Origin of the sequence: Mesopusillimonas faecipullorum (genome assembly GCF_020539505.1) — a bacterium.
In the GTDB taxonomy this organism is placed as follows: Bacteria; Pseudomonadota; Gammaproteobacteria; order Burkholderiales; family Burkholderiaceae_B; genus Mesopusillimonas; species Mesopusillimonas faecipullorum.
Window position 1 is genome coordinate 57,418 of record NZ_JACDXW010000004.1, and the last position, 57,347, is coordinate 114,764.

The 57,347-nt window shown below is 57.9% G+C and carries 51 protein-coding genes (2 of these 51 only partly in view); 21 read left to right on the forward strand and 30 right to left on the reverse strand.

Annotated features, from left to right (window positions below):
• Positions 1-346 carry the 5' portion of a protocatechuate 4,5-dioxygenase subunit alpha gene (locus H0484_RS08595; protein ID WP_226954166.1) on the reverse strand. 11 nt of this gene lie to the left of the window's left edge, so the window shows 346 of its 357 coding nt (coding positions 1-346); the start codon lies at positions 344-346; the stop codon falls past the left edge of the window.
• A gap of 80 nt (positions 347-426) precedes the next feature.
• Here H0484_RS08595 and H0484_RS08600 point away from each other — a divergent pair, with 80 nt between their 5' ends.
• Positions 427-1,368: a LysR family transcriptional regulator gene (locus H0484_RS08600; RefSeq protein ID WP_226954167.1), complete on the forward strand. Its 942-nt coding sequence runs from the start codon at positions 427-429 to the stop codon at positions 1,366-1,368.
• A gap of 84 nt (positions 1,369-1,452) precedes the next feature.
• On the opposite strand, the gene H0484_RS08605 is transcribed toward H0484_RS08600, so the two are convergent.
• The 8 genes from H0484_RS08605 to H0484_RS08640 form a co-directional block, all read right to left on the reverse strand.
• Complete coding sequence (locus H0484_RS08605; protein WP_226954168.1) at positions 1,453-2,460, reverse strand: aldo/keto reductase; 1,008 nt, start codon at positions 2,458-2,460, stop codon at positions 1,453-1,455.
• A 20-nt stretch (positions 2,461-2,480) separates the two neighbouring features.
• A complete protein-coding gene (locus H0484_RS08610) occupies positions 2,481-3,434 on the reverse strand; it encodes a Gfo/Idh/MocA family oxidoreductase (protein ID WP_226954169.1) in 954 nt (317 codons plus the stop codon).
• Positions 3,435-3,512: 78 nt separating this feature from the next.
• On the reverse strand, positions 3,513-4,382 hold the full coding sequence (locus H0484_RS08615; protein WP_226954170.1) for a class III extradiol dioxygenase subunit beta: 870 nt from the start codon (positions 4,380-4,382) through the stop codon (positions 3,513-3,515).
• Between the two features lie 3 nt (positions 4,383-4,385).
• Positions 4,386-4,832 carry a protocatechuate 4,5-dioxygenase subunit alpha gene (ligA, locus tag H0484_RS08620; RefSeq protein ID WP_226954171.1) on the reverse strand — a complete coding sequence of 149 codons (447 nt, stop codon included), beginning with the start codon at positions 4,830-4,832 and terminating at the stop codon, positions 4,386-4,388.
• Positions 4,833-4,834: 2 nt separating this feature from the next.
• Entirely contained in the window at positions 4,835-5,752 is a 918-nt protein-coding gene (locus H0484_RS08625) for an amidohydrolase family protein (RefSeq protein WP_226954172.1), read from the reverse strand.
• Between the two features lie 11 nt (positions 5,753-5,763).
• Positions 5,764-6,447, reverse strand: a complete 684-nt coding sequence (ligK, locus tag H0484_RS08630; RefSeq protein ID WP_315859948.1) for a 4-carboxy-4-hydroxy-2-oxoadipate aldolase/oxaloacetate decarboxylase — start codon at positions 6,445-6,447, stop codon at positions 5,764-5,766.
• A gap of 15 nt (positions 6,448-6,462) precedes the next feature.
• On the reverse strand, positions 6,463-7,488 hold the full coding sequence (locus tag H0484_RS08635) for an amidohydrolase family protein (protein ID WP_226954174.1): 1,026 nt from the start codon (positions 7,486-7,488) through the stop codon (positions 6,463-6,465).
• 255 nt (positions 7,489-7,743) lie between these two features.
• Positions 7,744-8,226, reverse strand: a complete 483-nt coding sequence (locus H0484_RS08640) for an RrF2 family transcriptional regulator (protein ID WP_226954175.1) — start codon at positions 8,224-8,226, stop codon at positions 7,744-7,746.
• Positions 8,227-8,587: 361 nt separating this feature from the next.
• Between H0484_RS08640 and H0484_RS08645 the strand changes: the two genes are divergently transcribed.
• Positions 8,588-10,039, forward strand: coding sequence for an EAL domain-containing protein (locus tag H0484_RS08645; RefSeq protein ID WP_226954176.1), 1,452 nt, complete (start codon positions 8,588-8,590; stop codon positions 10,037-10,039).
• Positions 10,040-10,060: 21 nt separating this feature from the next.
• Here the strand turns inward: H0484_RS08645 and H0484_RS08650 are convergent, their stop codons facing one another.
• The 4 genes from H0484_RS08650 to dctP form a co-directional block, all read right to left on the reverse strand.
• Positions 10,061-10,492 carry an acyl-CoA thioesterase gene (locus H0484_RS08650; RefSeq protein WP_226954177.1) on the reverse strand — a complete coding sequence of 144 codons (432 nt, stop codon included), beginning with the start codon at positions 10,490-10,492 and terminating at the stop codon, positions 10,061-10,063.
• 69 nt (positions 10,493-10,561) lie between these two features.
• Positions 10,562-12,097: an indolepyruvate oxidoreductase subunit beta family protein gene (locus H0484_RS08655; protein ID WP_226954178.1), complete on the reverse strand. Its 1,536-nt coding sequence runs from the start codon at positions 12,095-12,097 to the stop codon at positions 10,562-10,564.
• The gene (locus H0484_RS08660; RefSeq protein WP_226954179.1) at positions 12,087-14,273 is read right to left on the reverse strand and encodes a thiamine pyrophosphate-dependent enzyme; all 2,187 of its coding nucleotides are present in this window, start codon (positions 14,271-14,273) and stop codon (positions 12,087-12,089) included. Before H0484_RS08660 ends, H0484_RS08655 begins: the two co-directional genes overlap by 11 nt.
• Positions 14,274-14,362: 89 nt before the next feature.
• Entirely contained in the window at positions 14,363-15,367 is a 1,005-nt protein-coding gene (gene dctP, locus H0484_RS08665) for a TRAP transporter substrate-binding protein DctP (protein ID WP_226954180.1), read from the reverse strand.
• Positions 15,368-15,554: 187 nt separating this feature from the next.
• Between dctP and H0484_RS08670 the strand changes: the two genes are divergently transcribed.
• On the forward strand, positions 15,555-16,487 hold the full coding sequence (locus tag H0484_RS08670) for a LysR family transcriptional regulator (protein ID WP_226954181.1): 933 nt from the start codon (positions 15,555-15,557) through the stop codon (positions 16,485-16,487).
• On the opposite strand, the gene H0484_RS08675 is transcribed toward H0484_RS08670, so the two are convergent.
• Entirely contained in the window at positions 16,447-17,313 is an 867-nt protein-coding gene (locus H0484_RS08675) for a carboxylate/amino acid/amine transporter (protein ID WP_226954182.1), read from the reverse strand. The two genes, H0484_RS08670 and H0484_RS08675, sit on opposite strands and share 41 nt — an antisense overlap.
• 99 nt (positions 17,314-17,412) lie before the next feature.
• On the opposite strand from H0484_RS08675, the gene H0484_RS08680 reads away from it, so the two are divergent.
• Positions 17,413-18,051: a pseudouridine synthase gene (locus H0484_RS08680; RefSeq protein WP_226954183.1), complete on the forward strand. Its 639-nt coding sequence runs from the start codon at positions 17,413-17,415 to the stop codon at positions 18,049-18,051.
• 60 nt (positions 18,052-18,111) lie between these two features.
• On the opposite strand, the gene H0484_RS08685 is transcribed toward H0484_RS08680, so the two are convergent.
• A complete protein-coding gene (locus H0484_RS08685) occupies positions 18,112-18,624 on the reverse strand; it encodes a cupin domain-containing protein (protein ID WP_226954184.1) in 513 nt (170 codons plus the stop codon).
• A 116-nt stretch (positions 18,625-18,740) separates the two neighbouring features.
• Between H0484_RS08685 and H0484_RS08690 the strand changes: the two genes are divergently transcribed.
• The 3 genes from H0484_RS08690 (at position 18,741) to H0484_RS08700 (ending at position 22,127) form a co-directional block, all read left to right on the forward strand.
• Positions 18,741-19,736 (forward strand): 5'-methylthioadenosine/S-adenosylhomocysteine nucleosidase, encoded by a 996-nt coding sequence (locus H0484_RS08690; RefSeq protein WP_226954185.1) that lies wholly within the window; start codon positions 18,741-18,743, stop codon positions 19,734-19,736.
• Between the two features lie 70 nt (positions 19,737-19,806).
• The gene (locus tag H0484_RS08695) at positions 19,807-20,544 is read left to right on the forward strand and encodes a SapC family protein (RefSeq protein ID WP_226954186.1); all 738 of its coding nucleotides are present in this window, start codon (positions 19,807-19,809) and stop codon (positions 20,542-20,544) included.
• Positions 20,545-20,672: 128 nt separating this feature from the next.
• Complete coding sequence (locus H0484_RS08700) at positions 20,673-22,127, forward strand: aldehyde dehydrogenase (protein ID WP_226954187.1); 1,455 nt, start codon at positions 20,673-20,675, stop codon at positions 22,125-22,127.
• A gap of 21 nt (positions 22,128-22,148) precedes the next feature.
• Here the strand turns inward: H0484_RS08700 and H0484_RS08705 are convergent, their stop codons facing one another.
• Together H0484_RS08705 and H0484_RS08710 are read right to left on the reverse strand one after the other, a co-directional pair.
• Entirely contained in the window at positions 22,149-22,829 is a 681-nt protein-coding gene (locus H0484_RS08705; protein ID WP_226954188.1) for a Fe2+-dependent dioxygenase, read from the reverse strand.
• A 153-nt stretch (positions 22,830-22,982) separates the two neighbouring features.
• Positions 22,983-25,190 (reverse strand): TonB-dependent receptor, encoded by a 2,208-nt coding sequence (locus tag H0484_RS08710; RefSeq protein ID WP_226954189.1) that lies wholly within the window; start codon positions 25,188-25,190, stop codon positions 22,983-22,985.
• A 346-nt stretch (positions 25,191-25,536) separates the two neighbouring features.
• On the opposite strand from H0484_RS08710, the gene H0484_RS08715 reads away from it, so the two are divergent.
• Complete coding sequence (locus H0484_RS08715; protein ID WP_226954190.1) at positions 25,537-26,664, forward strand: alpha-hydroxy acid oxidase; 1,128 nt, start codon at positions 25,537-25,539, stop codon at positions 26,662-26,664.
• Positions 26,665-26,707: 43 nt separating this feature from the next.
• On the opposite strand, the gene H0484_RS08720 is transcribed toward H0484_RS08715, so the two are convergent.
• Complete coding sequence (locus H0484_RS08720; RefSeq protein ID WP_226954191.1) at positions 26,708-26,989, reverse strand: acylphosphatase; 282 nt, start codon at positions 26,987-26,989, stop codon at positions 26,708-26,710.
• A gap of 181 nt (positions 26,990-27,170) precedes the next feature.
• On the opposite strand from H0484_RS08720, the gene H0484_RS08725 reads away from it, so the two are divergent.
• Complete coding sequence (locus tag H0484_RS08725; protein ID WP_226954192.1) at positions 27,171-28,337, forward strand: ABC transporter substrate-binding protein; 1,167 nt, start codon at positions 27,171-27,173, stop codon at positions 28,335-28,337.
• A gap of 148 nt (positions 28,338-28,485) precedes the next feature.
• Here the strand turns inward: H0484_RS08725 and hpaR are convergent, their stop codons facing one another.
• Complete coding sequence (hpaR, locus tag H0484_RS08730) at positions 28,486-29,028, reverse strand: homoprotocatechuate degradation operon regulator HpaR (RefSeq protein ID WP_226954193.1); 543 nt, start codon at positions 29,026-29,028, stop codon at positions 28,486-28,488.
• A 237-nt stretch (positions 29,029-29,265) separates the two neighbouring features.
• On the opposite strand from hpaR, the gene H0484_RS08735 reads away from it, so the two are divergent.
• The 3 genes from H0484_RS08735 to H0484_RS08745 are packed head-to-tail and all read left to right on the forward strand — an operon-like array spanning position 29,266 to position 32,230.
• Positions 29,266-30,303, forward strand: coding sequence for an aromatic ring-hydroxylating dioxygenase subunit alpha (locus tag H0484_RS08735; protein ID WP_226954194.1), 1,038 nt, complete (start codon positions 29,266-29,268; stop codon positions 30,301-30,303).
• Between the two features lie 17 nt (positions 30,304-30,320).
• The gene (locus H0484_RS08740; RefSeq protein ID WP_226954195.1) at positions 30,321-31,430 is read left to right on the forward strand and encodes an aromatic ring-hydroxylating dioxygenase subunit alpha; all 1,110 of its coding nucleotides are present in this window, start codon (positions 30,321-30,323) and stop codon (positions 31,428-31,430) included.
• Positions 31,431-31,447: 17 nt separating this feature from the next.
• The gene (locus tag H0484_RS08745; protein ID WP_226954196.1) at positions 31,448-32,230 is read left to right on the forward strand and encodes a helix-turn-helix transcriptional regulator; all 783 of its coding nucleotides are present in this window, start codon (positions 31,448-31,450) and stop codon (positions 32,228-32,230) included.
• 6 nt (positions 32,231-32,236) lie between these two features.
• Here the strand turns inward: H0484_RS08745 and H0484_RS08750 are convergent, their stop codons facing one another.
• Genes H0484_RS08750 through H0484_RS08785 form a run of 8 tightly spaced genes read right to left on the reverse strand, consistent with a single transcriptional unit; the run spans position 32,237 to position 39,561 of the window.
• Positions 32,237-33,697, reverse strand: coding sequence for an NAD-dependent succinate-semialdehyde dehydrogenase (locus H0484_RS08750; protein ID WP_226954197.1), 1,461 nt, complete (start codon positions 33,695-33,697; stop codon positions 32,237-32,239).
• 29 nt (positions 33,698-33,726) lie between these two features.
• The gene (locus H0484_RS08755; protein WP_226954198.1) at positions 33,727-34,527 is read right to left on the reverse strand and encodes an HpcH/HpaI aldolase family protein; all 801 of its coding nucleotides are present in this window, start codon (positions 34,525-34,527) and stop codon (positions 33,727-33,729) included.
• 23 nt (positions 34,528-34,550) lie between these two features.
• Positions 34,551-35,354, reverse strand: a complete 804-nt coding sequence (hpaH, locus tag H0484_RS08760; RefSeq protein WP_226954199.1) for a 2-oxo-hept-4-ene-1,7-dioate hydratase — start codon at positions 35,352-35,354, stop codon at positions 34,551-34,553.
• 14 nt (positions 35,355-35,368) lie between these two features.
• Complete coding sequence (locus tag H0484_RS08765) at positions 35,369-35,776, reverse strand: 5-carboxymethyl-2-hydroxymuconate Delta-isomerase (RefSeq protein ID WP_226954200.1); 408 nt, start codon at positions 35,774-35,776, stop codon at positions 35,369-35,371.
• A gap of 11 nt (positions 35,777-35,787) precedes the next feature.
• On the reverse strand, positions 35,788-36,657 hold the full coding sequence (gene hpaD / locus H0484_RS08770; RefSeq protein ID WP_226954201.1) for a 3,4-dihydroxyphenylacetate 2,3-dioxygenase: 870 nt from the start codon (positions 36,655-36,657) through the stop codon (positions 35,788-35,790).
• A 20-nt stretch (positions 36,658-36,677) separates the two neighbouring features.
• Entirely contained in the window at positions 36,678-38,135 is a 1,458-nt protein-coding gene (hpaE, locus tag H0484_RS08775) for a 5-carboxymethyl-2-hydroxymuconate semialdehyde dehydrogenase (RefSeq protein ID WP_226954202.1), read from the reverse strand.
• On the reverse strand, positions 38,132-38,905 hold the full coding sequence (locus H0484_RS08780) for a fumarylacetoacetate hydrolase family protein (protein ID WP_226954203.1): 774 nt from the start codon (positions 38,903-38,905) through the stop codon (positions 38,132-38,134). Before H0484_RS08780 ends, hpaE begins: the two co-directional genes overlap by 4 nt.
• Positions 38,902-39,561 (reverse strand): fumarylacetoacetate hydrolase family protein, encoded by a 660-nt coding sequence (locus tag H0484_RS08785; protein WP_226954204.1) that lies wholly within the window; start codon positions 39,559-39,561, stop codon positions 38,902-38,904. Before H0484_RS08785 ends, H0484_RS08780 begins: the two co-directional genes overlap by 4 nt.
• A gap of 163 nt (positions 39,562-39,724) precedes the next feature.
• Here H0484_RS08785 and hpaB point away from each other — a divergent pair, with 163 nt between their 5' ends.
• A complete protein-coding gene (gene hpaB / locus H0484_RS08790; protein ID WP_226954205.1) occupies positions 39,725-41,314 on the forward strand; it encodes a 4-hydroxyphenylacetate 3-monooxygenase, oxygenase component in 1,590 nt (529 codons plus the stop codon).
• Between the two features lie 93 nt (positions 41,315-41,407).
• Here the strand turns inward: hpaB and poxB are convergent, their stop codons facing one another.
• The 3 genes from poxB to H0484_RS08805 all read right to left on the reverse strand — a co-directional run bounded on the left by poxB (position 41,408) and on the right by H0484_RS08805 (position 45,717).
• Entirely contained in the window at positions 41,408-43,135 is a 1,728-nt protein-coding gene (gene poxB / locus H0484_RS08795) for a ubiquinone-dependent pyruvate dehydrogenase (protein WP_226954206.1), read from the reverse strand.
• Between the two features lie 164 nt (positions 43,136-43,299).
• Positions 43,300-45,369, reverse strand: coding sequence for a methionine--tRNA ligase (gene metG / locus H0484_RS08800; protein ID WP_226954207.1), 2,070 nt, complete (start codon positions 45,367-45,369; stop codon positions 43,300-43,302).
• A gap of 102 nt (positions 45,370-45,471) precedes the next feature.
• A complete protein-coding gene (locus H0484_RS08805; protein WP_226954208.1) occupies positions 45,472-45,717 on the reverse strand; it encodes a hypothetical protein in 246 nt (81 codons plus the stop codon).
• A gap of 90 nt (positions 45,718-45,807) precedes the next feature.
• On the opposite strand from H0484_RS08805, the gene apbC reads away from it, so the two are divergent.
• The 8 genes from apbC to H0484_RS08845 all read left to right on the forward strand — a co-directional run.
• Positions 45,808-46,890, forward strand: coding sequence for an iron-sulfur cluster carrier protein ApbC (gene apbC, locus H0484_RS08810; RefSeq protein WP_226954209.1), 1,083 nt, complete (start codon positions 45,808-45,810; stop codon positions 46,888-46,890).
• A 35-nt stretch (positions 46,891-46,925) separates the two neighbouring features.
• Entirely contained in the window at positions 46,926-48,701 is a 1,776-nt protein-coding gene (locus tag H0484_RS08815; protein ID WP_226954210.1) for an autotransporter assembly complex protein TamA, read from the forward strand.
• The gene (locus H0484_RS08820) at positions 48,698-52,225 is read left to right on the forward strand and encodes a translocation/assembly module TamB domain-containing protein (protein ID WP_226954211.1); all 3,528 of its coding nucleotides are present in this window, start codon (positions 48,698-48,700) and stop codon (positions 52,223-52,225) included. Before H0484_RS08815 ends, H0484_RS08820 begins: the two co-directional genes overlap by 4 nt.
• A gap of 170 nt (positions 52,226-52,395) precedes the next feature.
• A complete protein-coding gene (gene dcd / locus H0484_RS08825; protein ID WP_226954212.1) occupies positions 52,396-52,965 on the forward strand; it encodes a dCTP deaminase in 570 nt (189 codons plus the stop codon).
• 82 nt (positions 52,966-53,047) lie between these two features.
• On the forward strand, positions 53,048-55,318 hold the full coding sequence (locus H0484_RS08830) for an arginine/lysine/ornithine decarboxylase (protein ID WP_226954213.1): 2,271 nt from the start codon (positions 53,048-53,050) through the stop codon (positions 55,316-55,318).
• Between the two features lie 58 nt (positions 55,319-55,376).
• On the forward strand, positions 55,377-56,543 hold the full coding sequence (locus H0484_RS08835; protein WP_390624827.1) for a BaiN/RdsA family NAD(P)/FAD-dependent oxidoreductase: 1,167 nt from the start codon (positions 55,377-55,379) through the stop codon (positions 56,541-56,543).
• Between the two features lie 136 nt (positions 56,544-56,679).
• Positions 56,680-57,063, forward strand: coding sequence for a glycine cleavage system protein GcvH (gene gcvH, locus H0484_RS08840; protein WP_226954215.1), 384 nt, complete (start codon positions 56,680-56,682; stop codon positions 57,061-57,063).
• Between the two features lie 43 nt (positions 57,064-57,106).
• On the forward strand, positions 57,107-57,347 hold the beginning of the coding sequence (locus H0484_RS08845) for an MFS transporter (RefSeq protein ID WP_226954216.1). It continues 1,004 nt past the right edge of the window; only the first 241 of its 1,245 coding nucleotides appear in the window; it begins with the start codon at positions 57,107-57,109; its stop codon lies beyond the right edge, outside the window.

Consider the following 57,347-nt stretch of genomic DNA (forward strand, 5'->3'; position numbering starts at 1 on the left):
CATCATTCAATTTTTGTTGGAAGGCTTCTTTGCTCAGGCCGGTTTGCAGTGCGCCCAGATCTTGCATGTCCAGGCCTAGTACGCCACTGACCAGCTTGCCCAGAAAATATACGCCGCCGCCTACGCTGATCAGCGTCAGCACATCGCGTTTCAATATGGCCTGGGTTTGCTCCTCGTCTAGACCGAATTTGCGGCAATAGGCCGCTTCGTCACGAAGGAAAGCCTCGCGGTTGGCCTGATTGTTAAAAGAGAAGCACATTTTGTTCAGTGCATAGCCACGACGGGCGGTCTGACTGTCGAAAATCGGCGTGCCCGGAATGGTGCGCTGGGTTTCGTAGCGTTGCATGATGGGTCTTCCTGAAAGAGAATGAGTTCATTATCTGTGTCACAACGCATAAAATAAATGGGGATTTGCTAATATGATTCATGAAAGAAATTAATCATTTGAATCTGGACGGCCATTTATTGCGTGTGCTGGTGGTGGTCTACGAAGAGGGCTCCATCACCCGCGCAGCCAGTCGCTTGGGCGTCACACAATCCGCTGTCAGTCATATGGTGGGTCGGTTACGCACCATAGTGGGCGACCCCTTGTTTGTGAAATCGGGGCGTTCGGTGGTGGCGACGGCGCAGGCGGCTAGCTTGGTCGAGCAGGCCCGCAGCCTGCTGGATCAGTTACGTCATTTCAGTAGCCGTGCCGATTTCGATCCTGGGTCGCTGGATTTCACTTTGACCATTGCCGCAGGCGATTTGCAGCGCGACCTACTGCTGCCTGAGCTATTCGAGCGCTTGCGGCGTCAAGCGCCACGCTTGCGTCTACGGGTGATTCCCTCGAATATTCCCAGTCTGGAGATGTTGCGCCAAGATCGCTGTTTGCTGGCGATCTCGCCTCGGCTGCCCGAAGGGGCCGACATCATGCACAGACGCTTGTTCGACACACGTTATGCGGTGTTCTACGACGCACAAGCGCGCCAGCCGCCCACAGATCTGAAGGCTTACCTGGAAGCAGAGCACGTCACGGTGGTGTACGAGCCTTATCGCGCCTTGGATATTGATGATTACCTGGCCGAGCAGGGCGTGCTACGCCAGCTCGTTGTCAGTGTGGCGGGCTTCGCCGCCATCGCACCTTTCTTGCGAGGCACGCAGCGTCTGGCAACGCTGCCTTCCCATTTGGCGGTCTCGCAACTGGCCGGTTTTGGGCAAGCACCGCCGCCGGTAAACTGCCCCAGCATGCCCATGTATGCCATCTGGCATCAGCGCTACCAGCACGATCCTTTGATGCGTTGGGTGTTGGACGCTCTGTATGAGGTCACCAGAGGGGTAGCACCGCCGCTCATCAAAGCGTCGGCGGCGCGCAAAAAGCAGTCGTAGGGCTGCTCTTAAAATGAGGACGTCGAGAACAGGTCAGAAAGGCCTTGAGCAAGGCCCCTGATGTCGTTTGAGCTTGAATAGAACTTAAGCGGCGAACTGCTCGGTGTCGATTTCTTTTTGAGTCGCAGCCGGATAGCGGGGGCCGGCAACCGTTTTATTGTTGATCAGTTGATTCAGCTTTTCGACCACGTCGGCAGACAGCTGCACCTTGAGAGCGCCCATATTGTCTTCGAGGTGAGAGATGGAGCGCGTGCCGGGTATGGAGACAGCCTTCGGCTGAGCAGCCATGATCCAGGCCAGGGCCAGCTGGGCAGGCGTGCAGCCGACTTCGGCGGCAATGGCCTTGTAAGGGGTAAGCAGCTGCAGGTTCTTGGCGTAGTTCTCTGCCGAAAAGCGGGGCATGCCCAGGCGTATGTCTTTCTCGGTAAGCTGGGTTTGTGGATCAGTAAGTTCACCGCACAAGAAAGCTCGGGCCAAGGGGCTGAACGCCACCAGTGTCGCGCCGACTTCGCGGCAGGCTTCTACCACGCCGATCTCGGCTTCACGCGACCACAATGAATATTCGTTTTGCACGGCGCTGACAGGATGTACGGCATGCGCCTTGCGTATGGTTTCGCCGGAAACTTCAGACAAACCTATGGCACGGATTTTTCCGGCACTGACCAAATCGGCCAATGCGCCGACGCTGTCTTCGATAGGTACGTTGAAATCGCGGCGGTGCAGGTAATAGAGGTCGATGACATCGGTTTGCAGACGCTGAAGGGCTTCGTCGCAGGTAGCCTTCAGGGTGGCGGGGCGGCCATCAATGACGCGCTTGCCATCGACGCCCGTCATGCCGCATTTGCTGGCCAGTGTGAAGCGCTGGCGGTGGGGCTTGAGCACCTGGCCCACCAGCGTTTCATTGGCACCAAAACCATATAGCGCGGCGGTGTCGAACAAGTCGACGCCAAGATCCAGCGCACGCAATAGCAAAGCCTTGGCTTCTTCAGGGCCGGGTGGTACGCCATAGGCGTGGCTGAGGTTCATGCACCCCAGACCGATGGCGTTGACCTTGAAGGGACCTATGGTTCGCTGTGTCGTGTGCTGTGTCATGGCGTTTTCCGGTTAGTGATTTAGGCCAGTTGCTTCTCGAGTTCGCCCAGAACGCGATAGCAATCCAGTACCTTGGCGACGGAAGAGTTAGGCTCGCGGCCTTCACGAATGGCGGCGAAGAACTCGCGATCCTGGAGTTCGATACCGTTCATCGAAACGTCGACATTCGAGACGTCGATTTTCTCGTCCTTGCCGTTGTACAAGTCGTCGTAGCGGGCCAGGTAGGTGCCGGTGTCGCCGATGTAACGGAAGAACGTGCCCAGGGGGCCGTCGTTGTTGAAGGACAGCGACAAGGTGCAGATGGCGCCGTTGGCGGCCTGCAGCTGTATCGACATGTCCATGGCAATGCCCAGCTCGGGGTTGATGGGGCCCTGGATGGCATTGGCCTTGACGATAGGCGAACCGGTTTGGTAGGCGAACAGATCGACCGTGTGGGCGGCGTGGTGCCACAGCAGATGGTCGGTCCAGCTACGGGGTTGGCCCAGTGCGTTCATGTTGGTGCGGCGGAAGAAGTAAGTCTGAACATCCATTTGCTGGATATTGAACTCGCCGGCTTCGATCTTTTTGTGCACCCACTGGTGGCTGGGGTTGAAACGACGGGTATGACCCACCATGGCAATCTTGCCGCTGGCTTTCTGTGCGGCGACGACGGCTTCGGCGTCGGCCCAGGAGTCTGACAGGGGAATTTCGACCTGTACGTGCTTGCCGGCTTTCAGGCAGGCAATGGTTTGCTCTGCGTGCATTTGCGTGGGTGTGCACAGAATGACGGCGTCGACTTCAGGCAGGGCCAGGCTTTCGGACAGATCGGTGGCGACGTGGCCAATACCGTATTTGTCGGCGACTTCTTTGGTCTGGTCGTAACGACGGCCAACCAGCGAAACGACTTCGACGTCGGGGATGTTCTTGATGCCGTCCAGGTGCTTGATGCCGAAGGCACCCGCACCGGCCAAGGCGACTTTGATAGTTTGGGTCATAGGGTTCTCCGTAGCGCTACCCAGGAGGGCCTGAGCCCTCTTGGGAATAGAGGTGGATAAAGAAGTGACGCAAATGCCTTATCTGTTTTCCAGGATAAGGTGGCCCACTGCCGTGTTGGAGGCAGGGACGTGGTAGAAGCGGTGTGCCACCTTGGGCAACAGGGCGGGGCCGTCCACGTCGGACATGGCGCCGCGGGCAATCAGCCACATCACCAATTCGATGCCTTCGGAACCGGCTTCGCGCACGTATTCGATGTGCGGGATTTGCGCCAAACCCGAGGGGTTTTCGATGAGTAGATCGAGGAAGCGGTTGTCCCACTCTTTGTTGATCAGGCCGGCGCGAGCGCCTTGCAACTGGTGGCTCATGCCGCCCGTACCCCAGATCTGTACATTGAGGTCTTCGTCGAAGCTTTCGACGGCTTTACGAATCGCGCGGCCAAGGTTGAAGCACCGTTGGCCCGAAGGCACGGGATACTGCACGACGTTTACGGCAAAGGGGATGACCGGGCAAGGCCAGGAGCCGGTTTGCGGGTCTTGTTCGCCGCACATCAGGGACAGCGGCACGGTCAGACCGTGGTCTACGTCCATCTTGTTGACGATGGTGAGGTCGAAATCTTGCTGAATGACGCTTTGCGCGATGTGCGAAGCCAGTTCGGGATGACCGTAGACCTTGGGTACCGGACGGGGGCCCCAGCCTTCATCGGCGGGCTGGTATTCGGCACCGGTGCCAATGGCAAAGGTGGGAATACAGTCCAGGTCAAAGGCGGTGGCGTGGTCGTTGAACACCAGGATGATGACGTCGGGCTTGTTGTCTTTCATCCATTGGCGGGAGAATTCGTAACCCTGAAACAGCGGCTGCCAGTAAGGTTCTTGGGTTTTGCCCAAATCCATGGCGGCGCCAATGGCCGGCACGTGCGAGGTATAGACGGATGAGGTAATGCGAGCCATGGTTTATTGGCCTCCTTTCTGTTTGCCGGCGCTGCCTTGAGGCTGGCGATGCGCTTGTGAGTCGCCGTCTTCACCAATGTAGCGGTTGCCTTCAGCCGAACGACCGCCGTTGATCATCATGTTGCGGTATTCTTCTTCCGTCATGCCGGTCATGGAGCCGGCCATCTGTTGGAAGCTAAGACCGTGCGTAGAGCCCAGCTTGGCCAGGAAGTAGATATTGCCGCCCAGGCTCATGCACCAGTTAAGGTCACGCGCCAACAGGGCTTGCTTGGCCTCTTCGCTAAGGGGCCATTCGTCAAGATAGGCCCGCTCGTCCGCTTTGAAGCGCTCGCGGTTTTCGGCTTTCATCAACGACATGCAGAACTGGTTGATCCAGTAGCCTTTGCGTGATTGCTCGGCGTCGAAAATGATGGTGCCAGGAACGTCCTGGTACGGTTTGTCTAGCGCCATGATTAGACCTCCTCGGGCCAGTATAGCCGCATGGGATTGTCGACCAGCAGCTTGCGCTGCAGCTCGGCAGTCGTTGCGATATGGGGGATGAAATCGACCAGCAAGCCGTCGTCGGGCATGTGGTTTTTCAGATTGGGGTGTGGCCAATCGGTGCCCCACAAAACACGGTCGGGGAACTCCTCGACGACTCGGCGTGCGAAGGGCACGACGTCGCGATAGGCATTGCGTTCGCCGTCCAGGGCGGGGGGGCCGCTGACCGACAGGCGCTCGGGGCACGAAACCTTGCTCCAGACGTTCTCGTGCTCGCGCATGAACTTCAGGAACAGTTCGAACTCGGGGCCATCCACCGGTTGGGTGACGTCGGGACGCCCCATGTGGTCAACCACGATGGTCGTGGGCAGTGCGGTGAAGAAATCCCACAGCTCGGGCAGGTCGACGGCTTCAAAGTAGATGACCACATGCCAGCCCAGCTTGGAGATGCGCGTGGCGATTTCCAGGAGTTCGTCTTTTGGGGTGAAGTCGACCAGGCGCTTGACGAAGTTGAACCGTACACCGCGCACGCCGGCGTCGTGCATGGCTTGCAGCTCTTCGTCGGTAACGCTGCGGCGCACCGTGGCGACGCCACGCGCTTTGCCGTTGCTGTTTACCAAGGCATCTACCATGGCGCGGTTGTCGGCGCCGTGGCAGGTGGCCTGCACCACAACATTGCGGGCAAAGCCCAGATGATCGCGCAGGGCATACAGCTGTTGCTTGCTGGCGTCGCAAGGCGTGTACTTGCGCTCGGGGGCGTAGGGGAACTCGTCGCCGGGGCCGAACACGTGGCAATGTGCGTCAACAGCGCCTTCGGGCAGCTTGAACTGAGGCTTGGAAGGCTGAGCGTACCAGTCGAGCCAGCCGGGGGTTTTGGTGAATGTGCTCATAGGGCTGCCTGTCAGTCTATGTACTTGAGACCGGCTTTTTCGAGCGGCTCACGCATTTTGTACATGTCCAGGCCCAACACGCCTGCGGCCAGCTTCTCGCGCTTTTCGCCTTCGTTGGCTTCGCGTGCGGCAGCGGCATCGGCCACTTGCGCGGCGATGGCGGCGGGAACGACAACGACACCGTCATCATCGGCAACAATGACGTCGCCAGGGTTGACCGCAGCACCGGCACACACCACGGGGATGTTGACCGAGCCCAGCGTAGCCTTGATGGTGCCTTTGGCGCTGATGGCTTTGCTCCAGACGGGGAAGCCCATTTGCTTGAGGTCGCGGGTGTCGCGGACACCACCGTCTATGACCAGCGCGCGTGCGCCACGGGCCATGAAAGAAGTGGCCAGCAGATCGCCAAAGTAGCCATCGGTGCATTCTGCCGTGATAGCCGCGACGACGATGTCGCCGGGTTGAATCTGCTCGGCTACGACGTGCATCATCCAGTTGTCGCCAGGGTGCAGCAGCACGGTAACGGCTGTGCCGGAGACCGGTGCGCCCGAATAAATGGGACGCATATAGGGCTTCATGAGGCCAACGCGGCCCATGGCTTCGTGCACGGTGGCGCTGCCAAACTTGCCCAGCCTGTCGGTGGCCTCGCGGTCGGCGCGAACGATGTTGCGTTTAACGATACCCAGATTGTTCAGACTCATGTTGGTTCCTTAGCGGCCTTGGGCCTTGAGGGCGGCATCCAGACGCGAGTAAACGCGGCGGGCATTGCCTTCGTAGATCATGTGGCGTTCTTCAGTGGTCAGGTCGGCAGCTTCGATGTAGCGCTTGGTGTCATCGTAGTAGTGGCCGGTTTCAGGATCGATACCGCGCACGGCGCCAATCATTTCCGAGGCGAACATGACGTTCTTGAGCGGAATCACGCGGGTCAGCAGGTCGATCCCGGGCTGATGGTAGACGCAGGTGTCAAAGTAGATGTTGTTAAGCAGATGCTCGTCGAGCAAAGGCTTTTTCATTTCTTGAGCCAGCCCGCGATAGCGGCCCCAGTGGTAGGGGGCGGCGCCGCCGCCGTGAGGAATGACGAACTTGAGCGTGGGGAAGTCTTTGAACAGATCACCCTGGATGAGCTGCATGACCGCCGTTGTGTCGGCGTTGATGTAGTGCGCGCCGGTAGTATGGAAGCAGGCATTGCAGCTGGTGGAGACGTGAATCATCGCGGGGATGTCGTACTCGACCATTTTTTCGTAAATAGGGTACCAGTGGCGATCGGTGAGCGGAGGGCTCGTCCAGTGGCCGCCCGAGGGGTCGGGGTTCAGGTTGATGCCGACCATGCCGTATTCGTTAACGCACTTTTCCAGCTCGGGGATGCAGGTCTTGGGGTCTACTCCGGGCGACTGGGGCAGCATGGCAGCGCCGATGAAATGCTCGGGGAACAACTGCGACACCCGATAGCAAAGCTCGTTGCAGATGGCGGACCAGGTGGAGGACGTTTGGAAGTCGCCGATATGGTGGGCCATGAAACTGGCGCGTGGGCTGAAGATGGTCAGGTCGGCACCGCGCTCTTTCATCAGGCGCAGCTGGTTTTGCTCGATGGTCTGGCGCAGATCATCATCGGAAATATGCAGCTCGGAAACCTTGGGTGCTTGCGAAGGGTCTTTCAGCGCGGCGATCTGGCGATTGCGCCAATCTTCGAGAGCCTTGGGGGCCGTCGTGTAGTGGCCGTGAATGTCGATGATCATCCTGTACTCCTGTCGGATACTTGAATCAGATTCTTGATCTTGCCGCCGTAGAGTTCGACGGCGGCAGGGCGGCAATGCTAGACAAGCATAAAAAGAACGCCGGCCACACGCGCCATAATTTTAGGCGCAGCGAGGGCTCGGGCTTAACAACCCATTATGCGGCGAATGTGCTGGTATGAAAATAGCATGATGATACTAGCAGATATGCCCAAGTGGCATATCTTTAAAACAAACATGCCGGTCAGGCAAGACGCTTTACTCGGTGCTAGTGCTCAGTGCTTGGCGTGGTGTGGGTAGAAGCAGGTGCTCGTTAGGATTGAGCAAGCGATGGGCGGCAGCGGCGTCAGGAATCAGGTCTTTCAAGGTGTATTGATTGAGTACCTGAAAGTAAGCCACCAAAGCCTGATTGAGCACGCCTTTCAAGCCGCACACCGGTGTAATAGAGCAGCGATTACCGGCCTGAAAGCATTCCACCATGTCGAAATCGGGCTCCATGGCACGCACTACCTCGCCCACATTGATTTCGGCCGCCGGGCGCCCCAGGCGCAAACCGCCTGCTCGGCCACGCGTGGTACGCAAATGGCCCAGTTGCCCCAAGCGCTGAACAATCTTGATCAAATGATTCTTGGGCAGGCCATAAGCATCCGCAATGCGCTGGATGGTGACGGGTTCATCGGCATGGACGGCCACGAAGATCAGGACGCGCAGGCTGTAGTCGGTATAGTAGGTAAGTTTCATACGCCAAGGCTGAACGGATCGGCGGCATTGGCCGCTCGGTCATTCTAGCAGGCCTGTTCATGCGAATTCGGGAAAACCTTAGCCGGGCAGGGACGTAAGTGGCTAATAAGACGTTATAAACTGCTCCAAAATAGAAGGGTTTGTATGTGCAGGCTGTAGTGGATTGTCGCATGTGGGATGTGCCCGGTTGGTTCTCTTGCGGGGTTCGCCGGGTCACCTTTCAAGGACGAGCATGGCGTACCGTAAAAGAACCTCCATTGGCATTCTGGTCGCTCTGCTCTGTGCGCTCGTGCCGGTGACGATAATGGCCTTGGTAGCGTGGCGGGTGTCGGTGCAAAATATGTAAACGCGCCTTGAAACCATGGCCCAGCTACTTATCACGCGCGAAGAGCTTACCGTCGAACAAATTTCTGCCATCCTGAACCAACTCTCTTGGGCCAATTTGCCGCCTTGCGGCAACGAGCATATTGGGCTGATGCGCCAGCTCACCGTCAACACACCGGCCCTGGATGAAATCGCGTATGTCACTGACGGTCTGGCCACGTGTTCTTCTTGGGGTGAAGGCTTATACGAGTTTGGCGAAGAGGCTGTCATAGGCCGGACATCCGATGGCCAAACCTCGTTCATGTTGTCTTATATGTCGCCGTCCAGCGGCGGTGGGCGCGCCCTTGCGCTAAGCCAGGGGCCCTACCGGGCTTTGATCAGCTTGAAGTACTTCGTCGATGTGATTGCCGAGCCTAAAATGCAGATGGGCTTGGCTACCCACGATGGCAGGCCTGTCATTACCATAGGCTCAAGCCCCGACGGCGCCCTCGAAAAGGCACTCCTGACAAAGGGGGCAGTACAGATTCCCGGTTATCAACAAGCTGTTGTCAACTCGCCGCAGTGGATTTCCATGGCTATGTATCCGGGCGGCGGTTTTTTCCAGTATTTGCGTACCGAGCATGACGGGCTGCTCATTGCCGGCGGCCTTGTGTTTCTGCTGACCTTGGGTATTTGGATGCGGCGCTCTTCGCCTCGGGACGAGTTGCGCGCAGCTATCCGAAGCGAAGAGCTCTCGGTGCATTATCAGCCGATTATCAATCAGCGCAGCGGCGAATGTGTCGGAGCTGAGGCCTTATTGCGCTGGCGTCAAAGCGACAACACCTGGATACAGCCCGATTTGTTTATCCCCATGGCTGAGGCGAATCGGTTGATGGCACCCCTGACCGACCTGCTTTTGCGTACCGTTGCCAACGAGATGGGGCCTTTATTGAAGGCGAATCCCGAGCTGCACATTTCTCTGAACCTGTATGCCGAAGACGTCAGCACCGGTAGAGTGTTGGGTGTGCTAGAGAACACTTTGATTGTTGCGGGAGTGCGGCCACGCCAGATCTGGCTTGAGGTAACTGAACGCAGTTTCATGGATATTGAGTCTGCGCGTACTATGCTGCAGCAGGCGCATGATCGTGGCTATATTATTGCCATCGATGACTTCGGTTCGGGCTATTCCAGTCTTCAATACCTGCAAAGTTTGCCGGTAGATGTACTGAAGGTGGATAAATCCTTTATCGCACCCATAGGAACGGGGGCCGTTTCCAGTCATGTCATTTACCACATCATCGAGATGGGCAAGAGTTTGAATCTGGTGCTGGTGGCCGAGGGGGTGGAAACCCAGACACAGGCCAACTACCTGGCCGACCAGGGGGTCAGCCTGGTACAGGGCTGGCTGTATGCCAAAGCCATGCCCATACGTGAACTACATGAGTTTCTAGGCCAACGGCCCTCAGCAGGACGATTGGCGGCAGCGGCCTCCCGCGCAGAGGCCGTATGACCGTGGGCCGGCGGCCTGACCTCAGGCTTGATCGTCGACCAGATAAAGCGACATACGCTCGCGGAAATCGGCTGGGATTTCCAGGGGGCTGATGTCTTTCACCGAGACAAACACGATGGTCGCGGTAGCCTCTACACGTACCTTGTTGTCGGGCCCGCACAGCTGAACGTTCAGTTGTGCCGACGTGCGCCCCAGCTTCAGCACTCTAAGGTGGCCGCTTAACTGATCGCCCAAACGGCTAGGCGCCTTGAAATCTACCTGCAAATTAACGGTGGGGATGCCCAAGGAACGTTCGCTATGCAGCGTGTAGTAACTGATCAGCAAGCCGTGGTTGAACCAGTGCTCGACGACGTCATGCACCAACTCGACATATCGAGGATAGAAAACGATAGCAGCCGGATCGCAGTGCCTGAATAAGACTTGTATCGGCATGCTGTGTACACGGGAGGACATCGGGGTTTCCTTGCAAGAATGAGTTAAGTGGTCGCCCTTGCCTGGCTGGCGCAAGTATTGGGGTTGCCCTTAGGGGGCTGCAGCAACGTTTTGGTCAAGCTCAGCCAGGCTGTCGCCCAACTGCCTGCCGTGGTCATCGGCCAAGGCCGCCTGACGCAGCTTGGCCAGCCGCTGAGCGGCGTCTGGCAAAATAGCCAGCGTGGGCAAAGCCGACATGATACTGCCATAGTTGCTCAAACCGCGCGCATGGGTGTCTCCGTAGCCTTTGACCAAGTTCTGGCAGGCTGCGATTTCACAGGCAAGATCATAGTTGTGCGCATATTGGCTAATACTGGCCAGCCACTGCCGAATGTGGGCTTGCTCGCGCTGGTAGCGCAGCGAACGGCGACGCAGGCTGCGCAGCGCAGCGACTGAGTACAACAGCAGGAATCCGCCTAATTGATTGCTGCGAATGACGCGCCCCTTGCGGGTGTGACGTTCTAGCAGATTATGGGCCCAGCGGTTGCGCTGGATCCAGCGCCCCAAGCCCGCCGGTACCGTATCCACGATTTCTTCTGCGCGGGGATGAAAAAATTCATTGATGTGCAGCAGCTGGTCGGGCTTGGGCTGGTGCTCTTTGCGCACTCGCTCAAAACGGCTGGGGCGGATTTTCAGTTCGGCAACGCGTATGGTGTCTTCGAAAGTCATCCATAGCGCCAGGTGCCGGGCTGTTTCCTGCAGAAGGCGGCGCTTGGGGGAGGCTTCAGATTCCAGCGCGGCGATAGGCTGCAGTTTGTCCAGATAATCGTGGGCGTAAGCCGGGTCTTGATAGTCTGCGGTGCGTGCCACGCCCGCTAAAAGTATCTCGTGCGCCCACTGAGGAAAGGCTTGTTCGATACGCTGGGCATGGGCTTGCAGCCGTGCGTCAAGTTGTCCGGGGGCTGTCGGGTTGCAAGGCGCTTCAGCACCGTGCGTAGCTTGCTCATCTGCCTGGCTGAAATAGGCGCTATAGCCCGCGTCGAAGGCTGCCAGACTGCTGCTTACCGCGACGCCGCTACGCTCTATGGTGGCTTCAAAATCCTGTCGCGTCAGCGGTAAAATATGGGCGGCAGCTAAAGCACCAAAAAGAACCGAACTGATGACGCTGCCATGCTGTTGGGCGAGGGCGGCAAAATCCTGGCATACGAAATGCTTGGCGGCATCAAGGCCGGCTTGCCGCAGGCTTTGATAGTCTTGTCGTCCGTCACCCATGGCCATTTTCTCGGGCATGGCGTAAACCCGGTTCGATGAGGAAATCAGCAGGGTTTTATCTCGCGTGACCAGGCCGCGTTGTACCGCTCTAGCGGCTTCCATCAATTCAGAAGCCAGCACGATGTCCACGTCGCCGGGCACTGGCATCAAACCCAGAAACGGGGCAGGTGTGTCTTTGCGTGAGACGGGCAGAATCTCGACGTAATACAAGGTGGCGCCGGTACGCTGGGCGACGCCGGGCACCGAGCTGGTCTGGGCATAAAAGCCCGCGTGTTCGGCGACAGACACTATCCAGTCGGCAAGAACACCACCGCCTTCCCCGCCCATGGCAAGAATGGCAATTTTGATAGGCATGATTTGAGCGTCAAACTGCATGACGATATTCCTTGCGAGTCAGGCGGCGTTGCAAGACGCGTATGATTTTTTGAGCCAGACGTGCGCGCAGCGTTTCGAAGCGGCGTGGGTTACTGATGACGTCGGCGCGGTGAAAAGAGGGGCAAAGCACGGCTGCGTGCGAGACTTCGCCGCACAAGCCACAACCCACACAGCTGGAAAGCACGGTGGCGACGGGGTCGCGCCGTAAGGGGTCGGGATTGTCCTTGATAGACAGAGAGGGGCAGCCCGACAGGCGAATACAGGAGTGATCGCCGGTACAGGTGTCATGATCGACGCCAAAGCGTTCGTTGACCACGCGCACGCCGTCTTTGGCCAATTGCCGTTTAAGGGGCTTGACGCGGCGCTGCTTGTTCAACATACATTCCGACTGCGCAATGACAACCTTGGGGCCAGGCTCGGTTGCCGTCAGCGCTTGCTCTATGACCTCTTGCATGTTTTGCAGGTCGTAGGTGTGGCTAACGGTACGCACCCATTTGACGCCAACGCCTTTAACAGCGTCTTCGATGCGGTGATGGGTGGAGCGTACCGGGGTGTCGGCGCGGGAAGACAGTATGTCCTGGCCCCCGGTGGCGGCTGAATAGCCGTTGTCGATAATGACGGTAACGTTGTCGCTGCGGTTGAACACCGCATTGCCTATGCCGGAGGTGAGGCCGTTATGCCAAAAGCCGCCGTCGCCCATGATGCTGATGGTGCGGCGTTGGGTGTCGGCGGTGTTGAATGCCGCAGCGCCGGCGGCGCCCAAGCCATAGCCCATCGAGGTAGCGCCTATATTGAAAGGCGGCAGCGCGGCAAACTGATGGCAGCCTATGTCGGCGCTCACGTAATGCTGACCTATACGCTTTTCTACCATTTTCATGGCGGTGAAAATAGGGCGTTCAGGACAGCCCGTGCAAAACGAGGGGGGGCGCGGTAGTACGCCATCCACTTTCTCCAGCGCTACGCCGGGCATAGAAGGCACAATAGGAATGACGGGGGGATCCAGTAGCTTGGCCACGCCCGCGGGCAATGCTTGCCGAGTCGCCAGGTGGGGGGCGTGCTGGCCCAGGAACCGGCGCAGGCCTTTAAGCATGACCCTAGGCGTGTATTCGCCCGCCCGGGGCAGCATGTCTTTTCCGTGCAGTTGGGTGTCAGACCCGGCGCGGCGCAAAACAGTGTGCAGTTCCTGTTCTATGAATTCCGGCTGGCCTTCTTCCAGCATCAGCACAGCCTGCTTGCCGGCGCAAAACTGCAGCACTTCTTCGGGTATCACCGGATACACCACGTTCATGACGTACAAGGGAACAGTGGTATTGCCGTAAATGTCGGCCAATCCCATCAGCGCCAGTGAGCGCATCAAGGTGTTGGTCAGGCCGCCTTGAACAATGATGCCTATCTTGCTTTCTTCACCCGGGAAAAACTCATTCAAGCCCTGTTCACGTATGTGATCCTGTGCAGCCTGCCAGCGCGACTCGACCTTCTCGTGCTCGTGAACGAAGGTGGCGGGTGCCAAAGCCATGCGCTCGACGTCTCGGCGCGGCTGCTCTATGGCTTGCTTAAGCGTAAAGCTGGGTTTGTGGTTGTCGCGTGCCTGAAAGCGCCCATGCACGTGACAGGCGCGTACGCGCAGCGTCAGCATCACTGGTGTTCGACTGGCTTCCGACAAAGCGAAACTTTGTTCGACTGCTTGCACCATAGAAGGCAGATTGGGTCTGGGGTCCAGCAACCACATCTGCGATTTCATCGCAAAGGCATGAGAGCGTTCCTGGATGATGCTGGAGCCCTCGCCATAGTCTTCGCCCAGAATGATAAGGGCGCCCCCGGTGACGCCGCCGGACGCCAAATTGGAGAGCGCGTCTGAAGCGACGTTGGTACCCACCGTGGATTTGAACGTGATGGCGCCGCGCAGCGGGTAGTGCACCGAGGCACCCAACATGGCTGCAGCCGTGGCTTCTGACGCACTGCTTTCAAAATGCACGCCTAGCTCATCCAGCACTTCGCTGGCATCAGCCAGTACGTCCATCAAGTGAGAAACGGGTGAGCCTTGGTAGCCGCCCACGTAGGCCACGCCGGCTTGCAGCAAGGCCTTGGTGACGGCCAAAATGCCTTCACCTTCGAATTCCTGACCTTCGCCTAGACGCAATTTGGCGATTTCCTGTTTGAATGAACGCTCTGCCATGAAAACTCCGGATGATTGAGTAAACGCTGATCAAAGGTGGGGCTTGCCGCCTGTGTACGTAAGCAGGTCGGCAAGCGGGCATTGGCACATTAGGGTTTGCTGAACAGCTCGCGCAATTTGTCACCGTGTTGCGGGCTCATCTCTTTGATGCGCTTCCAGGCGGCTTCGTTGGCGGCCTGCGTAAACTTGGTGGCAGCTTCGCCTTCCAGCTTGATCGTCTGGATGCCGGCCTGAGCTTGGCCGGCAGCTTCTTCAGCGGTTTCCTGGATGTAAGTGGCGTTCTGTGCTTCGGCCCATGCAAATTGCTTGTTCAGGAATTCACGTTGCTCGGGCGTCAAGCTGTTCCACTTTTTCAGGTTCATCAGGATGCCGTGCTCGGAGTTGTAGAAGCCCGGATCCACGCGATACTTGGTTTTTTCTTGCCAGCCTAGATCAAGAATGCCGGCAATGGGCCAGCCGTAGCCGTCTACCACGCCGCGTTCCAGTGCGGTGTAAACCTCGCCTGGCGAAGTCTGCACGACGGTGGCGCCTAGGGCCATGAAGAAATCGCGATAAATGGGCGTGATGCGGATTTTCTGGCCCGTCAGGTCGCCGGTGAAGCCCTTGTTGGTGTACAGGTGGTAGGGCAGATGATCGCTTAGGCGCGCCTGATAAACCAGGTTCTTGGGCGCCAGGATCGTGTTGATGTAGTCGGTGGCGCCGTTGGCGCGCAACTCTTCCGCACTCATATTGGTGAACGACATGGCCAGCGCCTCGGGTACCAGGCTGGTGTAGAAAGCGCCGGAAATGTTGGCCATGTCGACCACGCCGTTACTGACGGCGTTGCCCACTTCAAAAGGGGGGATGTTTTGCGGCCCACCCAGATAGTTGATTTGCACCAGGCCTTTACCTTCTTTATTGACCTTTTCGACAAACTGCTCGAAGTGCCGAGAAAAGAAGGTGTTCATGTCAAAAGAGCTGACGGCGCGCAGGGTGACTTCTTCAGCCGAAGCCGTTTTTAAGCTGGTGGCACAGGCCAGTACGGCAAGCGCCAGGCCTGCCGCGAGCTTAAGGCTGCACTGAAGGCGGGATGGGGCAAAAGCAATGACGGTCATAAATGTCTCCTGGTGTTGTGATGGTTTTTGTTATGGCCTTGCAGTCTAATGGGGGATTTTTATGACGGTCAATCAAGTTTATGGTGTATATCTATTAATTATTTTCATAAAATAGGGCTTGGACGAATCCGGTTAAGGTAAACCCCAGGCAGTCGGTAAACGCACTTTTGGCTTTTTGGAGAAAGCGGTGGACCTCAAGCAACTCAAGGCGCTGCAAGTGATTGTGGACACCGGTAGTTTCAGTGAAGCGGCGTCTCAGCTGGGCCTGACGCAGTCGGCGCTTAGTCACCAGCTACGGCGTCTCGAGGAAGAGCTGGATGAAACCTTGCTGGTACGTGCGCGGCCCAGGGTGTATCCCTCTGAAGCGGGTCAGGCGGTATTGGCGTCGGCCCGCAAGATTCAAACCGAGTTGGCTGGGCTGCAGACCCACTTTGCGCGGCAACGCAAAGGGCCGGTAACGGGTAGCCTGCATATCGCGGCCACTTCCTTATCTATCGTGTATGTGCTGGGCGACCTGTGCGAAGCCTTCATGGAAAAATACCCTGGCATAGAGGTGAACTTTACCGCTTCTGAAACTGCGGGGGCGGCTGTCAAGCGGGTGCTGGTGGGCGCATCGGATTTAGCCTTTACGCCCATGACCGAAGCCAACAAGCAGCTGGTGAGTGTGCCTTTGGGGCGCACGGATCATGTGTTTATCGTGCGCAACAGTCACCCTTTGGCCCAGCGACCGGCGGTATCGATGGACGAATTGCGTGCTTTTCCTTTTGTGCTGTTTCAACCGGGTAGCGGCACACGCGGCATTATGGACGGGTTGTTTTTGCCCAGCGGGGGCTACGGGCGCATTCTGACTGAATCCAATGACGCCCAGTTCATCAAGCGCATTGTGTCCATCAGCAACGGTGTGGCCTTGATGCCGGTCTATGCCATGTCTGATGGCGTGGCGCGCGAAAAGCTTAGCCAACTGACTTGCGAGCAGACGGTGCCCCACGTAGATATCGGCATCGTCCATAGACGCGGTGTGCAAATGCACGCCATCGAACTCTTCAAAGCGCTATGCCTGGATTTGCGCGGCCCCTCGCTTACCCACTATACGCGTACCAACGTCGGCCCCATGCGTTAAGCCACATGGCTGCCAGAATCACAGTACCACCGGCTAACAGCCTGGGTAGATCGGCGTCGCGATTCCAGATCAGTAGATTCACCAGCAAGCCAGCGGGCACATGCAGTTCGTTCATGATGGCCAGGGTGCCGGCGTCTACTTGGGCACTACCTTTGACCCACCCATACATGCCCAGTGCCGTGGCAAACACCCCCATATAAGCCAGCACCCACCATTGCAGACTGGTGTCCGGCAATTTGTTCACGTTGCCGAATAATAGGAATGAAGGGAGCGCAATGACCAGCGCACCAATGAAGAAGTGACCAAAGTAACGATGTAGCGGCTGCGCTATTGGATAGTTGATTAGCAGGCGTCGGCACAGCACCTGGCCTGCTGCAAAGCTGGCGTTGGCTATCTGCAGCAGAATAAAGCCCCTCAGATATTCACCTTCTAGCGTATCGAAGCGGATGATGACCCCGCCCGCAACGGCTAGCCCTGCCGCCAGCAAGGCCCAGGGGCTGAAGCGCCTAGCCAAGGCATCGTCCAGTAGTGTCACGTAAATAGGCGTCAGTACCGTAAAAAGCAGCACTTCGGGCACGGTAAGCACCTGAAAGCTGCGGTACAGACACACATAGGTGATGCCGTATTGCAAGGCCCCGGCAAGCCAGAAGCCCGAGCGCAACCTGGACGGCAGGCCGCGCCAGCGTGTAAAGGGCAAGAACAGGGCTGCGGCAATGAGCACCCGGGTCAGAACGGCGAAATCGCTATCTACCTGGCCGGCCAGATACTCGCCTATGAAGCTGAAGGAGAAAGCCCAGAGTACGGTGACAAGCAGCAAATAAGACATGAAAAGTGGGAAAAATAAGTAGCGGCGACCATGATAGCGGTTTGATGCCAAGGTACTGAGCTAGCATAGCGTTTTGCACTCCCGGAATGTCGCGCCATTATGCCTACGCATCGCCCCGAGCGCCCCACGCGCAAGCCTGCTCTGCGAGGCAATACACCTGGCGGTAGGCCGTATAAGCCTGCGCGCGCTGCACCTGCGCAGCCCCGGCTCATCTTGCTCAACAAGCCATACGGCGTACTCACCCAGTTCACCGACGACGAGGGCAGGGCGACGCTGAAAGACTATCTGCCTGTCAGCGACGTTTATCCGGCGGGCCGTCTAGACCGTGACAGTGAAGGGCTTTTGCTGCTGACCAATGATGGGCGTTTGCAGGCTCGCATTGCCGATCCCCGTTATAAGCTAGAGAAAACTTATTGGGCGCAGGTAGAGGGCACACCTAGCGAAGAGCAGTTGCAACAATTGCGGGCAGGTGTGGTGCTCAATGACGGCCCCACCCGGCCTGCACGCGCCAATTTTCTGGCGCCGCCCGATCTATGGCCGCGCGACCCTCCTATCCGGTTTCGCCAGAGTATTCCTACCGCGTGGTTGGAAATCACGATCTCCGAGGGACGTAATCGCCAGGTGCGTCGTATGACAGCGGCGGTGGGGCTGCCCACGCTCAGGTTGGTGCGGGTGGCCATTGGTTCTTGGAAACTAGGCGACATGCAGCCCGGCCAATGGCGCGAAGTGATGCTGTAAACGCGCTTAGGCGCGGCGCCTTGTTTGGGCTTGCTGCGGGCGACATGGGCTGAATAAGGCTCAACGCACCGATTGCGGCAGCAGCCTTCTCACGGTCTCGGTGTCAGGGGCGCCTGCCAAGGCCAGGGCCTCGGGCGTGGCCAACTCAAATTCACTGAACTCGAACCCTGGTGCCACGGTGCAGCCTACCAAGCTGTAGCCTTCGCGCTCATTGCGGGCCGGCATGGGTTCGGCGGCAAACCAGGCACCCGCAGGCACCACATGTTGGAACTGCGCACCCGGCAATTCCACCGGGTGCCCCAGGTGCAGGGTAGCCAGCTTGCCTTTGTGCAGCACATGAATACGTAAGGGACTACCCGCGTGAAAATGCCAGATTTCGTCTGAGGCAATGCGGTGCCACGCAGAGTATTCGCCTGTCGCCAATAAAAAATAAATGGCGGTGCCAGCATGTCGCGAGGCGCCGTCGGGCCGCATCACGCGTTGCGTGCTACGGTAGGTTTCCCGGTAATGGCCGCCCTCGGGGTGAGGAGCTAAGCCCATGGCTTGGATCAAAACAGCAGCGGTGGTGGTCATAAGGGCTCCTTGACGGCTTGTTGTTGCAAGCAGCGCGGCTTGGATAGCAGCACATCGTCATAATATAGAGTCAGATTGGGCGACAAGCACTTAGAGACATGACGATAAGGGCGGAAATGAAACAAAAACCAAGGAATATTCTAGGCGGCTGCGTGCTGGCCTTGGCAGCGCTACTCGGTGGGGTTCAAGCGTTGGCGGCGCCTGGCAATCCGCAGGCACCTGACGCGGCGCAAGCGGGTATCCGCCTTGACGACACGCCTCGCGTCGCGGTGATATCGGCTTTTGCTCCCGAACTCGTCCTGTTGCGCAAGTCTTTACTCGATCCGCATGTGTACCGCGTCAATGGTATGGAGTTTGTGACGGGCACCTTGCAAGGGCATCCCGTGCTGCTGTTTCTGAGTGGTATCAGCATGGTCAATGCTGCGATGAACACACAGCTGGCGCTGGACCGTTTCAATGTTTCTCACATTCTGTTCAGCGGTATTGCAGGGGGCGTCAATCCCGAACTGAATATTGGCGACGTCAATGTGCCTGAACGCTGGGCGCAACATCTGGAAGTGTTGATGGCGCGTGAAGTCGAGCCAGGTATCTACGAAAAGCCTCCCGGTAAGGGAACCATGGACCTTCCTCATTTCGGCATGTTGCACCACCGTGCCGTGAGGGTGGTGTCCGATGCGCAGCCCCAGCCCGAACCTCAATTCTGGTTCCCCGTCGACCCAGAGCTTCTGGCCATGGCTCGCGATATGCAAAATGTTGAACTGCAATCATGCGACGAAGATAATGTCTGCTTGCGCGAACCTCCTCGCTTGGTGGTTGGCGGTGCGGGTTTGTCTGGGACTGCCTTTGTCGATAATGCGCAGTATCGCGAACATTTAACCCAGGTGTTTCAGGCTCAGGTAGTCGATATGGAAAGCGCGGCCTGTGCCCAAGTTGCGCAAGCCAATAAGGTGCCTTTTTTGGCTTTTCGTTCGGTCAGCGACCTGGCGGGTGGCGGCCCCGACGCCAATGAAATGCCCATCTTCTTGGATATCGCTGCCGAGAACTCGGCTAGAGTCTTGATGGCTTTTCTGGAGCGCTGGACGACGCGGCCTGTGGTGGCGAGCCATCCGTAAAAAATTCAGGCGGCAAGGCGGCGATGTAGCTTAGCCGCGCCGCCCACAACTTTATATTCAAGGAGTCTTTATGGCAGGCACAGCCTTTTACGAACGTGCGGTGGCGCTGGACAAAGCCGCGCATCAGGGCTTGCGCATGCGCATGTTGCCCAGTCACTTTGCTTTTGCTCGCGCAGCCAATGCTTTTCCCCTTGCCGCCAGCGAGTTTGCCGAGGCCGGGCGCCATTACCCCATCGTATTCATAGGGGATGAAGCATCGGGTTTTCATGCTGCTGCCTTGCTGGGGCTGGAAGAAGGCGTCAATCTTTTTGTTTCACCCACTGGTGAATGGCAGCAAGAGGCCTATATTCCCGCGTTTGCCCGTCGATATCCCTTCGCGCTGGGTACCGAGCCTGGTCAGGACGGCCTGGTGGTGTATGTGGATGAATCCTATCAGGGCTTGAATCAAGAAGACGGCTTGGCTTTGTTCGAAGATGGCCAGGAAAGCGACTATCTCAAGCAGATGGTATCCTTCCTGAATGCCCTGAATCGGGAGCTGGAAGCCTGCCGCCAGGCCTGCGCCAAACTGCATCAACTGGGTTTGCTGACTGCGCGCACCATTACGATTACCCAAGAGGGCCAGAATCGTCGCCTGGGCGGGTTTTGGGTCGTAGACGACGAAAAGTACGCCAGCCTTGGCGATGAAGTCATCGTCGAATTGCACCGTTCGGGTATATTGCGCATGATAGAGCTGCACCTTGCCTCGCTAGGCTGCGTGCAGCGCCTTGCTCAGCGCCTGGAGCAATCGCCTCAAGTCGTGCGGCACTAAAGCCGCTATCAGCAGGATTCTGCAAGACGGCGCGACAGGCTGGCGTGACAATGAACCGGTTTAACGATGGCGTGCCAGAAACCTATACGCTTTGACCAACACTTTTCGCTGAATTGCCAGGTGTAAATATGACGAACAAGATTTCCATGCTGATTCAAGGGCAGTCTGTCCAGGCTGTCTCCGGTGCCGTGTTCGAGCGTCGCAACCCGCTGGACGGCCAAGTGGCCACCCAAGCACCTGCCTCCAAGGCCGAAGACGCCCGCAAAGCCGTCGATGCGGCGCAGGCCGCTTTCGAAAAATGGTCTCTTACAGGGCCCAGCGAACGTCGTGCACTGCTTAGCAAGGCCGCCGACGAAATCGACGCCCGTGGCGAGGCATTCACCCAAGCCATGGCAGCCGAAACCGGCGCTTCGGCGTTGTGGGCCGGCTTCAATGTGCATCTGGCGGCCAATATGCTGCGAGATGCGGCGGCGCTTACCACCCAAGTCGCGGGCGAACTCATTCCGTCCGACGTGCCAGGTTCCATGGCCATGGCGGTGCGCCAGCCTGCCGGCGTGGTATTGGGCATTGCCCCCTGGAACGCCCCTATTATTTTGGCTACGCGCGCCGTGGCGGTACCGCTGGCTTGCGGCAACACCGTGGTGCTAAAGGGCAGCGAGCTTTGCCCCGCCACCCACGGCCTGATTATCGAAGCCCTGCAAGCAGCGGGCTTGCCTGCCGGTGTCGTCAACTATGTCACTAACGCTCCCGAAGACGCAGGCGAGGTCGTCGCCGCCATGGTCGAGCACCCAGCGGTAAAGCGGGTGAACTTCACCGGTTCTACCAAGGTGGGCCGCATCATTGCTGGTTTGTGCGCTCAGCATCTGAAACCTTCCGTGCTAGAACTGGGCGGCAAGGCGCCGCTACTGGTGCTGGATGACGCCGACCTGGACGCAGCCGTGTCTGGCACGGCGTTTGGCGCTTTCGCCAACTCCGGTCAAATCTGCATGTCTACCGAGCGCATCATCGTTGACGAAAGCATCGCCGACGAGTTCGTCGCCAAACTCAAAGCCAAGGCTGAAAGCCTGCCCTTGGGCGACCCGCGCAAAGGTCCGGTCGTACTGGGTTCGGTGGTCGACATGACGACTGTGAACCGCGTCAATGAACTTATAGACGACGCCTTGGCCAAGGGCGCTGTGTTGGTATGCGGTGGCAAGGCAGACAACACTCTCATGCCCGCCACGCTGCTAGATCACGTGACGCCCGAAATGCGTATCTATACCGAAGAAACCTTTGCGCCGGTCAAGCCTATTGTGCGGGTCAAGGGCGAGGAAGCAGCCATTGAACATGCCAATAACAATGCCTTTGGCTTGTCTTCCGCGGTCTTCACCAAAGATGTCGCGCGTGGCTGGCGTGTGGCGCGTCGTATCGAGTCAGGCATTTGCCACGTCAATGGGCCTACGGTTCACGACGAAGCCCAGATGCCTTTCGGCGGTGTTAAAGACAGTGGCTGGGGCCGTTTTGGTGGCAAGGCCGGCATAGAGGCTTTCAGCGAACTGCGCTGGATCACCCTGCAGACCGAACCCCGTCATTACCCCTTCTAAGCTTATGGCAAGCCTGAAGAGTCAAACCTCGGCCCATTCGCGCACCAGATTGTGGTACACCCCCGACAGCCGGGCCAGCTTGGAAGCGTCATCCGTCTGCATGGCCAGTTCTTGTATGGACTGATCCAGTTCCCACAAAATTGAACGCTGGTGCGCATGGCGCACCATGCTTTGCACCCAGAAAAACGAAGCGATGCGCACGCCACGTGTGACAGGCGTAACGTGGTGCAAGCTGTTGCCCGGGTAGACCACCATATGGCCGGCAGGCAGCTTTACGCGCTGCACGCCATAGGTGTCTTCGATAGAAAGCTCGCCGCCTTCGTATTCGTCGGGCTCGCTGAAAAACAAGGTGCACGACACGTCGCTGCGTATGCGTTGCTTCGTGCCGGGCGCCACAAATATTGCATTGTCGATATGGTTGCCGTAGTGCCCGGAGTTCTCGTAGCGGTTAAAGCGCGGTGGCAGTATCTTTGCCGGCAAGGCTGCGGCAATGAAAGCCTGGTTTTGCGCCAGGGCACCTAAGATGACTTCTCCCAGTTGCTGGGCCAGGGGGCTTTCCAGGCCTAACTGCAGATTCTGCTTGCTTTGCTGGGCAATATACCCGGCTGTTCTGGCGCCGTCTTCCCATTCGGCCTGCTGCAATAGCTGGCGGCAATGTGCCAATTCTTGGGCGTTGAGTACATCGGGTAGGGTGATCAGCATGGTGGGCGAAAGGCAAGGTGAATGGTCAGGCAACTAGTCGGCTTATTGTATGCGAGGGCCTCTCGCAGCGGCTTAAAAGCAAGCTCTCATAAAAAACGGCCGCCCTCAAACAAGGGCGACCGCAAGGGTAGGCAATAAAGCCTTAGATGCTCATTATTCGTAGCGGTAGGTGCCGGTCAGCATGAACGAGCGGCCTGGCCCGACGTTGGCGAAGATACCCACGTGCGAGGCGTCGTAAACGCGTTCGTTGCTAAGGTTGTTGGCATTCAACTGCAGCGAAATTTGCTTGTTGACGTCGTAGCGCAGCATGGCGTCAAACACCGTGCTCGAAGGCAGGTACAGATTGTTGGCATCGTCCACGAAGCGCTTGCCGACGTAGGTTACACCGCCGCCCACCGTCCATTGCGGCAGGAACTTGTAGGTGCTCCACAAGGTAGCGCTGTGCTTGGCGACGAACTTGATCTGATTGCCGTCGAAAATATTGGCGCCACTGCGGTAGGTCTTGATCTTGGGATCCAGATAGCTATAGCCGGCCCAGACGTTCCAGTTTGGCGTAATGGCGCCAGCGGCACCGAGGTCCAAACCGCGTACGCGGTTGCTGCCAGACAACGAAACGTTGCCGGTCAAGGGGTCGGTAGAGCGGGCGTCGGTTTTCTCGGTCTGGAAGATGGCAGCCGTCAGCGAGAGCTTCTCGTCAAAGACGTCCCACTTGGTGCCCAGTTCCCAGGTCTGGCTCTTTTCAGGCTTCAGGTCGTGCAGTTGCGCACCGCCTGCGGGGCCATCAGCGCCACCGGCCTGGCCGAAGTTTTCACCGGCCGGGTTGGACGAGGTGCCGTAAGACAGATAAATGGCGCCATTCTGGGCCGGCTTGTAAACCACACCGGCTTGGTAGTTCCACATCTTGTCGCTGCGGCGATCGCCATTTTGGGCGTTGTGCACGCGGAAGTCATCCCAGCGCAGACCCAGGTTGACTTGCCACTGAGGCGTGAAGTCGATGGTGTCAAACAGATAGATGGACTTGGTATTGATAGAGCCGTCTTTAAATTTATCGCCAAAAGCCAGGTTGCGGCTGCCGAAGTTGGCGTTGGGGTTGGGGTTCCAGAACGAATCGGTACCTGTCACCGTAGGGCCGCCTTGGCCGGGCAGAGTGCTGCGGGAATAAACGTCTTCTTTGCTGAACTCTATACCGGTAATGAAGGTGTGCTTGAGCGCACCCGTATTGAAAGTGCCGCTCAACTCGGTTTGGTTGATCAGCGCCTTGGATTCACGCCAGCGCGCGCGGTTGGCACGCGTGAACTGCAGTTCGGTGTTCTCGTTTACGCAAGCGCTGGAAGGCGAGGCGCCGGAGCAGTTGTCGAACGAGGGGCGGGTATACAAGTATTCTTGGTAGCTGCGCGACCAACGCGTTACGTTACGTGCCGTCAGGGTGTCATTGATGTCGCGCTGAATATCGGCGGTTACCGTGTCGAACTGGTTCTTGCGGTAATCGATGCCGTTACGCCCGTAATAGTTGTCGCGATCCGGCTCCAGCGGGGTTTTGCGGTCAGGGTTGGCCGCGTTGCTGAAAGGCATGCCCCAGTCGGGCGTGTCTTTGTTGACGATATGCGAATAGCTCAGAATCAGGCGGGTAGAGGTTCCCAAGCCCAGGCCCAAGGTGGGCGCAATCCCGTAGCGGTCGTATTTGACGTCATTGCGACCGGGTACGTCGCCGCCCATGCGCATCAGGTTCAGGCGGAAAGCCGCGTGATCCGTCAGCTGAATGTTGCCGTCTGCTGCCAAGCGATATTGGCCCTCGGTGCCGACGCCCGCAGAACCCTCGAAGAAGTTTTCAAGGTGAGGTTGCTTGGTGGACAAGTTAACGCTGCCGCCGGTGCCGCCACGGCCGGTATAGGCCGAACTGGGCCCTTTGATGACTTCCACGGCTTCCAGGTTGAAAGTCTCGTGCGAGCCACGACCGTAGTCGCGCAAGCCGTCTACAAAGATGTCCGTGCTGGCCTCATAGCCACGGATAAAGGGGCGATCGCCGGCAGGCGTGCCGCCTTCACCCGAGCCCAGCGTGACGCCCGGCGTCGTGCGCAGTACGTCTTGCAGTGAGGTCGCGCCACGGTCTTTGATGACCTCTTCGGGAATCACGATGACGGTACGAGGGGTGTCAAGCAAGGGGGCCGTGAACTTCTCGGAAGAAATCTTGTTGGCTTGATAGCCGTCTATGGGCGCTTGGCCTTGAACCTGAAGGCTGGGCAACTGCTGGACTTCCGGGCTTGCGGTTTGAGCGGCGACGGGCAGTGACAATGCACTGCCGATAGCGGCATACAGCATGCCTTGACTGAACGCGTGCGGGGCACGGTGGGACTGAGACATGAAAGAAACTCCCTGAGGATTGAGAATGAGTCTGGATGTTTACTTTTGTTATTTTTTGGATTGAGAGGCGGTTAATAGGAAATCCACCTCTTATTTTTAGTGTTGTGAATGGTAATAATTGTTATTTGCGATGTCAACTTCGTGTCAGCTTGCTGACGTAAAGCTGTACCAAATTTGCCACAAATTGCCATAACCCCCTTTAACCCATTCGCTTTTTCCTACGGCGTAATTGCCACCGTATAAAAGAGAACGCTTGTCGGGTTTTGGCATGCTTTACACTTGAAACCCAGGGTCTGCCCTCAGTCGATAGCTTCATTGGTGATTTTTTGTTTCGTTTGGGCCGTTTATGTCTACCGGACTTCCCCCCTCGCAGGTGTTGCCTCCCCTTAAGCAGATCCCTCCCGAGATCGCGGCAGTTCAAGATTACGAGCCCTATGCGCAGGCGCGCATGAGCCCTCAGGCCTGGGCTTATTTTTCGGGTGGCGCAGCCGACGAGCAAACCCTGCACGAGAACCATATGGTGTTTTCCCGCTGGCACATCGTGCCACGGGTGCTGCGCGACCTTGGCCACGGGACGACACGCCAAAGCCTTTTGGGTTGCGACTTTGATTACCCCATTCTGTTGGCGCCCGTGGCGCACCAAGCTTTGGCGCATACCCAGGGTGAACAGGCCAGTGCGCTCGCCGCGTCGGCCATGGGGGCAGGTCTGGTTCTAAGTACGCAATCCAGCACCGATTTGGCGCAGCTTGCCCAGCAAGCGTCTTGCCCCTTGTGGTTTCAGCTTTACATACAGCCCGACCGTGCCTTCACTGCGCAGCTGGTGCAGCGCGCCGAGCAAGCCGGTTATCGTGCGCTGGTCATTACGGTGGATGCCCCCCTCAATGGCATGCGTAACCGCGAGCAGCGGGCGCAGTTCTCTTTGCCGCCGGGCATTGAAGAAGTCAATTTACGAGGCATGGTGCATGCCCGCGGCCACTACGCTCAACCAGGCCAAAGCCCCGTATTTGGCAGCGGCTTGTTGCAGCAAGCGCCTACCTGGCAAGACATTGCCTGGCTCATCAGTCAAACGCGTTTGCCTGTTTTGCTTAAGGGCATACTCAGCGCACACGACGCCTTGCTGGCACAAGAGGCGGGGGCAGCGGGCGTCATTGTTTCCAACCATGGGGGCCGCACGCTAGATGGCGTCTTGCCCACATTGGCGGCTTTGCCCATTGTTAGGGCGGCATTGCCGGCTGATTACCCCGTACTGCTGGACGGCGGCGTCAGGCGCGGAACTGATGTTTTCAAGGCGCTCGCCCTAGGCGCCAATGCTGTCATGATAGGGCGGCCTTATATCTTCGCCTTGGCTGCTGCCGGTGCGGCGGGCGTGGCGCATGTGCTGCATTTGCTGCGCACCGAACTTGAGGTAGCAATGGCTTTGGCCGGTTGCGCTCGCCTGGAAGACATTCAAACCGAAAGTCTGCTCAAACTCTGAGCGCCTGAACAGCTGATCGGGCTATACGCCTTGGTCGGTGCTTTTATAACTGCTGAAAACCTTCGTAGCGTTTTTCGGCTGCCAGGGTTTCGCTGACGACATCTTGAACGCGAGCGGCCGGTGGCCCGCTGCGCATCCAGGCCAGCATGCGGTCTATTTGATCTGGCTCGCCTTGAAGCAGAGCCAGGACGCTGCCGTCGCCCTGATTTTGTACCCAACCCCTTAGCTTGAGCTGGTGCGCCATGCGCACAGTGCTGTGGCGATAAGAGACGCCTTGCACTTTGCCGGTAACAAGGACTTTGACGGTTTCAAATAAGGGTTCCATGGTGCGATGACGCGAGTGGCGGCAGGCCTGCCATTTTAGCCCCATACGATGGATATGGCGCACCTCACGCTAGGGTTAACAATGCCCCGCGTTTCATTGACTATGTAGTTAATATGTTATTAAATTAGATAATATATTAATCATAAGCGGCATCCCAACCACAACAGAGGATGAGGTAGACATGAAACATATCCTGAAAGCATTGTGCTTTTCGACACTGGCAGCCTGGGCAATGGCAGGCAGCGCTCACGCCGAAACCGTCAAGATAGGCGTCACCGTACCCACTACAGGTCCGGCAGCCATTCTGGGTTTGGGCGCGCGCAATGCCGTCAGCCTGTTTCCTAAAACAGTGGCGGGTTACGACCTCGACATCACCGTACTCGACGACGCCAGCGACATCACCAACTCGGTCAAAAACGCCAAGCAGTTCCTGGGCGAAAAAGTCGACCTCATCGTCGGTTCCTCCACTTCACCGCAATCGCTGGCCATCATCGAAGCCATAGCGGGTGCCAATACCCCGCTTATAGCCCTGGGGGCCTCGTCGCGTATCGTGCTACCCATGGACGACAAACGTAAATGGGTGTTCAAAACCGCCGCCAACGATTCCCTCATGGCTCAAGCCATTGCCGAGCACATGCAATCCAAAGGCGTCAAAAAAATGGGTTTCATCGGCTTTGCTGACGCTTATGGCGATAGCTGGTTCAACGAAATGAAAGCCCTGTCCGACAAAATGGGTATAGAAATCGTTGTCGCCGAACGTTTCAACTCCAAAGACAATAGCGTCACCGGGCAGGTGCTGCGCCTGGTGGGCGCCAACCCCGATGCCATCTTGGTGGCTGGTTCGGGCACGCCTGCCGCATTGCCCCATGCCACGCTCAAAGAGCGCGGTTACAAAGGGCTTATTTACCAAACGCACGGCGCGGCCAACGAAGATTTTCTGCGTGTAGGCGGAGCTGCGCTGAATGGTGGCTATTTGCCGGTGGGCCCCAACCTGGTCTGGGAGCAATTGCCGGACGGCTACCCCACCAAGGCCGCTAGCGCGCACTTCGTACCGCTCTATGAAGAAAAATTCGGCAAAAAAACGCGCTCAAACTTTGCGGCCCAAGCTTATGACGTACTCTTGATGCTGGAACGCGCTTTGCCCGAGGCCGGCAAAACCGCCAAACCGGGTACCGAGGCCTTCCGCGTCGCCTTACGCGATGCGCTTGAAAACCTTAACGAATTACCTGCCAACGCCGGCGTGTTCACGATGTCGCCTGAAGATCACTCCGGCATGGATAAACGCGGTCGCGTCATCGTCGAAATCAAAGACGGCACCTGGGCGCTGGATAAAGCCAGTATCCAATAAAATTTTGGCGTCGCTATTAAATAGCAATACCGCCAAGTGCAAAGGCCAAGGCTTCAGTGCCTTGGCCTTTGCTTGTTTCGGGCTAAAGTGCTGGCAACAGGCTTTGCCACCCCAAGCGCCAACCCCTCCGGCTTTGGGTAGCAGGCATTTACACGGTGGCTTTTGGCTTCTTGGAGGCGCCGCGTTTGCGTGCCGGCTTGCTGGTTTCAGAGGAAGCGGATGGCGTCAAAGGCATGCGCACGACGGGGGCGTCGCCTTCGGGCGGCAGTGGCAAATCTATCAGTTTGTCTAGCAAGGCGTAAGCCGCCAATAGGTCGGTTTGGCCCATTAAGGTTTCGAGCTCCAGGTAGCGGGACTCTATGCTTTTGCTGATCTGGCGTACCAGTTTCTTGCTGTGCGCCGTCAGGTCTACGTACACCTTGCGCTGATCGGTAGAAAGGCGATGGCGCACGATCAAGCCGTCGCGTTCCATGCGTTCGAGTACGCCGCTTAGGCTGGGCGCCAAAATACATGACTCTTCGGCGATGCGGCCGGTTTCCATCTCGCCATGTTCGTTCAGAACGCGTATCACCCGCCATTGCTGTTCGGTCAGACCCTGTTGTTTAAGCGTAGGCCGAAAATAACGCATCACGGATTCGCGCGCGCGCAGTAACAGCATGGGGAGATTGCGATGTTGAAATTGGCGATTCATGATTCGTGCACGGATTTGGCCGCAGGGGCTGCAATATGCCTGCCGGCGTGTAGGCTTAATTATAAGAGCGAATTCGTGAATAGCTTAAGTATTTTTCCCAGGGTGAAGTACCTCAATAAAGGTATGGAAGATTCCGCTGGAAACCCTATACTTTTTCATAGGGCAAATAGCATGAGAGCGTCGGCCTAAAAGCAGCACGGCGCCGGGTTGTGAGTCGCACAACACAAGGAGACAAACATGTTTATCAAGAACACGTGGTACGTGGCCGCCTGGGCGCATGAAATCACCGAGGCGGCGCCTTTCAGCCGAACCTTGCTGGGCAAGCCCGTTGTCATGTGGCGCAACGCTGATGGCAGCATCACCGCCTTGCCCGACCGCTGCCCCCATCGCGGGGCGCCGTTGTCGCAGGGGCGTATCGAGCAAGGCCAGTTGCGCTGTATGTATCACGGCATGTTGTTCAACAGCGATGGGGCCTGTACGCATATACCGGGTCAATCACGCATGCCGCCGGGCGCCGATTTGCAGCGCTTTCCTGTTGTTGAGCGCAACAAATGGGTATGGATCTGGATGGGCGACCCAGAGCTAGCCGACCCTAGTCTGATACCAGACACTTTCTGGCTGGACAGCCCCGACTGGCGCTATCGGCCAGATTACATGCACTACCAGGTCAATTATTTGCTCATCAGCGATAATCTGCTCGATTTTTCCCACCTGGCTTTTGTGCACGAAAAAACGCTGGGGGGTAGTGCGGCCTACGCAGAGGTGCGTTCCGAGATAGACAAGCTGCCCAATGGCTTGCACATAGAGCGCTGGCATATGGATTCCACCCCCGCGCCTTTCGTTACCAATCTGGTTGGCTGGACCCACAATGTCGACCGCTGGAACATCTACGACTTCGTCATGCCGGGCATCTTGCTGATGGATTCCGGCAGTGCGCGAGCCGGCACTGGCGCCCGACAAGGCAATCGCAGCGAAGCGGTAGAGTTTCGCAGCGCCCAGGCGCTTACTCCCGAAACCGAACATAGCTCGCATTATTTCTTTTCGCAGGCGCACAACTTTTCGCTGGATGATGCCTCTGTCACCGACAACTTGCACGCGGGTTTGCTGGCCGGTTTCAAAGAAGACTGGGAAATGCTCCATGCCCAGGCGCGCGTGCTAGACCTGGACCCTGATTTCAAGATGATGCCTTTGGGGGTAGATACCGCACTGGGGTATTTTCGCGCCTTGGTCAATAAGAACCTGGCAGCCGAGCGCAAACTCTCGGCTGCCGCCTAACTGCCCCGGAGACTTGCATGACTTTACCTAACGCTCCTACGCTGGCTGCGCTCAAGCATGCCGCTGCCGGCATGGCCAATCGCGACACGCCTTTCATCTTCGACGAGTGGTATGTAGCCGCATTCGCCGACGATGTGTCGCGTACGCTGCTACCCCGTCGGCTGCTTGGTAAACGCGTGGTGCTTTATCGCAGCGAGTCCGGCCAAGTGGTGGCCTTGTCCGATCGTTGCGCGCATCGAGCCTACCCTTTGTCTTTGGGCTCTCTGGAAGGCGATACCCTGGTGTGTGGCTACCATGGGTTTCGCTTCGATACCCAGGGCAATTGCATAGAGGTTCCTTCGGCCAGCAAGTGCCCCAAAGGCATAGGCGTAGCCAGTTACCCTGTCATAGAAAAAGGCCCGCTTGTCTGGATCTGGATGGGGGACCCAGCGCTGGCCGACCCTGCCAAGCTGCCCGAACAAGAATGGCTGGGAGCCGCCGACTGGAAGCATTCGCAGGGTGGTTTTCAGTTGCAATCCAACTACGTCAGCATGCACGAGAATCTGCTAGACCTGACCCATCTTTCTTACTTGCATGCCAAAACCTTTGGCACACCCGATTACGCCAGGGCCGCATTTCGCTCTGAAGTCGGCGATGGCTATTTTGCGCTGTATCGCGACGTGGTGCCAACCACTTTGCCCCCGGTATGGGCCGAACCCACAGGGCTAGTAGGCTGCGACACCGCTGCCCGTATTGTGAAGTCAGAGTTCAAGTCCCCGGCCTTTCATCAAGTCAACGTCAACTTTTACGATAGCCAACTGCCCGAGTCTCAGCGTCAGGTGTCGCGCATACGGACGGCCCACCTGCTTACACCCGAAACCCAAAGCAGCTGTCACTATTTCATCGTGCATGGTCGTGATTTCGCCTTGCGGGACGATGCCGTCACTGCCTTCATGCACGAGCAACTCTTCAAGGCTTTCCAAGAAGACGTAGACGGGATGGCCGCTTTAGAGCAAGTCTGGGAAACCACGGATGCCGATGAGATGTACGAAATGTCGGTGGCGGCGGATGGTCCATCGGTGGCAATGCGCCGCTACTTAAAGGCCCGCGCTGAACCGGTGGCGTCCCTGGTGCGCGTTTCCGCCTAAGCGCAGGTCAAGTACACATGAGCATCGAACAGCTGGCCCTGGCCGACTTGGTAGAGGCCATAGGCAGTAAGCAGTTTGCCGCTTCAGCTTTCGCTGTTGTCGAGCAAGCCTTTCAGGCTGATCACATCGTCGTACAAGTGGTCGAAGAAGATCGCGTACGCGGCTTGTTTACCGAGGGCAGGCTGTCGGCGCGCGTGGCGGCTACCATCAATCAGCGCTATGTCGAACGCTACTACATGCTGGATGAAAGCCTGCGAGCTTTGGGTAACGTGAACGATAAAGCGCCTACAGTGGTTCATGTAGACCCTGGCGGCCAAGCCTCGCCCACCTACAAGAATTATTTTTTCGAGCGCACCGGTTTGTGCGACAAGCTTTCCATCGTTAGCCGCCGCGAGGCTGGCTTACTGCTCTGCAACGTTTACAGGCTGAAGGATTCTGGCCCGTTTACGCGGCAACAGCTGATGCGGGCAAAACGGTTGGCGCCTGTGCTGAGCGCCGCCGTTTGGCGCCACTTGGCCAATGTGGGAGAACCCGCCTTGCCTGCCATGAGTCCGTCTCTGGAAGTCCACCAGGCCGAACGGGCTGCCTTGCGGCATCTTTCTGCACGAGAGTCTGAAATCTGCCGTCGGCTGTTGGCGGGCGCCAGCAACGAAGGTGTGGCCTTGGACTTGAACGTCAGCGTGCACACGGTGCGCACGCTGCGTAAACGCATTTACAAGAAACTGCAGGTGAATTCGCTGGGCGATTTGTATGCACGTTATCTGGGCGCCATGTCGGCCGAGGTCAACAGTGGGCGTTAGGCCTGCCTAATTCGCCCACGCCAAATACTTCAGCTCGGTATAGTCGTCTAGCCCATGATGCGAGCCTTCGCGGCCTTGACCGGATTGTTTGATGCCACCAAAGGGGGCAACCTCAGTGGAAATCAAGCCTGTGTTGATCCCCACCATACCGTATTCCAAGGCCTCGCTGACACGCCAGATACGGGCGGCATCACGGCTGTACAAATAAGAGGCCAGGCCGAAAATGGTGTCATTCGCCAATGAGATGGCTTGCTCTTCGGTTTCGAAGCGAATCAAAGAGGACACCGGGCCGAATATCTCTTCGCTGAAAAGGCGCATTGTGTCAGTGACATCGGTAACAACAGTGGGGCTGAACCACAGCCCGCCCAGCGGGTGCGGCTTTCCGCCGAGCACGATTTTGGCCCCCTGGCTGCAAGCGTCTTCCAGCAAAGCGCTGACTTTGTTGACGGCCTCTTTGTTGATAAGCGGCCCTTGCTCTACGCCTGCTTCCAGGCCGTTTCCGACCTTGAGCGCTTGCACCGCCTGGGTAAGTTTGGCGGCAAAAGCGTCGTAGACACCTGCCTGCACCAAAAAGCGATTGGTACACACGCAGGTTTGCCCCGCGTTGCGGTACTTGGATGCCACGGCACCAGCGACGGCGGCGTCAAGGTCGGCGTCGTCAAAGACAATGAAGGGGGCGTTGCCGCCCAGCTCAAGAGAGAGCTTTTTGATGGTGGGTGCTGATTGCGCCATCAGCTTGCGTCCCACGCCGGTAGAGCCGGTGAAAGACAGTTTGCGCACGACTGGGCTGTCAGTCAGTGTTTTGCCTATGGAAGCTGCCTCGCCCACAACCAGGTTGAATACGCCGGGAGGCACGCCGGCACGCAAGGCCAATTCACCCAAGGCCAAAGCAGAAAGCGGCGTAAGTTCGGAAGGCTTGACCACCATGGTGCACCCTGCTGCCAAAGCGGGGCCCACTTTGCGGGTGATCATGGCGGCGGGGAAGTTCCAGGGGGTGATGGCAGCGCACACGCCCACGGGCTGGCGCAACACCATCAGGCGTCTGTCTTTGGCGGGGCTGGGGATGATCTCGCCATAGAGGCGCTTGGCTTCCTCGGCATACCATTCAAGATAGCTGGCGGCGTAGACGATTTCTCCGCTGGCCTCTGCCAGGGGCTTGCCCTGTTCAAGTGTCATGATGCGTGCCAGGTCGTCTTTGTGCTGCAGCATCAGTTCGAACCAGCGCCGCAAAATGGCGGCGCGTGAACGGGCCGTCAGGGCACGCCAATCGGGCAGGGCTGCGGCGGCGGCATCTATGGCTTGCTGAGTTTCATCTGCGCCGGCATAAGCGACCGACGTTAGTACAGCGCCGCTGGCAGGGTTGGTTACCTCGAGTTGTTCACCCGAAATCGCATCGCGCCACTGTCCGTTGATCAGGCATTGATGATGCAGGAGCGTAGGGTCTTTAAGATCGAATCCGGCTGGCATGAGGTCTCCTTGGTGGGGCTTTAAGCTTATCAATAGCCGGCGCCGGCTGTCGAGGTGCCCGTTTGGGGCCGTACCTTACTCAGTAACTGTAGGGCCGCACTGCGTAGCAAGGCGGTGTCGGCGCCCAGTGCCATGAACGACGCCCCCGACTTGCGATAGCCTTCTGCCAAAGCAGGGTCGGCACAGAAAACGCCGGCTGCCTTGCCATGTTGCCGGATGCGTTGCAAAGCGGTTTCTATGGCTTGCTTGACCTCGGGATGACCCGGCTGACCCAAGTAGCCCAATGAGGCTGCCAGATCGGATGGCCCCAAAAATACGGCGTCTACGCCCTCGACTTGGGCAATTGCATCGAGATTATCCAGGGCGGTGCGGGACTCTATCTGCACCACCAGGCAGGTTTGCGCATCGGCCTGCGAGAAATAATCGGAGACGGCGTTCCAACGGGCGCCGCGCTCCAGCCCGGTGCCCACGCCGCGAATGCCTCGTGGCGGATAGCGTGTGGCGCGAACCAATTGTTGGGCTTGCTCGGCGGTTTCCACCATAGGCATCAACAGGGTTTGTACACCTACGCCCAGCAACTGTTTGATCAGCGAGGCGTCGTGATTGGGCGGGCGAACCAGGCAAGGGCTAGGGTAGGCGGCAATAGCTTGTAGCTGCGCCTGGATACCGCGCAAATCGGTCAAACCGTGCTCTGCGTCTATCAGCAGAAAGTCGAAGCCGCAGGTAGCCAGAATTTCGGCGCTGACGGGGTGGCCCATGCCTAGAAACAGACCCAGTTGCGTGTGTTGCCCCGCCAGGGCCTGTTTGAAAGCGTTGACCGGCATCTGCATGAAGCGACCTTTTAAAGTTAAGGCTAAACGAATCGGAAGGCGATTTGGCCCAGTTTGCCATAGTCGGCTTGAAAGGTATCGCCGCGCTGGGCTGGTACAGGCCGGGTAAATGACCCCCCAAGAATCAGATCGCCTGCTTGCAAGTGTTCGCCATGCGGGGCGATTTTGTTGGCCAGCCAAGCCACTCCCATGGCGGGGTGATTGAGCACACCCGCAGCCAGCCCGGTTTCTTCTAGTACGCCGTTTTTATACAGCATGGCGCCCAGCCAGCGCAGGTCGACGGCATCGGGGCGCACCGGGCGGCCGCCAGGTACCACGCCGGCATTGGCGGCAAAGTCGGAAATCGTATCGAAGACCTTGCGCGGTGCGCGCGTGTCACGATCGAACTGCTCAATGCGGGCGTCTATGATTTCCAGCGCTGGTGTGACGTAATCGGTGGCCGACAGTACGTCGTAGATCGTGACATTCGGGCCGCGCAAAGGGGCTTTCAAAATGAACCCCAGTTCAACTTCTATGCGCGGCGCAATGAAGCGCTCAAACGGAATGTCTGTGCCGCTTTCGAAGAACATGTCGTCCAATAGCGGGGCGTAGTCGGGCTCGGTAATCTGCGAGGACAGCTGCATGGCGCGCGAGGTCAGGCCTATCTTGCGGCCTTTGATGCTGCGGCCCTCGGCCAGTTTCAGCGCTACCCAAGCGCGTTGAATGGCGTAGCCGTCGTCTATGGTCATGGCCGGGTGCGCGGCAGAAAAATGACGCAGTTGCGTACGGTTCTTTTCGGCCTCGTGCAGTTGGGCCGCCAGGGTTTTTATCAGTGCGGGGTCAAGCATCAGGGCTTCCTGTGTCAGGCAGAGGCGCGCAGGCGTGCGTGCAGGTTATTGTGTTTCCAGGTGCCGGCTTCGCTGAACTCGTTGATTTCCATGGATAAGGCCAGGCCGGTGCGCTGGAAGATAGGCTCGAAGTGTGCCTTCATGATGTCGAACAAGGCGTCCCCCGTGGCTTGGCGTATGGCCGCACTACGCCCGGCACCCATGCGCAGGTTGGCATGGACGAAGGCGGCATCGGGGCGGCCATCGGCAATGCCGTAGTCTTCGCATACCAGTGCTCGAACGCGTATGCCCCCCAAGGGGTAAACCGCTAGTCCTTCCGGGCTGCGGTAAGCGGCAAGGCAGCGCGCCAGTTTTTCGCAAAGCGCTTGCATGTGGGCGTCGGCTTTAAGATTGGCGGAATACTCAAGAGTAAGATGTGGCATGGCAAGGGCGCTCAGGCGGCAGTGATTAAGGGCGTAACTGGAAAAATCGCATTGATCTGCCCGGTGCCCGAACTGCCGAAATAAGGGGTGATGATTTCCACGCCCTGGTCGTAGGCCTTACCGCCCAGCAAACCCAGCAACATGGCGGTGTCGTGCATGCCGCCTTCGCCCCAGCATTTTTCGTTGTACATGGGCAGCATTTTCAGGAAAGTGCTCCAGTCGCCACGCTTCCACATTTCCACGACGCTGAGGTCCATGGTTTCGAGGAAGGGGTTGTACACCTTGTGCATATAAGCCGGTGCTGTGCCGTTGTCGGCAAAGTGGTGCGACAACGAGCCGCTGGCAAAGACGGCCACCGTACCGTCGTAGTGATCTTCGATGGCGCGACGTACCGCCAGGCCGAAATCTTGGCTTTCCTCCAAGGTGTGCCACATGCACCAACCGGCTACGCTGACCACCTTGAAATGTTGATCGGCATTCATATACCGCATGGGCACCAGCGTCCCGTATTCGAGTTCCAGGGTGGTTTCGCTGTGCGCCCGCGAGGCGATACCGGCTTGGTTGGCGGTCTGCGCCAGCAAATGACCCAGTTGAGGGTTGCCGGGGTATTCGTAAGGCAGATTCTTGATGAAATGCGGCAGCTCGTTGCTGGTGTAAACGCCTTTGAAGTTTGGTGCGCAATTGATGTGATATTCGGAGTTGACCAGCCAGTGCACATCGAACACGACGATGGTGTCTACGCCCAGTTCTCGGCAGCGACGGCCTATTTCGATATGGCCGTCTATGGCGGCCTGCCGGCAACCTTGATGAGGACCTTCCAGCTCGGAAAGGTACATGGAAGGAACATGGGTGATTTTGGCGGCCAGTGCAAGGGTGCCCATGGCGGTCTCCGGAGTTTGGCTTAAACGCCCCAGCGGGGGATGGGGTGGCTGCCATACGACAAGCAGACGTTCTTGGCTTCGGCGAAGACCTCGAAGCTGTAATGATTGCCTTCGCGCCCCGTGCCCGAAGCCTTGACGCCGCCAAAGGGCTGGCGCAGATCGCGCACGTTCTGGCTGTTGACGAACACCATGCCGGCTTCTACGGATTTGGCCATGCGCAAGGCGCGCCCGGTGTTTTCAGTCCAGACGTAAGACGAAAGGCCATACACAGACTCGTTGGCGATGCGTAAGGCATCGGCCTCGTCGGTGAAAGGGATCAGGCAAGGCACCGGGCCGAAGATTTCGTCTTGGGCGATGCGCATGCGGTTATCAACGTCGGCAAATACAGTGGGCGCTACCCAGTTGCCGCCGCGTAAATGGGAAGGCAGCTCGGGCAAGCTGCCACCCATGAGCATACGTGCGCCTTCTTGCTGGCCCAAAGCTATGTAGTGTTCTACCTTTTGCTTGTGCTGCGGGCTGATCATGGGGCCAATGATGGTGTTGGGGTCCATGGGGTCGCCTACGGTAATGCGCTGGGCCCGTGCAACGTAATCGGCGACGAAGCGGTCATAAATGCCGCGCTGCACGAGTATGCGTGAGCCCGCCGTGCAGCGTTCACCATTATTCGAAAAAATCATGAATAGGGCGGCGTCTAGGGCGCGGTCGTAGTCGGCATCGTCAAAGACGATAAAAGGGGACTTTCCGCCTAGCTCCATAGAGAATTTTTTTAGTCCGGCCTGTTGCACAATGCGATTGCCGGTGGCTGTGCTGCCGGTAAATGAGATGGCCCGCACGTCGGGATGGCACACCAAAGGCTCGCCGGTTTCAGTGCCGTAGCCATGCACGATATTGAGCACGCCGGGCGGCACGCCGGCTTCCAGCGCCAGTTGGCCCAGGCGGTCGGCAGTCATGGGCGAGAGTTCTGACATCTTGAGCACGGCGGTATTGCCCAGCGCCAAGCAGGGCGCGGTTTTCCAGGTGGCCGTCATGAACGGCACATTCCAGGGCGAGATCAGCGCGCACACGCCCACCGGCTGCCACAGCGTGTAGTTCAGGTGGCCGGTGTCGGACTGGTAGCTTTCGCCGTCCATGTGAGCGGCAATTTCGGCAAAAAAATGGAAGTTGTCTGCGGCGCGCGGAATCAGTGCTTTTTTTGTTTGGCCTATGACCTGGCCGGTGTCTCGCGTTTCGATCTCGGAGAGTTCGGGTACATGGGCGGTAATGAGTTCGCCCAGTTTGCGCATGATGCGTGCGCGTTCGGCGGCCGGCTTTCCGGCCCAGCCGGGGAAGGCTTGCTTGGCCGCCTGCACGGCGGCGTCCACTTCAGCCTGGCCGCCACGCGCCACTTCGGCCAGGGTTTCGCCGGTGGCAGGGTTGATGGTCTCGAAAACCTGTTTGCTGTCGACGGATTTACCGTCGATGAGGTGCTTGATCATCATAGCGATGCCTCGTCTGGATAAAGTGTGGCGGGGGTGGCGAGTGTGTTGACCAAGCGCCCTACAGATTCGATTTCAGTGACGACGACGTCGCCGGCGACGACGTTGGCCAGACCCTCGGGGGTACCTGTCAGGATGATGTCGCCAGGCGACAAGGTCATGATGTCGGACAGCCAGGACACCAGCCATGGAATGTCGAACACCATGTCGCGGGTGTTACCGCGCTGGGTTTCACGCCCATTGATGGAGGTGGTCAGTGTGAGATTCATGGGATCGGGAACGTCGCTAGCAGGAACGAACCAAGGGCCCAGCGGTGTGCAAGCGTCGCGGTTTTTGACGCGCAGATTGGGCCGATAGTAGTTCTCGAGATAGTCGCGTATGGCGTAATCGTTGGCGACGGTATAGCCCGCTACGTATTCGTAAGCCTGATCGCGCGGGACATGGCGCGCCGTGCGACCAATGATGACGGCGAGTTCGCACTCGTAGTGCATGTAGGCGGCTTCGGCGGGGCGGGGAGTCAAGCTGTTATGCCCCACCAAGGTATTAGGGCCTTTGAGAAACACCAAGGGTTGCTCGGGCGCCTTGAAAGCAAGTTCTTTGGCGTGGTCGGCGTAGTTAAGGCCCAGCGCAAAAATAGTGCCGGCCTGAACAGGCGGCAGCCATTGCACGCGGTCTTCAGCTAGCACCAGGCCGCCGGGTAGGCGCACGAAGCCCGGTTCGTCGGGCTGAACAAAATGTACGGCGCCGTTATGAAAGATGCGACCGATTTTCATGCTTGGCCCCCAATGGTGCATTGCACGGTGGGCAAACCTTGGGCTTGTACCACCACGACATCGCCGCGTTTGGCTTGGGGCGCCTGCCATTTGACCCCCACCAATAGGCGGTCGCCGGGGTTGAGCGTCATGAAGGCGCTGATCTGTGCCAGTAGTTGGGCCGGCTGACGCAGCAGCTCTGAAACAGCCCAGGTATCGACGGCTTGCCCATTAATCAGGGTTTGAATACCAAGCGTTTCAAGCGCGGGCTTGGTCGCTTGCTCTGGACCCAGCACGCAGGAACCGTCGAAACATTTTTCACGGATGGCGGGGCGGTAGTAGCTGCTGTGCGGCAAGCTGAGGTCTATGACCAATTGATAAGCCGCGACGTGTTGCAGGGCCTTGTCTTCGGAGAGGCGTGAGGCCGGCGAACCGATCAGCAAGCCCAAAGTGGCCCCGATTTCGACGGAGCCGGCACCGGTTGGCAAGGATACCGAAGCGCCGCTTTGCGCCCAGGTATTGCAAGGTTTGATGTAAAGCACAGGCGCTTTTGGCGGTGCTTGATAGGGCGCTTCGTTTAGTGATGCCCCCATGGCGCTTAAGGAGCCCGGGTGATTAAGCACAACGCCATAAACCGTATGTGAGATGCCGGCGGCAGGTGGCAAGCTGGGGAGCATGAATCCGAAACTCCGTTTGATTATTTATTGACGATCTTAATACTTAATATGTTAAATTGTCAACGCCGGGGTAAGCCCGGATGGTGAATGGCAGGCCCCATGTAAATAATTAATATATTAATAAAAAAACAAGCATCAATATTCATGGATTAAGTTTGAAAACATGAGACAAGCCATACGTCAGCAGTCCCCGGAGCAACTTAGAAGCGACCTCAGCCGACCTTTTGCCGGAGAGGAATACCTGGAATCGCTGCGCGATGGCCGCGAGATCTACATTTATGGCGAAAGGGTGGGCGACATCACCACGCACCCCGCTTTCCGTAATGCGGCAGCCTCAATGGCCAAGCTCTACGACGCCTTGCATGATCCGGCCAGCCACGACGAACTCTGCCTGCCCACTGACACAGGCAATGGCGGATATACCCACCGCAGCTTTCGTTATGCCCGTAGTCAGGAAGACCTCAGAGGCCAGCGCGATGCGATTGCAGCTTGGTCCAGGCTTAGCTATGGCTGGATGGGGCGCACGCCCGATTACAAAGCCGCCTTCGGCAGTGCTTTGGGCATCGTGCCAGAGTTCTACGGCAAATTCGAAGACAATGCGCGCGCTTGGTATAAGCGCATCCAAGAGTCCTGCCTGTTTCTGAACCACGCCATCGTCAATCCTCCGGTCGATCGCAGCAAACCGGTTGATCAGGTGCGTGATGTTTTCATGACGGTAGACGAGGAAACCGCTGATGGCATCTACGTCAGCGGCGCCAAGGTGGTGGCAACAGGTTCGGCCTTGACGCACTACAACTTCATCGGGCAAGGCTCGGCGGGTTTGCTGGGCGACAATACCGATCTTGCCCTGATGTTCATTGCCGGCATGAATGTGCCTGGCATGAAGCTGATTTGTCGCCCCTCGTACGAACTCATGGCAGGCTTATCGGGGGCGCCCTTCGATTACCCGCTATCCAGCCGCTTCGACGAAAACGACGCTATCCTGATTCTGGACCGCGCCTTCATCCCCTGGGAAAACGTACTCGTCTATCGTGATCTCGATCGCTGCCGAAATTGGTTTCCGCAAGGCGGCTTCGGGCGACTTTTCCCCATGCAGGCCTGCACACGTCTGGCGGTCAAGCTCGACTTCATCAGTGGTTTGTTGGTCAAGGCCTTGCAGTGTACCGGCACGATGGAGTTTCGCGGCGTTCAGGCGGCGGTAGGCGAAGTTGTGGCTTGGCGCAACACCGTGTGGTCGTTGACCGAAGCCATGATCAGCAACGGCAAACCCTGGCAGCACGATAGCTGGATGCCGTGCATAGAAGCGCAGCAAGCCTACCGCGTGCTGGCGCCGCAGATTTACACCTTTATTAAAAAGACCATAGAAGAAATTGTTGCCAGTGGGCTTATTTATCTGCCCTCGGGCGTGCGCGATCTACGCAACCCTATGCTTAACGAGTACCTGAAGCGCTATGTGCGGGGCTCAGACGGCATCGGGCATGTAGAGCGCATCAAGATTCTGAAGCTGCTGTGGGACGCTATTGGCTCGGAGTTTGGCGGGCGGCACGAGTTATACGAGATCAACTATGCCGGTAGCCAAGACGAGATTCGTATGCAGTGCTTGCGTCACGCGCAGGGCAATGGCTCGTTGCAGCGCATGACGGCGATGGTGGATGCCTGCCTTTCCGATTATGACGAAAACGGCTGGACAGTGCCGCATCTGACGAATAACGACGACATTCTGGCTTTGGATAGGGTACTGGGCAAGTCGTAATGCCTTGCCCAGCCCAATACATAAAGTCTTAGCCGTCGTTGAGGCGCTTGCTGGCTGCGGGGCTGCCCAAGGCAGCCCCTTTTTCGTACCCGCTTACTTTCTCAACAGATTCGTATTTGCCAGCTCGATGACTTCATCGCCGCGACCATTGAAGATCGCCTTGAGCAAATAGAGGCTAAAGCCCTTCGCTTGCTGAGCCTGAATTGCCGGCGGCATCACCAGCTCTTGCTTGGCGGTGACAACATCCACCAGTACAGGGCCTTGATGCATGAAGGCATCTTTCAGAGCGCCATCTACGTCGGTGGAGTCTTCGACCCGAATGCCCTTGATCCCCATGGCTTCAGCCATCGCGGCGAAATTGGGGTTCTGTAGGTTGGTGTTGCTGTCGAGGAAGCCGGCGGCCTTCATCTCCATGGCGACAAAGCCCAGTGTGCCGTTATTGAAAACGACGATCTTCACGGGCAGCTTCAGTTGCGACAGGCTGATGAAGTCGCCCATCATCATGCTGAATCCACCGTCGCCAGATAACGATACGACTTGGCGGCCAGGCTGTGCGGCTTGCGCGCCTATGGCTTGCAGCATGGCGTTGGCCATAGAACCGTGGTTAAACGAGCCCAGCAAGCGACGCTTGCCGTTCATGGCAAGATAGCGCGCTGCCCAAACGGTGGGGGTACCAACGTCGGCGGTAAAGATTGCGTCTTCTGCCGCTAGTTCGCTGATGCGATGGGCAAGATATTGTGGATGAATCGGGCGACCCTTAGCTGTCGGCGTGGCCAGCTCGTCCAGACCCTTGCGGGCTTTCAGATAATGATCACGCGCGGCGTCTAGGAACGAGCTGTCTTGCCGTTCGTTCAGCAAGGGTAAGAGCGCTGCTATGGTATCGCCTACGTCGCCCACTACACCCATGGTCAGCGCCGCACGCTTGCCCAAGGCAGCCGCGTCGTGGTCGATCTGAATCACCTCGGCATGCTCGGGATAGAAATTCCGGTACGGAAAATCGGTGCCCAGCATGAGCAGCACCTTGGCGTTGGCCATGGCGTGATATCCAGACGAGAAACCGATCAATCCGGTCATGCCCACGTCGTAAGGATTGTCCCACTCAATGTGCTCTTTGCCGCGCAGCGCATGTACGATCGGGGCCTTCAGCCGCTCGGCCAGTGCAACGACCGCGTCGTGCTGACCGGCGCAGCCGCTGCCTGCCAAAATCGTCACCGGCTTGTCGGTGTTGAGCAGGGCTGCGAGGGATTGAATTTCGGCATCATGCGGTATGACATGGGGCGCTGCAGGCAGTGCGAAATGCTCAGACGCCACGAGATCGCATTCCGAGAGCGCGACATCACCTGGGATAACCAGTACGGCGACGCCACCTTTGCCTACAGCGGTGTTCAACGCACGATTCAAGACACCGGGGAACTGCTTGGGGCTGGACACCAATTCGACATAGTCGGCGCATTCGCGAAACAGCTCTTGCGGATGCGTCTCTTGGAAATAACCGAGACCGGCTTCCGTGGAGGGAATATGCGCGGCGATTGCCAGCACCGGCACATGATTGCGTTTGCAATCAAATAAACCGTTAATAAGATGCAGGTTGCCCGGGCCGCAGCTTCCTGCGCATACGGCCAGTTCGCCGGTAATGGCCGCCTCGGCCCCGGCGGCGAATGCTGCGGTCTCTTCATGCCGCACGTGCATCCATTCGATGCGGCCTAGTCGCCGCAAACTGTCATTTAGCCCGTTTAGACTATCGCCCGTAACACCCCAAATGCGTTTTACACCCGCGTTAGCAAGCGAAGTCGCCAAATGGTCTGCCAAAGTGGTCGCCACAGAAATGCTCCTTATGGGTAAGTGATTGTCAGACGAGCGCTGACAGCGGCACTGCCTATCGCGCCTGTATCGCCCTCAAGGCGCATCGTACTTTACTCGCCACTTAACTAGAGCATTACCTTGAACAAAGCCACAGTCTGCTTTACACGAGCCTATGCCTAGGCTTAGTGAATCCGCATACCAGGTTCGGCGCCCGGCCAGGGTTCCAATATATAAATGCCGGGCTTGGCTTTCTCGTCGGCATGGCTGGCGGCCAGCACCATGCCTTCGGAAACCCCGAAGCGCATTTTGCGTGGCGCCAAGTTGGCAACCAAAACCGTCAGCTTACCTACCAGATCTTCAGGCTGGTAAGCCGAGCGTATCCCCGAGAACACCTGGCGTAAACGACCTTCACCCGCGTCCAGGCTCAGACGCAGCAGTTTGTCTGAGCCTTCCACCGTGTCGCATTCCACGATCTTGGCAATGCGCAAATCTATCTTGGCGAAGTCTTTGATGTCTATGGTGTCGGCAATCGCTTCCCCGCCCGGAGTGGGCAGGGCTACAGCGGGAGGCTCGAACAGATCGTCGAGCATCTTGGGCTCGACGCGCTGCATCAAGTGCTTGAAGGGCGAGATGCGAGTGGGCAACTGGCCGGCGTCTTGCCACTGATAGCCTTGGCCGTCGTTGAACAGTTCGTCGGCCACGCGGGCACCCAAGGCAGGCAGCACCGGCGACAGCATGACGGTAAGCGCCTTGAAACCTGCCAGCGCGCGCGAGCAAATGTCTTGCAACTGAGCCTTGCGCGCTTCATCGGCCTCGGACCAGTTTTTAGCCAGCACCCAGGGTTGGGCAGCGTCAAAAGCCTGGTTGACGGTATCGGCGTAAGCCATCAGGCGCCGAATGGCGCGACCAAACTCGCGCTGCTCGAAATCTGCCCGAACCGCTTCAGCCGTTTCAGTGATTTCGGTGCGCAAAGCTTGCGTATCGGTGCTGTAGGCAAGCTGGCCGTCGAAGTACTTGCTGATGAAGTTGGCGGCACGGCTGGCGATATTGATGTATTTGCCAACCAGGTCGCTGTTTACGCGGGCAATGAAGTCATCGGGATTGAAATCCAAGTCTTCAACGCGGGCGTTAAGCTTGGCGGCAATGTAATAGCGCATCCATTCGGCGTTCATGCCGATTTCAAGGTAGCGCAGCGGCGAAATACCCGTACCGCGGCTCTTGGACATTTTTTCGCCGCTAACGGTAATAAAGCCGTGCACGTTGATCTGATCTGGCGTTTTACGACCGGCGAACTTCAGCATGGCAGGCCAGAACAGCGTGTGGAAATACACGATGTCTTTGCCTATGAAGTGCACTTGCTCGGTAGCGCTGTCTGGGGCGATCAGGGCGTCGAAATCCAGGCCGGCTTTGGTGCAATACGCTTTGAGCGCGGCCAGATAACCTACAGGCGCGTCTAACCATACATAAAAATACTTGCCCGGTGCGTCGGGAATCTCGATGCCGAAGTAGGGGGCGTCGCGGGAAATGTCCCAATCGGCCAGTTTGGCTTCGCTGTCTTCGGCGCTGCCCAGCCATTCACGGGTTTTGGCAATGATTTCGGACTGTAGGCGTGGTGAATTCTGCGGGCCGTTTCCGGTTGTCCAGTTGCGCAAGAACTCGACGCAGCGCGGGTCGGAAAGCTGGAAGAAAAAGTGCTCGGAGCTTTTGAGCACAGGCTTGGCGCCGGTAATGGTGGAATAAGGCTCTATCAGCTCGGTAGGCGAGTAAACGCCGCTGCACGACTCGCAGGCATCGCCATATTGATCTTTGGCATGGCAGTGTGGGCATTCGCCCTTGATATAGCGGTCAGGCAAAAACATGCCTTTGACCGGGTCGTAGAACTGCTCGATGGTGCGCGTGGTGATCAAGCCGGCCTGCTTGAGGCTGCGATACACGCTTTGCGAGAGTTCGACGTTCTCTGGCGAGTCGGTGCTGTGCCAGTGATCGAAAGCGACATGAAAGCCATTTAAGTAGCGTGGGCGCTCGGCGGCATAGCGCGCGACGAGTTCTTGGGGGGAAATGCCTTCGGCTTCCGCCTTGAGCATGATGGGCGCGCCGTGGGCGTCATCGGCACCAACAAAATGCACCGTGTGCCCCGCCATGCGCATGGACCTCACCCAAATATCGGCCTGGATATATTCCATGATGTGGCCAACGTGGAAAGAACCGTTGGCATAGGGCAGGGCGGTGGTGACGAAAATCGTGCGCGGCATGTCAGGAGGCAATAAAGAGTAAGGAATTGCGGCAGACGTATCCGCCGAAAAGCGGGCGCCAAGGCAAAACCGGGGCCGCCTATTGTAATAACGAAAGCAAGATCAGGGGATTTCGCGCATCTCTACGTCGACGACATCCTTGTTCTTGAAGGAACGCGCGGGCGCCGGTGGACGGCGGGAATCCCAGTAGGCGCGCACACCGAAAGGACGCCCCTTGATGCGCGCCACGATGTACAGCACGCCAATGGCAATGGCGGTGGACACCATGAAAATGAAAGCCATTGCCATGCCGAACAGGGTCAGGACGAAAAACAGTAGGCCGCGCAGGATTTGAGTAAGTGTATTCATGATGATAGTAGACAGTAGTAGCGGAAAATAATTCCCTAATCCGCTATTCTTGAGTCTGTAGTCTGTATTTTACGAAACGCGGGTATGACAATGACGATGACGTTGGAGCAGGTAAGGGATTATCTGGCTGAAACCACCGACCCCTTGACGGGGTGCCAGACGGGCGCCGCGTTCTGGAAAAAGAGCGCCTTGCAGTTTGAAGGAACGCGTCTTTCCATTACTTTAGCGCTTGGCTACCCCATACACAATGGCGGCACAGCCTGGCAAGAGTATCTTGAAACAGTTTTAGCCGAACGCGGGATCAGCCTTCAGACGCTGAATTTCCAGTTGGACGTGCAAACCCACGCCGTGCGTCCGGGCCTCAAGCCCTTGCCCGGTGTTCGCAACATCATAGCCGTTGCCTCGGGTAAAGGCGGGGTTGGCAAAAGCACGACCTCGGCGAATCTGGCACTGGCACTCAGTCGGCAAGGGGCATCGGTGGGTCTGATAGATGCCGATATCTACGGCCCCAGCGTGCCTATCATGCTGGGCATAGATGGTCGCCCCGAAAGCCACGATGGCAAAACCATGGAGCCTATGCGGGCTCATGGCTTGGTGGCTAACTCCATAGGTTTTATGCTCAACGACGATTCTCCAGCCATTTGGCGCGGCCCCATGGCCAGCCAGGCGCTTGAACAGCTGTTGCGGCAAACCAACTGGGGGCAACTCGACTACCTTATCGTTGATATGCCACCCGGCACCGGCGATATTGCCCTGACGCTGTCACAGAAAGTGCCGCTCACCGGCGCTATCGTCGTCACCACGCCGCAAGACCTGGCCTTGGCCGATGCGCGCAAAGGGCTGCGCATGTTCCAAAAGGTAGAAGTCCCGGTGTTGGGCGTGGTCGAGAACATGTCTGTGCACATTTGTTCTCAATGCGGGCATGCAGAGCCTATTTTTGGCGAACATGGTGGGCGCGATATGGCGTCGGCGTACGAGGTTGCGTGGCTGGGCGCTTTGCCGCTGGCCATGGCCATACGTGAGCAAGCCGACTCCGGCTGCCCCACTGTCGTGGCAGACCCAGAGGGTACGCATGCACAGCTGTACCACGACATCGCCCATAAGCTGGCCATGGCTGTGTCACTGCTGCCGCGCGACTACTCCGCACGCATGCCCCCGGTGGTGGTCCGCTGAGGCGGGCCGTCGTTGCCTTGCGACCTATAAAGGTTATGCGTCGTATTTGTTCCGCAGTCATATTGGCGTGCCTGGGGTACGGTGCTGCGGCGTGGGCGGAGCCCCCCGAAGTCACCATAGATCCGGGCGGCGTGCCCCCCGAGGCATTGCAGGCAATTGTGGGCGCCGTCGATGCCATTACCCGTCTGGCTGACGATCAAGACGGCGGCGAGGTTTCGCGCCTGCGGCGTCGCGCTCGCGATGCCACGTTGTCGGCCTTGGAAACCCAAGGCTATTTCTCGTCGGTAGTCAATCTCGAAGTGGGTGAAGACATCTTGGGTGAAACCTGGGACATCACCATCCAGCCGGGTAAGCGCACCACTGTTGGCAGTGTTGACCTGCAGTTTTTCGGCCAAATCGATACCCCAGCCTTCGAAGAGCGTATGCTCGGTCTGCGCCGGGACTGGCCGCTTACCAAAGGCATGCCTTTCATCAATGCCGAGTGGTCGTCTGCTAAAACCGAGTTGCTGGACGGCGTGCGCCGCAAAGATTTTTATCTGGCGCACTATCGGCGTACCCAAGCCACGGTAGTGGCAGACGAAGCAACAGCCGAACTCGAGGCCATCGTAGACAGCGGCCCCCGCGTCCGTATGGGTGAAATGGAGGTCGAGGGGCTCACGTACGTGCCCGAGTCGCTCATAGAGCGTTATGTGGTGTATCAGCCCGGCGACCCCTACGACCAAGACTTGTTGGACGAATGGCAGCAGTCATTGCAAAGCACCTCGTTTTTTCGGGGCGCTTTTGTGCAGATGGATGACACTCCCGCCCATCACGTCATGTTGCCGGGTGACGAAATCGAGATGCCGGTCAGAATCCGCCTGACCGAGGCGCCACGCCGGCGCTATAACGCTTCTTTAGGGGTGGATAGCGATAATGGCGTCCGTGTCGAAGGCTTGTATCGCCAGAATATCCTGATGGGCCAGCCTGTCTGGCTGGAAACCGGCGCGGGGATAGACAAGAATCGCCGTCGCGCGTTTTATGACGTGCACTTTGCACCGACTCGCAGCGGCTATCGTCATAGTGTCGGTTTGCTGTACAACTATTCCGACATCAGCGGCGTTACCACGACTCGCTACGGTCTGGGCTGGAAACTGGCCCAGGCCCGCAAAGCGGCGGGCGATAGTCGGGTCGAGTACGAAACAAGCTGGGGCGCCGTGTTGGCGCACGACGATACCGATATCGACGGTGGGGATTCTTTCCGTGTGCCCACCTTGGTGGGAACCTGGCAGTGGCTGCGTCGTGATGTGAACAATAAATATGATCCGCGTGAAGGCTGGCTGCTGGACGTGGGGCTGGGAGCAGGCGTCACGCTTGATAAACGTGAGCCCTTCTATCGCGCCAGCACACGTGTTCAAAAATGGTGGGCGATAGGCCGATACGATGTTCTGAGCGTTCGCGGCGAAGTCGGCAAAGTGTGGTCTAAAACCAATCGCCTGCCCGAAGATTTTGGTTATCGCACGGGGGGCGGCCGTAGTCTGCGTGGTTATAAATATCAAAGCATAGGCTTGCATCAGGGCAATGCAACGGTAGGTGCACCGGCCTTGGCGGTTTTCGGCATCGAATACATACGCTATTTCACCGAGCAAATTGGGATGGCCGTGTTTGTGGACGTTGGGGACGCTGCTGAGTCTTTCCGCGATATGGAGTGGCACGCCGGGTATGGCATTGGCGGTCGGGTGCGCACGCCGGCCGGCCCCTTTGGCATAGATCTGGCTTATGGGCAGCGTGACCACAACCTGCGCCTGCATTTTTCTTTGGGTATTGCATTTTGAGTCGACGCAAATCTCATTGGCTACGCCGTTTACTGCTGTGGTGGCTGCCTTTGATGGTGCTGCCGATAATGATCGTGGCGGCATTCATTATCTGGTGCTTAAGCTCTCAGGCAGGCACCCGATGGGCCTTGACGACCGGCGCAAGTGTGGCCGGCGTACAGATGCAAGGGGTGAGCGGCACCGTCTGGAAGGGCGTGAAGGTAGCGCGCCTGCGCATGGACGAACCAACGCTGGGTTTAGCGTTGGATGACCTGGTGTTGCAGGTGAATTGGCCGGCGTTGCTCGACCGGCATCTGCACGTGCGTGAACTGTCTGCCGGGCGGGTAGCAGTTGACTTGCGGCCTCAGCCCGAGACCGAACCCTCTTCTGAAGAAGGCTTTTCCCTGCCCGAGTTACCGGTGTCTTTGACGCTGGAGCGATTCTCGCTGGGTGATTTTGAGTTGACCCAAGAGAACAAGCCTTTGCTTGGGGCTCGGCGCGTGCTGGCTTCGTTGGCCGCGCAGCGAAACGGACAGGGCTTGCTGACGCTGCGCGATGGTACGGTGCTTTACGACACCATGCAGGCGCAGTTGGGCGGCCAACTGACGCTGCATCAAGCGGGTGGGGCTTGGCCCATGAGCGCGCATTTTGATGTCACGGCCACCGCCCAAGACGCTACCGCGCCTATTTGCGTCAGCCAGTACTTGCCCGATTTGCACCAAGCCCAGGAGGGCGCTGACGAGCTGGCTTCGAATTGTGCATTGACGGCTACTCTGGATGCAGAGGGCTCACTGGAAACTTTACAGCTTAAGGCCCAGGCGCAAGGCCAAGGCCTGAAAGCCGATCTTGATGCTCATTTATTGCCGCAGGCTAGCTTTCCATTGCGTTCGGGGCAGGCCAATATCAGTTTGGCTGACGGCTCGCGCCTGCTTGCCAACCTGGATTACCAGGCCGGGCAGGAAGGTGCGCTGGACAAAGTCGATGCCAGCGTGCAGTTGGAAAAACTGGATCTGCAGGCGGTTGGCGGCGAGACCTTGCCGCAGGCTGGTCTCACCGGCAAACTCGAAGCCTCCGCCCACTTGACCTCTCAGGGCTGGCCGCAAGACGTTGCAGTCAAGGCAGACTTTGCACCCGACTCTAGCTGGCTTGGGCAGCCCTTGCGTTTACAAGCAGACATCCAAGCGGTTTTGCCTACTGAGATGCCTGAGCAGTGGTGGGCGGGCCTGCAGCTTGATCGCTTGAATATTGACGCGCAAATTGCCCGTAATCGGGTGCATACCGAAGGGGGGCTGGGGCATGGCGAGCACCGTCTCGTGCTGGACGTGGATGCTCCTCAGTTGGAACAGTTTTGGCCGGGCCTACCCGGGGGCGTTACAACGAAAGGCTGGGTAAGCGGAAACCTTGCTCAGCATCAAGCTGATTTGAGCGCCACGTATTTCATGCAAGAGGATGCCGACCCCGACGCGCTCGGTGAGGGCCCTGTGCAGCTTCAGGTCGCTTTGCACGGAGGCTGGGGGCCCTTGGGTGCCGAGTCCGAAGCGGCGCAGGGCTGGCAAGGTCAGGTCAGCAAGCTGGCCGTGCACCATGCAGGTTCCAGCATCGAGACGCAATCACCGCTAAGCGCCTTGGTACGCCCCGAGGCCGATGGCGCCATGGCGTGGCGCGTCGGTGCTTTCGGTGCGCAGGTCGTGCTCCCCGGTCTTCAGCCTTTCAACATCGCACACACGGTTTCAGAAGGAGCGGGGAAGGATATACATACTCAGGGGGCGATCCCCCGTTTGGCGCTGACGCGTGCGGCGCTACGCCAGTTGCAGGAAACCTGGATGCCCGAGCAAGGCGACAGCCGGGGGCGTGTCATCGTGGCGCATAGTCAAGCGCTGGACAACATACCGCTGGTCTTTGGCGCTGACTGGAACCTGCGTATGGCTGACTCCATCACCGGGGCACTCAATGTCAGGCGCTTGGAGGGGGATTTGGTCGTACCGGTAGAGCAGCCTTTCCCGCTGGAGCTCACCGAACTGCAATTGGCCGTTCAAGCCCGGGCTGCGGGAGACGGAAACAGCCGAATTGCCGCGACTGTTACGGTAGCCAGCTCCATCATGGGCAATGTGCGAGCGACCGGCAACGCCCTTTTGCGTCGCAAGGCTGACGGCGGCTGGGAAGTGCGTGACAGCGATCCCGTGACCTTTGAAGCCAATGCCGACCTCCATAATCTGAGTTGGATCAGCCTTGTCACGGGCGATTCCCTTGAGATCGATGGCCAAATTCAGGCCGACTTGCGGGGTAGTCTGCTGCCTGGGGGCAAGTGGGATACCACAGGCACCATTACCGGAGACAAACTGCGTATTGTTCGTATCGATGACGGCGTGCGTTTGCTCGATGGCACCCTGCGTGGGCGTTTCGAAGGCAGTCGAGTGGTGCTCGAAAGCCTGCGCTTCCCGGCCGTCTTGAGGGTCACGCCCAAAGAATGGCGTACAGATGAGTGGGTGCGCACCAACCCCGAAGCTCAAGGCGGATATCTGGATCTGAACGGATCTTGGGACCTTGATGATTTTCAGGGCGGCATAGCCATAGACTTCTACCGCTACCCTATACTGCAACGCTCCGATCGCTACGCCATGATCAGCGGACAGCTTAAGGTGGATGTTCCCTATCCGACCGTGGCGCTGACGGGCAAACTGAACGTAGATGCGGGCTGGATAGATCTGGATATGCTGAGCAGCGTACCCACCCTGGATAGCGACGTGGTGGTGCTACGTACCCGCAACGAGGTTCGCAAGGAAGCTGTGCCCATGGATGTCACCATGGATCTTGAAGTAGACCTCGGGCCGCGTTTCTATATCACCGGCTACGGTGTGAACTCAGGCCTGGTGGGCGACTTGCATTTATTCATGGCAGGCGGAAGATTGACGGCCGAGGGCGTACTGCGTACGCGTGGCGGGGCCATTTCTGCATATGGCCAGCGACTGCAGTTGCGCCAGGGCACCATTACCTTCCAAGGTGACATCACCAGTCCGATACTTAGCATAGAAGCTTTGCGTACGGGGCAGGCGGTGCAGGCAGGGGTGCGGGTCACCGGCACACCGCGCCGCCCGCGCATAACGTTGATCTCGTATCCCGAAGTCAGCGAAGTCGAGAAGCTTTCTTGGTTGCTGCTGGGCCGTGGCCCGGACGAATCGGGCGGCGATGCGGCATTGCTGTTCTCGGTGGGGACTTCATTCTTGGGGGATGGTGAAGCCTTCTATCGCAGATTTGGTGTGGATGACGTCACCATGCGCACCGGAGAGCTCGGCAGCTCGGGTAGCGTATTGCCGCCCGAAAGCGTGGTGCGCGGTTTTGATTCAGGCACCAGCGATATCGAGCGTAAGTTTGTGGTGGCCAGCAAGCACATCACGACAGACCTTACTGCAAGCGTAGAACAAGCGCTAAGCGATACCGGCACCGTTGGTCGCTTGGCTTATCGCTTGGCCCGAGGGTTGTCGGCCCAGTTAACCGTTGGCACCATCAATGGCGCCGCCTTGATTTACCGAGGGTCGTCCGATTGAGCGGCGGGCGTGTTGCGTGTGCGACACGCCTGGCGTCGACTCTGCACATTTTTGCGCGCAAGGGGCAGCCTTAAGGCAATGCGCGTTAAAATGCGTCGGGTTTACCCCTGGTACCCATCGTGCGGGGGCTCCTTTCAGTTTCAGTAGGCTCTAGTCCCCAAGGAAAGTGTATGTCGATCAAGAGTGACCGGTGGATACGCCGCGCGGCCCAGGAGCACGGCATGATAGAGCCGTTCGAACCGGGCCAGGTGCGCGTGGACGACAGCGGTGGGCGCATCGTAAGCTATGGCACCAGCAGCTATGGCTACGATGTGCGCTGCGCCAACGAGTTCAAGATATTCACGAACATCAACTCCACCATCGTAGACCCCAAGGCCTTCGACGAAAAATCCTTCGTCGATTTCAAGGGCGATGTCTGCATTATTCCGCCCAATTCCTTCGCCTTGGCACGTACGGTCGAGTACTTTCGCATTCCACGCAGTGTGCTGACGGTTTGCCTGGGCAAGAGCACCTATGCTCGTTGCGGCATTATCGTCAACGTGACCCCGCTTGAGCCCGAGTGGGAGGGGCACGTGACGCTGGAGTTCTCTAACACCACACCCTTGCCCGCCAAGATATACGCGGGTGAAGGTTGTGCGCAGATGTTGTTTTTCGAAAGCGACGAGGTATGCGAAACCTCGTATCGTGACCGCGGCGGCAAGTATCAGGGGCAGCAGGGCGTTACCTTGCCGCGCACTTAAAGTCTGCCGTGTTGGCGGGCGCATTGCCTTTTTTCTTTCATCCATTCCTATGCCGTAAGCGGCGAGGCGCGGGGGCGCGTACATGAAATTCCGTTTTCCCATCGTTATCATCGATGAAGACTATCGTTCCGAAAATGCCTCGGGTCTGGGTATCCGGGCATTGGCTGCGGCCATAGAGAACGAGGGCGTCGAAGTGCTGGGTGTTACCAGCTATGGCGACCTCAGCTCTTTTGCACAGCAACAAAGCCGGGCCAGCGCCTTCATCCTGTCGATAGATGACGAAGAGTTCGACGTGGATTCGCCACAGGACGTGGCCAACGCCATCAAGAACCTGCGCGCCTTCATCGGCGAATTGCGCTTTCGCAACGCAGAAATTCCCATCTATTTGTATGGCGAGACGCGCACCTCGCAGCATATTCCCAACGATATCCTGCGCGAGCTGCACGGATTCATCCACATGTTCGAGGACACCCCCGAATTTGTGGCGCGCCACATCATTCGCGAGGCGCGCGCTTACCTGGACGGCCTGGCGCCGCCGTTCTTCCGCGAGCTGGTCAAGTATGCCTTGGACGGGTCTTACTCTTGGCATTGCCCAGGGCACTCGGGGGGCGTGGCTTTTTTGAAAAGCCCGGTAGGACAAATGTTTCACCAGTTTTTTGGTGAAAACATGTTGCGGGCCGACGTCTGTAATGCCGTGGACGAACTAGGGCAGTTGCTGGATCACACCGGCCCGGTGGCAGAGTCCGAGATTAACGCGGCCCGCATCTTTAATGCAGACCATTGCTTCTTCGTAACCAACGGCACGTCTACGTCCAACAAAATCGTTTGGCATGCGAACGTGGCGGTGGATGACGTGGTGGTGGTCGATCGCAATTGTCACAAGTCCATTTTGCATGCGATCACCATGACGGGCGCGATCCCGGTGTTCTTGAAACCCACTCGCAACCATCTGGGGATTATCGGCCCTATTCCCAAAGAGGAATTCGATCCCGAGAACATTCGTCGCAAGATAGAGGCCCACCCCTTTGTGGCCAGAATGCGTGACAAGAAGCCGCGTATTCTGACGATTACCCAAAGTACCTACGATGGCGTCAGCTACAACGCCGAGGTCATCAAAGATATGTTGGGGACCGAAATCGACACCCTGCATTTCGACGAGGCCTGGATTCCCCATGCGCCTTTCCATGAGTTTTACCGAAGCATGCATGCTATCGGTAAAGATTGCCCGCGCCCCAAAGATGCCATGGTGTTTGCCACGCACTCCATTCACAAGCTGCTGGCCGGCTTGTCGCAGGCCTCGCAGATCACGGTGCAAGAGCCCGAGAACCGCAAGCTTGACCGCAGCGTGTTCAACGAAGCTTATCTGATGCACACCTCCACCTCGCCGCAATACTCCATCATCGCCTCTTGCGATGTGGCGGCAGCGATGATGGAGCCTCCAGGCGGCACGGCGCTGGTTGAGGAAAGCATCAGCGAAGCCATGGATTTCCGGCGCGCCATGCGCAAGGTGGAGTCTGAGTTCGGCAAGGATGACTGGTGGTTCAAGGTGTGGGGGCCCGATCATCTGCCCGAAGAAGGGATAGGTTTTCGCGAAGATTGGGTGCTGGAAGCCGGTGATGCCTGGCATGGCTTTGGCGACCTGGCGCCCGACTTCAATATGCTGGACCCCATCAAGGCCACTATTGTGACGCCGGGGCTGGATATCTCGGGGACGTTTGCCGATACGGGAATCCCCGCCGCGCTGGTTTCCAAATATCTGGCCGAGCACGGCGTGGTCATCGAAAAAACCGGCCTGTATTCCTTCTTCATTCTGTTCACCATAGGCATCACCAAGGGTCGTTGGAATACCTTGCTGACGGCTTTGCAGCAGTTCAAAGATGATTACGATCGCAACCAGCCGATGTGGCGCATTTTGCCGGACTTCTGCAAAGAGCATCGTCGCTACGAGCGCATGGGGCTGCGTGATCTGTGTCAGCAGATCCACGAAGCCTACCGTCAGCACGATCTGGCACGTTTGACCACCGAGGTGTATGTGAGCGACATGGTGCCTGCGCTCAAGCCTTCCGATGCCTATGCGCGCATGGCTCACCGCGAGATCGAGCGCGTTCCTGTCGACGATCTGGAGGGCCGCGTCACGGGCGTTCTCTTAACGCCATACCCGCCCGGTATCCCCCTGTTGATCCCGGGGGAGCGTTTCAATGCCCGTATCGTGCATTACCTGCAGTTTGCGCGTGAGTTCAACCAGCGCTTCCCTGGCTTTGAAACCTATGTGCATGGTCTTTCTGAAGACCATGAAAACATAGGCCCGGACGGGCTGCCTTTTTATTACGTCGATTGCATACGCGAAGACTGAGGCAGTGAGCACGCGTCAGGTCTTCGACGTAGCCGTCATCGGTGCCGGCGCTGCCGGCATGATGGCGGCAGCAGTTGCCGGCCAGCGCGGCCTATCGGTGGTGTTGGTGGATCACGCCGAGCAACTGGCCGAGAAAATACGCATTTCGGGCGGTGGGCGGTGCAATTTCACCAACCTGGGTACCTCGCCTGCCCAGTTTTTGTCCCGTAATCCGCATTTCTGCCGTTCTGCCTTGGCGGCTTACACGCCGCAGGATTTTCTTGGCTTGGTGCGCCGGCATCGTATCAGCTGGCACGAAAAGCATAGAGGCCAGCTGTTCTGCGACGACAGCAGTCAAAATATCATCGATATGCTGCGCAGTGAATGCGATGAGGGACGGGTGGCTTGGCGCATGCCTTGGACCATAGCGCAGGTTTCCCGTTTGCAGGATGTTTTCTTGCTGGAGGGCCCGCAGGGTCGCATTCAGGCGCACCAGTTGGTGATTGCCACGGGCGGCATGGCTTTGCCCCAGGTGGGCGCTACCGATTTCGCCTTGAAGCTCGCACGTCAATTTGCTCTTAAAGTGGTAGAGCCTCGCCCAGCCCTGGTTCCCCTGACCTTCGAGCCGCAAGCCTGGAAACCCTTTGCTGCTTTGAGTGGTGTTTCCCTGCCCGTCAGGGTGTCGTGTGCGGGCGCATCCCGTACGCCGGCTTTCGATGAAGACATGCTGCTCACTCATCGTGGGCTGTCGGGGCCGGCTATTTTGCAGATATCCAGTTACTGGCAACCGGGGCAGCCCCTACAGATAGATTTGGTGGCTGGGCAAAAGCTTGAGCAAGCCCTGCTGAAGACGAAGCAGGCTGAAGGTAAACAGCTATTGTCCGCTGTCCTGAGCCGCTGGCTTCCCAAACGTTTGGCCGAGTGCTGGATCGTTCAGGAAGAGGGTTTGACAGCACAAATGCGTCTTGCCGAACTGGCAGACCCGCGTTTGCGTAAGCTGGCTCAAGGGATTGAATCCTGGAACCTGTCTCCCACGGGTACGGCAGGCTACCGTAAGGCCGAAGTCATGCGCGGTGGTGTCGATACCGATGGTCTGGATCAGCGTAGCTTGCAAGCCAAGTCTGTGCCCGGCTTATATTTTATCGGTGAAGCGGTGGATGTGACCGGCTGGCTGGGCGGCTATAACTTTCAATGGGCTTGGGCATCAGGCGTAGCCTGCGGACGGGCTTTACAGCCTGCGGCTTAGCGCCGGCGGGTCGTCAGACGCATGCAAGTGCTTGAGCACCGGCAGCCTGATCTTCTTCAGCAACTTACTATAATGCTTGGCAGTGCTCTCGTAAGCATTCCTTCATCACTCACACGTTTTTAAGCAGGATACAACCATGAATCTGCCCGACGACCGCCGTTACGCGCCCACCCATGAATGGGTACTGACGCAGGATGACGGAGAATGGTTAGTCGGTATTACCGATCACGCTCAAGATCAGCTGGGCGATCTGGTATTTGCCGGCGACGTTAAGGTTGGCGCTCGTTTGCAGGCGGGCGATGTGGCCGCTGTCGTTGAGTCCGTGAAAACCGCTTCCGATCTTTACGCACCGGCCAACGGTGAACTTGTCGCTTTCAACGACGAGCTGGAAGTCAGTCCCGAAAAAATCAACGAGTCGCCCTACGAAACCTGGATCTTCCGTTTCCGGCCCGATAATGCCGCCGACCTGGATTCGCTGCTTGATGCCCAAGGCTACCGGGAGCAAATAGACGCCGACTAAAGCCGGCTGAGTGATAAGCAAGCCGCTTGGCGAAAGGAAACACATGCTAACCAACGTCTCTGCCTTTTTCTCGTTGTACCTGGCTACCCTGGTCATGGTGATGGGCACCGGCCTGTTCAATACCTACCTGGGTTTGCGTTTGGCCGGCGAGAATGTTTCCGAAGTGTGGGTGGGGGCGCTGATAGCGGTTTATTACTTGGGGCTGGTCTTCGGGGCGCGGGTCTCGCATAGAGCGATTAGTGCGGTCGGGCATATCCGAGTCTATGCGGCTAGCGCCGCCATTG

Bases quoted from the DNA above. Each gene is read 5' to 3' on its own strand.
- gcvH (WP_226954215.1), top strand. From the start codon at position 56,680: ATGAATCTGCCCGACGACCGCCGTTACGCGCCCACCCATGAATGGGTA.
- H0484_RS08605 (WP_226954168.1), bottom strand. From the start codon at position 2,460: ATGACACAGCACACGACACAGCGAACCATAGGTCCCTTCAAGGTCAAC.
- H0484_RS08720 (WP_226954191.1), bottom strand. From the start codon at position 26,989: ATGGAACCCTTATTTGAAACCGTCAAAGTCCTTGTTACCGGCAAAGTG.
- H0484_RS08680 (WP_226954183.1), top strand. From the start codon at position 17,413: ATGCCTACGCATCGCCCCGAGCGCCCCACGCGCAAGCCTGCTCTGCGA.
- H0484_RS08705 (WP_226954188.1), bottom strand. From the start codon at position 22,829: ATGCTGATCACCCTACCCGATGTACTCAACGCCCAAGAATTGGCACAT.
- H0484_RS08690 (WP_226954185.1), top strand. From the start codon at position 18,741: ATGAAACAAAAACCAAGGAATATTCTAGGCGGCTGCGTGCTGGCCTTG.
- H0484_RS08805 (WP_226954208.1), bottom strand. From the start codon at position 45,717: ATGAATACACTTACTCAAATCCTGCGCGGCCTACTGTTTTTCGTCCTG.
- H0484_RS08710 (WP_226954189.1), bottom strand. From the start codon at position 25,190: ATGTCTCAGTCCCACCGTGCCCCGCACGCGTTCAGTCAAGGCATGCTG.
- H0484_RS08615 (WP_226954170.1), bottom strand. From the start codon at position 4,382: ATGGCTCGCATTACCTCATCCGTCTATACCTCGCACGTGCCGGCCATT.
- H0484_RS08675 (WP_226954182.1), bottom strand. From the start codon at position 17,313: ATGTCTTATTTGCTGCTTGTCACCGTACTCTGGGCTTTCTCCTTCAGC.
- H0484_RS08695 (WP_226954186.1), top strand. From the start codon at position 19,807: ATGGCAGGCACAGCCTTTTACGAACGTGCGGTGGCGCTGGACAAAGCC.
- H0484_RS08725 (WP_226954192.1), top strand. From the start codon at position 27,171: ATGAAACATATCCTGAAAGCATTGTGCTTTTCGACACTGGCAGCCTGG.
- hpaD (WP_226954201.1), bottom strand. From the start codon at position 36,657: ATGGGCACCCTTGCACTGGCCGCCAAAATCACCCATGTTCCTTCCATG.
- H0484_RS08830 (WP_226954213.1), top strand. From the start codon at position 53,048: ATGAAATTCCGTTTTCCCATCGTTATCATCGATGAAGACTATCGTTCC.
- H0484_RS08700 (WP_226954187.1), top strand. From the start codon at position 20,673: ATGACGAACAAGATTTCCATGCTGATTCAAGGGCAGTCTGTCCAGGCT.
- H0484_RS08655 (WP_226954178.1), bottom strand. From the start codon at position 12,097: ATGCAGTTTGACGCTCAAATCATGCCTATCAAAATTGCCATTCTTGCC.
- H0484_RS08685 (WP_226954184.1), bottom strand. From the start codon at position 18,624: ATGACCACCACCGCTGCTGTTTTGATCCAAGCCATGGGCTTAGCTCCT.
- H0484_RS08750 (WP_226954197.1), bottom strand. From the start codon at position 33,697: ATGCCAGCCGGATTCGATCTTAAAGACCCTACGCTCCTGCATCATCAA.
- hpaR (WP_226954193.1), bottom strand. From the start codon at position 29,028: ATGAATCGCCAATTTCAACATCGCAATCTCCCCATGCTGTTACTGCGC.
- hpaB (WP_226954205.1), top strand. From the start codon at position 39,725: ATGAGACAAGCCATACGTCAGCAGTCCCCGGAGCAACTTAGAAGCGAC.
- dctP (WP_226954180.1), bottom strand. From the start codon at position 15,367: ATGACCGTCATTGCTTTTGCCCCATCCCGCCTTCAGTGCAGCCTTAAG.
- H0484_RS08600 (WP_226954167.1), top strand. From the start codon at position 427: ATGAAAGAAATTAATCATTTGAATCTGGACGGCCATTTATTGCGTGTG.
- H0484_RS08745 (WP_226954196.1), top strand. From the start codon at position 31,448: ATGAGCATCGAACAGCTGGCCCTGGCCGACTTGGTAGAGGCCATAGGC.
- hpaH (WP_226954199.1), bottom strand. From the start codon at position 35,354: ATGCTTGACCCCGCACTGATAAAAACCCTGGCGGCCCAACTGCACGAG.
- H0484_RS08815 (WP_226954210.1), top strand. From the start codon at position 46,926: ATGCGTCGTATTTGTTCCGCAGTCATATTGGCGTGCCTGGGGTACGGT.
- H0484_RS08735 (WP_226954194.1), top strand. From the start codon at position 29,266: ATGTTTATCAAGAACACGTGGTACGTGGCCGCCTGGGCGCATGAAATC.
- H0484_RS08610 (WP_226954169.1), bottom strand. From the start codon at position 3,434: ATGACCCAAACTATCAAAGTCGCCTTGGCCGGTGCGGGTGCCTTCGGC.
- H0484_RS08835 (WP_390624827.1), top strand. From the start codon at position 55,377: ATGATGGCGGCAGCAGTTGCCGGCCAGCGCGGCCTATCGGTGGTGTTG.
- H0484_RS08715 (WP_226954190.1), top strand. From the start codon at position 25,537: ATGTCTACCGGACTTCCCCCCTCGCAGGTGTTGCCTCCCCTTAAGCAG.
- dcd (WP_226954212.1), top strand. From the start codon at position 52,396: ATGTCGATCAAGAGTGACCGGTGGATACGCCGCGCGGCCCAGGAGCAC.
- H0484_RS08645 (WP_226954176.1), top strand. From the start codon at position 8,588: ATGGCCCAGCTACTTATCACGCGCGAAGAGCTTACCGTCGAACAAATT.
- H0484_RS08625 (WP_226954172.1), bottom strand. From the start codon at position 5,752: ATGAGCACATTCACCAAAACCCCCGGCTGGCTCGACTGGTACGCTCAG.
- H0484_RS08755 (WP_226954198.1), bottom strand. From the start codon at position 34,527: ATGCAGATGCCGGTCAACGCTTTCAAACAGGCCCTGGCGGGGCAACAC.
- apbC (WP_226954209.1), top strand. From the start codon at position 45,808: ATGACGATGACGTTGGAGCAGGTAAGGGATTATCTGGCTGAAACCACC.
- ligA (WP_226954171.1), bottom strand. From the start codon at position 4,832: ATGGCGCTAGACAAACCGTACCAGGACGTTCCTGGCACCATCATTTTC.
- H0484_RS08780 (WP_226954203.1), bottom strand. From the start codon at position 38,905: ATGAAAATCGGTCGCATCTTTCATAACGGCGCCGTACATTTTGTTCAG.
- H0484_RS08660 (WP_226954179.1), bottom strand. From the start codon at position 14,273: ATGGCAGAGCGTTCATTCAAACAGGAAATCGCCAAATTGCGTCTAGGC.
- H0484_RS08635 (WP_226954174.1), bottom strand. From the start codon at position 7,488: ATGATCATCGACATTCACGGCCACTACACGACGGCCCCCAAGGCTCTC.
- H0484_RS08765 (WP_226954200.1), bottom strand. From the start codon at position 35,776: ATGCCACATCTTACTCTTGAGTATTCCGCCAATCTTAAAGCCGACGCC.
- metG (WP_226954207.1), bottom strand. From the start codon at position 45,369: ATGCCGCGCACGATTTTCGTCACCACCGCCCTGCCCTATGCCAACGGT.
- H0484_RS08640 (WP_226954175.1), bottom strand. From the start codon at position 8,226: ATGAAACTTACCTACTATACCGACTACAGCCTGCGCGTCCTGATCTTC.
- H0484_RS08785 (WP_226954204.1), bottom strand. From the start codon at position 39,561: ATGCTCCCCAGCTTGCCACCTGCCGCCGGCATCTCACATACGGTTTAT.
- hpaE (WP_226954202.1), bottom strand. From the start codon at position 38,135: ATGATGATCAAGCACCTCATCGACGGTAAATCCGTCGACAGCAAACAG.
- H0484_RS08740 (WP_226954195.1), top strand. From the start codon at position 30,321: ATGACTTTACCTAACGCTCCTACGCTGGCTGCGCTCAAGCATGCCGCT.
- H0484_RS08650 (WP_226954177.1), bottom strand. From the start codon at position 10,492: ATGTCCTCCCGTGTACACAGCATGCCGATACAAGTCTTATTCAGGCAC.